General features: G+C 72.8%; 48 protein-coding genes (1 of these 48 running past the window's edge). 18 read left to right on the plus strand and 30 right to left on the minus strand.

The annotated features are described in order from the left end of the window. From ACH4S8_RS33225 to glgB, 3 genes are all read left to right on the plus strand, one after another. Window positions 1–131: alpha-glucosidase C-terminal domain-containing protein (locus tag ACH4S8_RS33225; protein WP_398401127.1), on the plus strand; the 131-nt coding region annotated here is incomplete at its 5' end. A gap of 47 nt (window positions 132–178) precedes the next feature. Next, the gene (locus ACH4S8_RS33230) at window positions 179–1552 is read left to right on the plus strand and encodes a maltokinase (RefSeq protein WP_398400742.1); all 1374 of its coding nucleotides are present in this window, start codon (window positions 179–181) and stop codon (window positions 1550–1552) included. A gap of 155 nt (window positions 1553–1707) precedes the next feature. Then, window positions 1708–3939 (plus strand): 1,4-alpha-glucan branching enzyme, encoded by a 2232-nt coding sequence (gene glgB / locus ACH4S8_RS33235; protein ID WP_398400744.1) that lies wholly within the window; start codon window positions 1708–1710, stop codon window positions 3937–3939. 33 nt (window positions 3940–3972) lie between these two features. Here glgB and ACH4S8_RS33240 read toward each other — a convergent pair whose 3' ends face one another. Continuing rightward, entirely contained in the window at window positions 3973–5400 is a 1428-nt protein-coding gene (locus ACH4S8_RS33240; protein WP_398400746.1) for a M1 family metallopeptidase, read from the minus strand. Window positions 5401–5601: 201 nt separating this feature from the next. Beyond that, entirely contained in the window at window positions 5602–6390 is a 789-nt protein-coding gene (locus ACH4S8_RS33245; RefSeq protein ID WP_398400748.1) for a PIG-L deacetylase family protein, read from the minus strand. Between the two features lie 274 nt (window positions 6391–6664). Here ACH4S8_RS33245 and ACH4S8_RS33250 point away from each other — a divergent pair, with 274 nt between their 5' ends. Beyond that, on the plus strand, window positions 6665–7555 hold the full coding sequence (locus tag ACH4S8_RS33250) for a Gfo/Idh/MocA family protein (RefSeq protein ID WP_398400750.1): 891 nt from the start codon (window positions 6665–6667) through the stop codon (window positions 7553–7555). Window positions 7556–7917: 362 nt separating this feature from the next. Here the strand turns inward: ACH4S8_RS33250 and ACH4S8_RS33255 are convergent, their stop codons facing one another. The 4 genes from ACH4S8_RS33255 to ACH4S8_RS33270 form a co-directional block, all read right to left on the minus strand. Beyond that, window positions 7918–8286 carry a DUF6479 family protein gene (locus ACH4S8_RS33255; RefSeq protein ID WP_398400752.1) on the minus strand — a complete coding sequence of 123 codons (369 nt, stop codon included), beginning with the start codon at window positions 8284–8286 and terminating at the stop codon, window positions 7918–7920. 146 nt (window positions 8287–8432) lie between these two features. Continuing rightward, on the minus strand, window positions 8433–9251 hold the full coding sequence (locus ACH4S8_RS33260; RefSeq protein WP_398400754.1) for a methyltransferase domain-containing protein: 819 nt from the start codon (window positions 9249–9251) through the stop codon (window positions 8433–8435). Between the two features lie 38 nt (window positions 9252–9289). Next, window positions 9290–10627, minus strand: coding sequence for an MFS transporter (locus ACH4S8_RS33265; RefSeq protein WP_398400756.1), 1338 nt, complete (start codon window positions 10625–10627; stop codon window positions 9290–9292). Window positions 10628–10802: 175 nt separating this feature from the next. Then, on the minus strand, window positions 10803–11414 hold the full coding sequence (locus tag ACH4S8_RS33270) for a LysE/ArgO family amino acid transporter (RefSeq protein WP_398400757.1): 612 nt from the start codon (window positions 11412–11414) through the stop codon (window positions 10803–10805). Between the two features lie 66 nt (window positions 11415–11480). On the opposite strand from ACH4S8_RS33270, the gene ACH4S8_RS33275 reads away from it, so the two are divergent. Then, entirely contained in the window at window positions 11481–12401 is a 921-nt protein-coding gene (locus ACH4S8_RS33275; protein WP_398400758.1) for a LysR family transcriptional regulator ArgP, read from the plus strand. A 179-nt stretch (window positions 12402–12580) separates the two neighbouring features. Beyond that, window positions 12581–15130 carry a SpoIIE family protein phosphatase gene (locus ACH4S8_RS33280; protein ID WP_398400760.1) on the plus strand — a complete coding sequence of 850 codons (2550 nt, stop codon included), beginning with the start codon at window positions 12581–12583 and terminating at the stop codon, window positions 15128–15130. 46 nt (window positions 15131–15176) lie between these two features. Here the strand turns inward: ACH4S8_RS33280 and ACH4S8_RS33285 are convergent, their stop codons facing one another. Both ACH4S8_RS33285 and ACH4S8_RS33290 read right to left on the minus strand, forming a co-directional pair. Further along, window positions 15177–16163 (minus strand): aldo/keto reductase, encoded by a 987-nt coding sequence (locus ACH4S8_RS33285; RefSeq protein ID WP_398400762.1) that lies wholly within the window; start codon window positions 16161–16163, stop codon window positions 15177–15179. A 72-nt stretch (window positions 16164–16235) separates the two neighbouring features. Further along, complete coding sequence (locus tag ACH4S8_RS33290) at window positions 16236–16901, minus strand: NUDIX domain-containing protein (protein ID WP_398401129.1); 666 nt, start codon at window positions 16899–16901, stop codon at window positions 16236–16238. A gap of 107 nt (window positions 16902–17008) precedes the next feature. On the opposite strand from ACH4S8_RS33290, the gene ACH4S8_RS33295 reads away from it, so the two are divergent. Next, window positions 17009–17362: a hypothetical protein gene (locus tag ACH4S8_RS33295; protein ID WP_398400764.1), complete on the plus strand. Its 354-nt coding sequence runs from the start codon at window positions 17009–17011 to the stop codon at window positions 17360–17362. Between the two features lie 294 nt (window positions 17363–17656). Here the strand turns inward: ACH4S8_RS33295 and ACH4S8_RS33300 are convergent, their stop codons facing one another. Next, complete coding sequence (locus tag ACH4S8_RS33300) at window positions 17657–18304, minus strand: TetR/AcrR family transcriptional regulator (protein ID WP_398401132.1); 648 nt, start codon at window positions 18302–18304, stop codon at window positions 17657–17659. A gap of 177 nt (window positions 18305–18481) precedes the next feature. On the opposite strand from ACH4S8_RS33300, the gene ACH4S8_RS33305 reads away from it, so the two are divergent. After that, window positions 18482–19957: an MFS transporter gene (locus tag ACH4S8_RS33305; RefSeq protein WP_398400766.1), complete on the plus strand. Its 1476-nt coding sequence runs from the start codon at window positions 18482–18484 to the stop codon at window positions 19955–19957. 118 nt (window positions 19958–20075) lie between these two features. On the opposite strand, the gene ACH4S8_RS33310 is transcribed toward ACH4S8_RS33305, so the two are convergent. From ACH4S8_RS33310 to ACH4S8_RS33330, 5 genes are all read right to left on the minus strand, one after another. Beyond that, window positions 20076–20957 (minus strand): universal stress protein, encoded by an 882-nt coding sequence (locus tag ACH4S8_RS33310; protein ID WP_398400768.1) that lies wholly within the window; start codon window positions 20955–20957, stop codon window positions 20076–20078. A 124-nt stretch (window positions 20958–21081) separates the two neighbouring features. After that, entirely contained in the window at window positions 21082–22122 is a 1041-nt protein-coding gene (locus ACH4S8_RS33315; protein ID WP_398400770.1) for a LacI family DNA-binding transcriptional regulator, read from the minus strand. Between the two features lie 63 nt (window positions 22123–22185). Further along, window positions 22186–24819, minus strand: a complete 2634-nt coding sequence (locus ACH4S8_RS33320; protein WP_398400772.1) for a glycoside hydrolase family 3 C-terminal domain-containing protein — start codon at window positions 24817–24819, stop codon at window positions 22186–22188. Window positions 24820–24866: 47 nt separating this feature from the next. After that, window positions 24867–26615, minus strand: coding sequence for a discoidin domain-containing protein (locus ACH4S8_RS33325; RefSeq protein ID WP_398400774.1), 1749 nt, complete (start codon window positions 26613–26615; stop codon window positions 24867–24869). Window positions 26616–26779: 164 nt separating this feature from the next. Next, window positions 26780–27874 (minus strand): DUF1996 domain-containing protein, encoded by a 1095-nt coding sequence (locus ACH4S8_RS33330; protein ID WP_398400776.1) that lies wholly within the window; start codon window positions 27872–27874, stop codon window positions 26780–26782. 428 nt (window positions 27875–28302) lie between these two features. Here ACH4S8_RS33330 and ACH4S8_RS33335 point away from each other — a divergent pair, with 428 nt between their 5' ends. Beyond that, window positions 28303–30147 carry a coagulation factor 5/8 type domain-containing protein gene (locus ACH4S8_RS33335; protein WP_398400778.1) on the plus strand — a complete coding sequence of 615 codons (1845 nt, stop codon included), beginning with the start codon at window positions 28303–28305 and terminating at the stop codon, window positions 30145–30147. A 146-nt stretch (window positions 30148–30293) separates the two neighbouring features. Here ACH4S8_RS33335 and ACH4S8_RS33340 read toward each other — a convergent pair whose 3' ends face one another. The 6 genes from ACH4S8_RS33340 to ACH4S8_RS33365 all read right to left on the minus strand — a co-directional run bounded on the left by ACH4S8_RS33340 (window position 30294) and on the right by ACH4S8_RS33365 (window position 37000). After that, entirely contained in the window at window positions 30294–30920 is a 627-nt protein-coding gene (locus ACH4S8_RS33340; RefSeq protein ID WP_398400780.1) for a hypothetical protein, read from the minus strand. Between the two features lie 130 nt (window positions 30921–31050). Further along, window positions 31051–32895 (minus strand): GMC family oxidoreductase N-terminal domain-containing protein, encoded by a 1845-nt coding sequence (locus ACH4S8_RS33345; RefSeq protein ID WP_398400782.1) that lies wholly within the window; start codon window positions 32893–32895, stop codon window positions 31051–31053. Beyond that, complete coding sequence (locus ACH4S8_RS33350) at window positions 32892–34274, minus strand: hypothetical protein (protein ID WP_398400784.1); 1383 nt, start codon at window positions 34272–34274, stop codon at window positions 32892–32894. Before ACH4S8_RS33350 ends, ACH4S8_RS33345 begins: the two co-directional genes overlap by 4 nt. Next, on the minus strand, window positions 34271–34957 hold the full coding sequence (locus ACH4S8_RS33355) for a FadR/GntR family transcriptional regulator (RefSeq protein ID WP_398400786.1): 687 nt from the start codon (window positions 34955–34957) through the stop codon (window positions 34271–34273). The genes ACH4S8_RS33350 and ACH4S8_RS33355 overlap by 4 nt, the downstream gene beginning before the upstream one ends. 141 nt (window positions 34958–35098) lie before the next feature. Continuing rightward, the gene (locus ACH4S8_RS33360) at window positions 35099–36226 is read right to left on the minus strand and encodes a sulfite oxidase (RefSeq protein ID WP_398400788.1); all 1128 of its coding nucleotides are present in this window, start codon (window positions 36224–36226) and stop codon (window positions 35099–35101) included. A 111-nt stretch (window positions 36227–36337) separates the two neighbouring features. Continuing rightward, on the minus strand, window positions 36338–37000 hold the full coding sequence (locus ACH4S8_RS33365; RefSeq protein WP_398400790.1) for a TetR/AcrR family transcriptional regulator: 663 nt from the start codon (window positions 36998–37000) through the stop codon (window positions 36338–36340). Between the two features lie 126 nt (window positions 37001–37126). Between ACH4S8_RS33365 and ACH4S8_RS33370 the strand changes: the two genes are divergently transcribed. After that, the gene (locus tag ACH4S8_RS33370; protein ID WP_398400792.1) at window positions 37127–37690 is read left to right on the plus strand and encodes an NAD(P)H-dependent oxidoreductase; all 564 of its coding nucleotides are present in this window, start codon (window positions 37127–37129) and stop codon (window positions 37688–37690) included. A 125-nt stretch (window positions 37691–37815) separates the two neighbouring features. Then, window positions 37816–38493, plus strand: a complete 678-nt coding sequence (locus tag ACH4S8_RS33375) for an AIM24 family protein (protein ID WP_398400794.1) — start codon at window positions 37816–37818, stop codon at window positions 38491–38493. Window positions 38494–38566: 73 nt separating this feature from the next. Here the strand turns inward: ACH4S8_RS33375 and ACH4S8_RS33380 are convergent, their stop codons facing one another. From ACH4S8_RS33380 to ACH4S8_RS33390, 3 genes are all read right to left on the minus strand, one after another. Continuing rightward, window positions 38567–40354, minus strand: a complete 1788-nt coding sequence (locus tag ACH4S8_RS33380; RefSeq protein WP_398400796.1) for a M4 family metallopeptidase — start codon at window positions 40352–40354, stop codon at window positions 38567–38569. A gap of 234 nt (window positions 40355–40588) precedes the next feature. Then, window positions 40589–41656 (minus strand): polyprenyl synthetase family protein, encoded by a 1068-nt coding sequence (locus tag ACH4S8_RS33385; protein ID WP_398401134.1) that lies wholly within the window; start codon window positions 41654–41656, stop codon window positions 40589–40591. A 155-nt stretch (window positions 41657–41811) separates the two neighbouring features. Beyond that, on the minus strand, window positions 41812–42864 hold the full coding sequence (locus ACH4S8_RS33390; RefSeq protein WP_398400798.1) for a tetratricopeptide repeat protein: 1053 nt from the start codon (window positions 42862–42864) through the stop codon (window positions 41812–41814). Between the two features lie 340 nt (window positions 42865–43204). On the opposite strand from ACH4S8_RS33390, the gene ACH4S8_RS33395 reads away from it, so the two are divergent. Then, window positions 43205–44086 (plus strand): aminoglycoside phosphotransferase family protein, encoded by an 882-nt coding sequence (locus ACH4S8_RS33395; protein ID WP_398400800.1) that lies wholly within the window; start codon window positions 43205–43207, stop codon window positions 44084–44086. An 18-nt stretch (window positions 44087–44104) separates the two neighbouring features. Here ACH4S8_RS33395 and ACH4S8_RS33400 read toward each other — a convergent pair whose 3' ends face one another. Next, a complete protein-coding gene (locus ACH4S8_RS33400; protein ID WP_398400802.1) occupies window positions 44105–44944 on the minus strand; it encodes a helix-turn-helix transcriptional regulator in 840 nt (279 codons plus the stop codon). Window positions 44945–45046: 102 nt separating this feature from the next. Here ACH4S8_RS33400 and ACH4S8_RS33405 point away from each other — a divergent pair, with 102 nt between their 5' ends. After that, window positions 45047–45754 carry an SDR family NAD(P)-dependent oxidoreductase gene (locus ACH4S8_RS33405; RefSeq protein ID WP_398400804.1) on the plus strand — a complete coding sequence of 236 codons (708 nt, stop codon included), beginning with the start codon at window positions 45047–45049 and terminating at the stop codon, window positions 45752–45754. Window positions 45755–45782: 28 nt separating this feature from the next. Here ACH4S8_RS33405 and ACH4S8_RS33410 read toward each other — a convergent pair whose 3' ends face one another. The 3 genes from ACH4S8_RS33410 to ACH4S8_RS33420 all read right to left on the minus strand — a co-directional run bounded on the left by ACH4S8_RS33410 (window position 45783) and on the right by ACH4S8_RS33420 (window position 49395). Next, entirely contained in the window at window positions 45783–46295 is a 513-nt protein-coding gene (locus tag ACH4S8_RS33410) for a TetR family transcriptional regulator (protein WP_398401136.1), read from the minus strand. Between the two features lie 287 nt (window positions 46296–46582). Next, on the minus strand, window positions 46583–48049 hold the full coding sequence (locus ACH4S8_RS33415) for an MFS transporter (protein ID WP_398400806.1): 1467 nt from the start codon (window positions 48047–48049) through the stop codon (window positions 46583–46585). Window positions 48050–48192: 143 nt separating this feature from the next. Further along, window positions 48193–49395 (minus strand): FAD-dependent monooxygenase, encoded by a 1203-nt coding sequence (locus ACH4S8_RS33420; protein ID WP_398400808.1) that lies wholly within the window; start codon window positions 49393–49395, stop codon window positions 48193–48195. A gap of 338 nt (window positions 49396–49733) precedes the next feature. On the opposite strand from ACH4S8_RS33420, the gene ACH4S8_RS33425 reads away from it, so the two are divergent. Next, the gene (locus ACH4S8_RS33425; protein WP_398400810.1) at window positions 49734–50138 is read left to right on the plus strand and encodes a tyrosinase cofactor; all 405 of its coding nucleotides are present in this window, start codon (window positions 49734–49736) and stop codon (window positions 50136–50138) included. 33 nt (window positions 50139–50171) lie between these two features. Beyond that, the gene (locus tag ACH4S8_RS33430) at window positions 50172–50996 is read left to right on the plus strand and encodes a tyrosinase family protein (RefSeq protein WP_398400812.1); all 825 of its coding nucleotides are present in this window, start codon (window positions 50172–50174) and stop codon (window positions 50994–50996) included. Between the two features lie 72 nt (window positions 50997–51068). Here the strand turns inward: ACH4S8_RS33430 and ACH4S8_RS33435 are convergent, their stop codons facing one another. Together ACH4S8_RS33435 and ACH4S8_RS33440 are read right to left on the minus strand one after the other, a co-directional pair. After that, window positions 51069–51776 (minus strand): ribonuclease H, encoded by a 708-nt coding sequence (locus ACH4S8_RS33435; protein WP_398400814.1) that lies wholly within the window; start codon window positions 51774–51776, stop codon window positions 51069–51071. A gap of 135 nt (window positions 51777–51911) precedes the next feature. Then, entirely contained in the window at window positions 51912–52709 is a 798-nt protein-coding gene (locus tag ACH4S8_RS33440; protein WP_398400816.1) for a VOC family protein, read from the minus strand. A 141-nt stretch (window positions 52710–52850) separates the two neighbouring features. Here ACH4S8_RS33440 and ACH4S8_RS33445 point away from each other — a divergent pair, with 141 nt between their 5' ends. Further along, window positions 52851–53867: a zinc-binding alcohol dehydrogenase family protein gene (locus tag ACH4S8_RS33445; RefSeq protein WP_398401138.1), complete on the plus strand. Its 1017-nt coding sequence runs from the start codon at window positions 52851–52853 to the stop codon at window positions 53865–53867. Window positions 53868–53929: 62 nt separating this feature from the next. Continuing rightward, on the plus strand, window positions 53930–55168 hold the full coding sequence (locus tag ACH4S8_RS33450) for a PP2C family protein-serine/threonine phosphatase (protein ID WP_398400818.1): 1239 nt from the start codon (window positions 53930–53932) through the stop codon (window positions 55166–55168). Window positions 55169–55223: 55 nt separating this feature from the next. Here ACH4S8_RS33450 and ACH4S8_RS33455 read toward each other — a convergent pair whose 3' ends face one another. After that, window positions 55224–55706 carry a VOC family protein gene (locus ACH4S8_RS33455; RefSeq protein ID WP_398400820.1) on the minus strand — a complete coding sequence of 161 codons (483 nt, stop codon included), beginning with the start codon at window positions 55704–55706 and terminating at the stop codon, window positions 55224–55226. A gap of 580 nt (window positions 55707–56286) precedes the next feature. Here ACH4S8_RS33455 and ACH4S8_RS33460 point away from each other — a divergent pair. Beyond that, window positions 56287–56402, plus strand: the beginning of a protein-coding gene (locus ACH4S8_RS33460) for an ATP-dependent Clp protease proteolytic subunit (RefSeq protein WP_398400822.1). It continues 538 nt past the right edge of the window; 116 of the gene's 654 nt are visible here — the first part of the coding sequence; the start codon lies at window positions 56287–56289; its stop codon lies beyond the right edge, outside the window.

The following is a 56402-nucleotide window of genomic DNA, read 5'->3' on the forward strand; positions in this document are numbered from 1 at the left end:
TCGAACTCATCGGCGGCGTCCGGTTCCCGGCCATCGGCGAACTGCCGTACCTGCTGACCCTGGCCGGCCACGGCTTCTACTGGTTCCGCCTGCGCCCCGCGGCCGGGCCCGCCGCACCGAAGCGATCGTGAACGCGTCCCCCTCGACAGCCCGCCCGCCCCTGAAAGGACGTGCCGTCATGCCGAACACCGCTCTGCAGCGTCCGAGCGGCCCCGACACCGCTCCGCTGCTCACCCCGTTGGCCGAACTGCTGCGGGCCTGGCTGCCCCGGCAGCGCTGGTTCGCGGGCAAGGGCAGGCCCGTGACGGATGTGACACTGCTGTCGACGACCGAGCTGTACCCCGGGTGTCTGCACCTGCTGGTCCGCACCGAGCACCTCGGCCCGCCCTCCCACGGCACCGCGGGCACTCCCGCGGCCGAGGACTGCTACCAACTGCTCCTCGGGGTGCGGGAGGTCCTGCCGCCACGGCTCGCCCACGCCGTCATCGGCCGGGTGAGCGCCGGTCCGCTGGCAGGCCTGACCGTGTACGACGCCTTCCACGACCCGAAGGCGGCGGGACTGCTGCTGGAGCGGCTGCGCCGTTCGGGCACGGCGGGTCCACTGCGGTTCGAGGCCGACCCCCGGGTGACGGTGCCGTCCGGTCTCCCACCGCGTCTCCTCGACGCCGAGCAGTCCAACACCTCACTGGTCTACGGGGACGCGTTCATACTGAAGGTCTTCCGGCGCGTCCAGCCCGGCATCAACCCGGACCTGGAGGTGCCGCGCGCACTGGCCCGCCAGGGCTGCGACCGCGTCCCCGCGCCGGCCGCGTGGTTCCGGACGTCGGAGCCGCAGGAGGCGACCCTCGGCGTCCTCCAGCCGTATCTGCGCGACGCCGCCGACGGCTGGGCGCTGGCGCTCGAGTCCCTCGGCTCGCGGCAGGACTTCACGGGCGAGGCGTTCGAACTGGGCCGTGCCACCGCCGAGGTGCATCTGGCCCTGGCCACGGCCTTCCCCGTGGACGCGCCGAGCCCGTACCGGAACCAGCGGCTCGCGGAGGCGATGCACGAGCGTCTGGACGCCGCGGTGCGTTCCGTCCCCGAACTGCGCCCGCACGCGGCCGGGTTGCGGTCGGCGTTCACCGCGCTGGCCGCCCTGGACTCGGCGGTCCGCCCGGCCCAGCGCATCCACGGCGACCTCCACCTCGGCCAGGTCCTGCGGGCCGGGCGACAGTGGTCGGTGATCGACTTCGAGGGTGAACCGGCCCGCCCGATCAGCGAACGTCGGCGTGTCCAGTCGCCCGTACGCGATGTCGCGGGCATGCTGCGGTCCTTCGACTACGCGGCCCGCTCCCGGCAGCCCTGGCGTCCGGAGTGGGCGGAGCGCTGCCGCGAGGCCTTCTGCTCGGGCTACGCCGCCGCCGCGGCCTGGGACCCGCGCGAGGAACCCGAACTGCTGCGCGCCTACGAGACGGACCGTGCCGTGTACGAAGTGCTCTACGAGGCACGGCACCGGCCCGACTGGCTGCCCGTACCCATGGCGGCGGTCGGACGACTCGCCGACCACCCCTGACCACCCGCCACCCGCCACCCGCCACCCGCCACCCGCCACCGATCACCGATCACCGATCACCGATCACCGATCACCGATCACCGATCACCGATCACCGATCAGCCTGAGCAGTCCTGTCGTCCCCCTCAACACCCCCACCCCCGAGAGGCCAAGCCGTGACCCGCACCGCTTCCACCCGCGCACGACGGGCCAAGCCCGCCGCCCCGTCCGCGCAGTTCGCCGCGCTGGACCCCACGGATCGGGGGCGTCTGCTGTCCGGCGCCCATCACGATCCGCACGCGGTGCTCGGTGCCCATCCCGTGCCGGACGGAGTGGTGTTCCGGGCGCTGCGGCCGTACGCCCAAGGGGTGGCGGTGGTCGTGGACGGGCACCGGACCGCGCTGGACGACCTGGGCGACGGGTTCTTCGGGACCGTTCTGCCGCTCACCGCGATTCCCGCGTACTCGCTGGTGGTGACGTACGACGGCACCGAGTTCGAGGCACCGGACCCCTACCGCTTCCTGCCCGCGCTCGGCGAGCTGGACCTGCACCTGATCGGTGAGGGCCGGCACGAAGAGCTGTGGCGGGCGCTCGGCGCCGAGCCGATGACCCACGAGGGGGTCGAGGGCACCCGCTTCACCGTGTGGGCCCCGAACGCCCAAGGCGTCCGGGTCTGCGGGGACTTCTGCCACTGGGACGGCGCCTCCGGGTTCCCGATGCGTTCGCTCGGCTCGTCCGGCGTGTGGGAGGTGTTCCTGCCCGGCATGGGTGAGGGAACGCTCTACAAGTTCGACATCACACGCCCCGACGGCTCCCGCACCCTGCGCGCCGACCCGATGGCCCGCCGCACCGAGGTGCCCCCGGCGACCTCGTCGGTCGTGACACGGTCGTCGTACACGTGGCAGGACTCCAAGTGGATGAAGGAGCGGGCGAAGCGCCGCCCGCTGCACGAGGCGCCGTTCTCGGTGTACGAGGTGCATCTGCCGTCCTGGCGACCGGGCCTGACCTACCGTCAGCTCTCCGACCAGCTCCCCGCCTACGTCACCGACCTCGGCTTCACCCACGTCCAGCTCATGCCCGTCGCCGAACACCCCTTCGGCGGCTCCTGGGGCTACCAGATCACCGGGTTCTACGCGCCCACCGCACGCCTGGGCACCCCCGACGACTTCAAGCACCTCGTCGACGCCCTCCACCGCGCCGGCATCGGCGTCCTCATGGACTGGGTCCCCGCCCACTTCCCCCGCGACGACTGGGCCCTCGCCCAGTTCGACGGCCGCCCGCTGTACGAACACGCCGACCCCCGGCGCGCCGACCACCCCGACTGGGGCACCCTGGAGTTCGACTACGGCCGCCGCGAGGTCCGCAACTTCCTCGTCGCCAACGCCACCTACTGGTGCGAGGAGTTCCACATCGACGGCCTGCGCGTCGACGCCGTCGCCTCCATGCTCTACCTCGACTACTCCCGCGAAGAGGGCCAGTGGGCCCCCAACGAATTCGGCGGGCGGGACAATCCCGACGCGGTGGCGTTCCTCCAGGAGATGAACGCCACCGTCTACCGCCGCAACCCCGGTGTCGTCACGATCGCCGAGGAGTCCACCGCCTGGGACGGCGTCACCCGTCCGACCTCCGACGGGGGGCTCGGCTTCGGGCTCAAGTGGAACATGGGCTGGATGCACGACTCGCTGGAGTACATGCAGCACGAGCCGATCCACCGCAAGTACCACCACGACGAGATGACCTTCTCGATGGTGTACGCCTACAGCGAGAACTACGTCCTGCCGATCTCCCACGACGAGGTCGTGCACGGCAAGCAGGCACTCGTCTCCAAGATGCCCGGCGACTGGTGGCAGCGGCGCGCCAACGCCCGCGCCTACCTCGGCTTCATGTGGGCCCACCCCGGCAAGCAACTCCTCTTCATGGGGCAGGAGTTCGCCCAGGGCGGGGAATGGAAGGAGGCCGAGGGCCCCGAGTGGTGGCTCCTCGACCCCGCCTACTGCGCCGAGGCCGACCACCGCGGGGTCCAGGATCTCGTCCGCGACCTCAACACCCTCTACCGCGGCGAACCCGCGCTGTGGGAACGCGACACCGACCCGTCCGGCTTCAGCTGGGTCGTGGGCGACGCCGCCGACGACAACGTCTTCGCGTTCCTGCGCCACGCCGCCGACGGCACCCCCCTGCTCGCCGTCTCCCACTTCTCCCCCGCCGTCCGCCACGGCTACCGCCTCGGCGTCCCCGAGGACATCCCCGCCTGGCGCGAGGTCCTCAACACCGACGACCTGCGCTACGGCGGCAGCGACATCGTCCACCCCGAGCCCGTCAAGGCCGAGGCGATCGGGATGCACGGCCGCCCGACCAGCATCGAGCTGACGCTGCCGCCGCTGGCGACGGTGTGGCTGCGGCCCGCCTGAGCCGGACCGCAGCCGTCGCCGGGGAAGCCCGTCTCAGGACGAGGCGGGCTTCCCCGCCGTGAAGAGCCAGGTGTGGAAGAGCCCGGTGAGGTCCTTTCCGGACGCCTGCTCGGAGAGCTTGACGAACTGGGCCGTCGTGCCGTGCCCGGCACGGTGGCCGGCGGCCCAGGACCGCAGGATGCGGAAGAAGACGGGGTCGCCGACGGCCGTGCGCAGCTTGTGCAGGACCATGGCGCCGCGGGCGTAGACCGGCGTCTCGAAGATGTGCTCGCCGCTGCCGGGATCGCCGGGCGGGAACGCCCACAGGTCCTTGCCCGCGGGGGTGGCGTACAGGGCGTCGAAGGCCTTCTGCGCGCTCTTGCCGCCGTGCTGCTCGGCGTACAGCCACTCGGCGTAGGTGGCGAAGCCCTCGTTGAGCCAGATGTCCTTCCACCGGGTCAGGGTGACGGAGTCGCCGAACCACTGGTGGGCGCTCTCGTGGACGAGGGTGTCGAGGTCGGGCGCGGAGTCGTAGACGGGCCGGGTCTGGGTCTCCAGGGCGTAGCCGACCTGCGGGGCCCGGTCGACAATGGCTCCGGCCGCCCGGAAGGGGTAGGGACCGAAGAGCTTGCTCTCCCAGGCCAGGACGGACGGCAGCTTCTTGACGACCGGTGCGACGGCGCTCGCCTCGCGGGGGTCGATCGCGTTGTAGACCTTGAGGCCGTCGCGGGTGGTGTACTGCTCGACCTTGAACGTGCCGACGGTCGCCGTGGCGAGGTAGGCCGCCATCGGCTCGGACTGGCGCCAGCGGAAGGTGGTCCGGCCGTTCGCGGTCCGCTGTCCGAGCAGGACGCCGTTGGCGACGGCGGTGCTCCCCTTCGGGACGGTCAGGGTGAAGTCGTACGACGCCTTGTCCGTGGGGTGGCTGTCGGCCGGGAACCACGTCATCGCGCCCTGGGGCTCGCCGGCCACGAACGCTCCGTCGTCCGTGGGGATCCAGCCGTCGAGGGAGCCGTCGGGGTCGGTGACCGGCTTCGGGGTGCCGGAGTAGGTGACGGTGACGCGGAACTCCTGGCCCTTGCGCAGGGTGTCCTTCGGCGTCACGACGAGTTCTCGGCCGTCGCGCCGGAACGCGGCCTTGGCGTGGTCGACGGTGACGCCGGTGACCTTCAGCCCGCTGAGGTCGAGGTCGAACCGGCTCAGCCGCTGCGTGGCTCTGGCGGTGATGACCGCCGTGCCGTCGAGGTGGCGGCTGTGCGGATCGTAACCGAGCGTCAGATCGTAGTGGTGGACGTCGTAGCCGCCGTTGCCCGAGAGAGGGAAGTACGGGTCTCCCGCGCCGGCGGAGCCCACGGCCCCGGCCGCCGTGGCAGGGCCCGCCGCGGTGAGCAGGGCGGCGAGGGCCACGGGGACGGCCGCGACGACGGCCTCGCGGCGAAGGACGGTTGTGCGTCGTGCGGCCTCGTGCGGGCGTGGTGTCACGTTCGCTCCTCCGGTTCGACGGTGATCACTCCCGCACAGCCTATGAGTCCCGCCCCGCCCGGACGCCCACGATCAGGTCAAGTCGCCTCCCGTGGCGGGCGGTTCCGCGGGGTGCGCCGGAAGGGAGCCACGTCCGGGACGGGCCCGGGTTCCGTCCCGGCAGTTGGGCCCTGGTCCGTCCCGCACTCGGGCCCGGAGCGCTCACACCCAGGGCGGCGGACCGTCCGGGACGAGCTGGTGAACGTCGAAGAGGACGGCGGACTCGACACCGAGCGCCGCTCCGCCCATGCCGCACACCCAGGTCAGGAACGGCCGCGGTTCGAAGGCGCCCTCGCCCAGCCCCTTGGTGTACTCGGCGTGTGCCTCGAGGGAGGTGATGCCGCGTTCGAGGGGGTCGCCGGTGACGTCGACGCCGTGGGTGGGCTGTTCCGCTCCGGCGAAGCACACCATCCGGATGCCGTTCCAGGGCTCCAGACCCTCGTCGGCTAGCTCGGGGAAGATCCAGCGGTTTCCCGCGTCGCGTGCCGCGTCGAGGGCGGCCAGGCCCACCGCCCGGTGGTCCGCCTGGTTGGTCACGCCGCCGATCATCCGTACCGTGAAGGCGCCGGACACCACGACCTCGGGGCGGTGCCGGCGCATCGCCCGCACGATCTCCCGGCGCAGCCCGATCCCGTACTCGACGGTGCCGTCGCGGTGATCGAGGAACTCGACGGTCTCGACGCCGACCTGCCGTGCGCCGGCCCGTTCCTCGGCCTCGCGCAGCGGTGCGGCCCGGTCCGGGTGCAGTCCGTCGATGCCGGCCTCTCCCCGGGTCGCCAGCAGATAGCTCACCTGCTTGCCCTGTGCGGTCCAGCGCGCGACGGCGCAGGCCGTGCCGTACTCGATGTCGTCCGGATGCGCGGCCACGGCGAGACACCGCTCCCAGTCCTCCGGCAGCGCGGACAGGCCCGGACCGCCCCCGAAGCCTGCTTTGTCCTGTGTGGGATCCATGTCCGGCATGATGGCGTGCGGTGGGCCCGGACCGACAGAGGCGCGCTTTCGGTGTTCGAGCGCCGGGTGCCCGCGCCCCCGTGTGCCCCGGGGACCACGTGGCACGGGCGCGCTGTCCCTTTGCCTGCCGAACAGCGGGACGCCGTGATGCGGTCCGTGGTGAAGTCTGTCCACACGTCCGAAGATCCGGTGTCCGGCCGCCGTCGTCGTTCCGTTCCCCTCTCCGGCCCCGGGCGACGGCGTGTCAGGCCCCGTACGTCGCAGAGGAGATGCCGTGACCACCTCACCCACCTGGAAGCACGCCCCCGTCAGGGTGGGGCTCGTCGGCGCGGGGCCCTGGGCGCGGGCCGTGCACGCCCGGGTGCTGGCCGCCGGGCCCGAGACGCTGCTGACGTCGGTGTGGGCACGCAGGCCGGAGGCCGCCCGCGAGACGGCGGCCCCGTACGGCGCGGGTGTCGCCGCGACGTTCGAGGAACTGCTCGACGGCTGCGAGGCGGTGGCCTTCTCGGTTCCGCCCGCGGTGCAGGCCGAACTCGCCGTGCGGGCCGCCGAGGCGGGCAAGGCCCTGCTCCTGGAGAAGCCGCTCGCGCTCGACCCGGCCGCGGCGCGGCGGCTCGTGGACGCGGTCGACGCCTCGGGCGTGGTCTCCCAGCTCGTCCTGACGAACCGCTATCACCCGGCCGTCCGGCGGTTCCTCGCGAGGGCGCGGGCCCTGGACGTCTCGGGCGCGCGCTCCTGCGGCCTCAGCGGCGCGTTCCTGGGCGGCGACTTCGCGACCCCGTGGCGTCTGGAGCACGGGGCGCTGCTGGACCTCGGACCGCACCTTCTCGACCTGCTGGACGCGGCGCTGGGGCCGGTCGTGCGGGTACGCGGTGCCGGGGACCCGCGCCGCTGGCTCGAACTCACCTGTGAGCACGAGAGCGGCGCCGTGAGCCAGGCCTCCTTGTCGGGCTCGGTCGAGGTGGAGCGCGGGATCACCCGGGTCGAGCTGTTCGGCCGGCATCCCGGGCTGGTCCTCGATGCCGGGGCCCTCGACCACGAGGAGTCCTGGCCCGTACTGCGCCGGGAGTTCGCCGCCGCCGTCCGCTCGGGCCGGCCGGGAGAGCTCGACGCCCACCGCGGGCTGTACCTGCAGACGCTGATCGCCCAGGCCCTGGACGGCTGATCCGCTGCGCCCTCGATCACCGGTCCGGAGCCCCGCGGCGCTGCCGATCGGGCGCAACGGGTGCCGGTGGAGCGTGTGCGGCCGGCGGCGGGTCGGCACAGGAGGTGTGGAACCGGCCGGGAGGGCCGCCGCCCCTTCGGCAGCCTCCGCGGGCGGCCGGGGCACGCCGGGTGCCGCCCCGGCCGGTGGGCGAGGTCGGCTGCAGCGCCCGTACCGGGGCCGGGCTGTCGCGCCGGCCGTCGTGGCCGCGACTGCGTCCCGGCCCCGTTCCCGAGGACTCGGCGGCCGGGTCTCCCGGCGAAGAGCGTGGGCGCATGTGAAGGAGCCGGCCGCGCGTGGCGGTCGGCCCCTTCGCGTCCCGGTCAGGTCCTGCCGGGTCCGCCGCTGCCGAAGGACCCGCTGGATCCCGGTTGCCAGCGCTTGCGGTGCTGGTCATCGGCGTGTTTGGTGCCCGCGGAGTGGATGTTGTACGGCATCAGCCGTTCGCTCTCGTCCGCGGCGTGCGGCACCTCGTCCGGCTCGCGCATCTCGCGTTCCTCGTGCACCGCCCCGGTCGCGGGCAGTCTGGGCTGCTCCTCGGCTGTGGGCGGGCGCGATTCCAGGTTCCTCACCCGGATGCCCATCCGGACGGCCCAGACGAGGGCACCGGCGATGACGAGGCCGCCGATGAAGGCGGCGCCCGCGTTCAGCGATGAACTCGCTGCGATCAGATCTTGGCTCGCGGTGTACATGGTGTTCGCGTACCCCCAATGTCAGGGGAAATTTGCGTACTGGCCCGTCAGCGACGGCCATTCCATTGTATTCCGGATCAATCCGGACGGTACGCCGCGAGCCCGGACCCGCTCGTTCCGAGCGGGTCGCCCTCAGCCTCGACCCCTCATTCCGGGCGGTGCGCCACGGCCCCGAACATCGTCACGGACATGTGCAGGCCACCCTGGCGCGCGGCTTCCGTGAGGTCCTCGTAGAGGCGGTCACGCTGCGACTCGCCGATGAGTCCGCGGTTCAGCGCCGAGTCGCCCAGCATGCGGATGAGCGGCCAGGCGACCGACCTGTGATCCTGGAGCAGGGCCTGCGAGCCACGGTCGTCGATCACCAGCCCGGCGGCCGTCAGCCGTCCCACCAGCTTGCGTCCGGAGTACGGGTCGGCTGCCGCGGACAGCGCGCCGGTGGTGAGCGCGGCGATCGTCTCGGGGTCTCCGGGGTGCAGGATGGTGGTCGCCCAGTCGGTGTCCAGCAGGGCGACCCGCCCGCCGGGGCGCAGCACGCGCGCTATCTCGAAGACGGCCTTCTCCGGCTCGACGAGGTGCTGGAGCACCCGCTCGCACCACACGACGTCCACCGTGGCGTCGGGCAGCGGCAGGGAGAGGGCGTCGCCGTCGGCGAAGCGCGCGGCGCTGCGCTCCTCGGTGCCCCGCTGCTCGGCCACCGCGCGCAGTCCGGGGTTCGGTTCGATGCCGAGCACCCTGCCGCGAGGACCCACGGCCGCCGCGAGGCGCCGGGTCTGCGATCCGGTGCCCGCGCCGATGTCGAGGGCCCGCTCTCCGGGCCGTACGGCCAGTGCCGCGTGCGCCCATGAACGCAGGCGCTGTACACCGTCGTTGACGTCCTGGGCATCGAGGGCGCCGACCAGACGGGCCGTGCTGTCCGCGCTGATGTTCTGCGCGTGGAAGGCCGACGTAGGCCGCGTGTCCACCATGGCGGTCACTCTAGAACCACCATGGTCGTTTTTCAGATTCAGATTGTGTAACGCCTCAAGGCCGGTGTGACAAAAGCGAGCACAAACACCGTCATGATCACCAGCAGGCCTCCCCCGGCGACCGCGGCGGGTGCCCCGAAGGCCGAACCGGCCGTTCCGTGAAGGACGTCGGCGACGCGCGGGCCGCCCACGACGACGACGGTGAAGACACCCTGGAGCCGTCCGCGCATCTCGTCGGTGGCGGCCGACAGCAGGATCGCGCCGCGGAAGACCATGGAGACCATGTCGGCGACCCCGGCAACGGCCAGGAAGGCCACGGCGAGCCACAGGCTGTGGCTGAGCCCGAACCCGGCGACGGCCGCGCCCCAGGCCGCGACGGAGACGATGACCATCAGGCCGTGCCGGCGGGCGCGGGAGAAGGTACCCGACATCAGTCCGCCGAGGACCGCGCCGATGGGGATCGCCGCGAACAGCAGTCCGAGCGCGAGCCCTTCGCCGTAGGAGGCGTAGGTCTCGGCGGCGAGTTGCGGGAACAGGGCGCGCGGCATGCCGAGGACCATGGCGATGATGTCGGCCAGGAAGGACAGGAGCAGCACCTTGTGCAGGGCGATGTAGCGGAAACCGGCCACCACTTCGCGCAGACCCGCGCGCTGGGAGGCCGTGCCGGTCAGGGGCGGGAGCGCGGGGAGCCGCAGGACGGCCCACACGGTGGCGCACAGGGCGAGGGCGTCGATCAGATAGAGCTCGGGGAGCCCGATGAGGGGGATGAGCGCGCCGGCGAGCATCGGTCCGGCCACCGAGCCGGTCTGCATGACGGTCGCGCCGAGCGCGTTGGCGGCGGGCAGTTCGTCCGCGGGGACGAGCCGGGCGATGGACGCGCTGCGGGCCGGTGAGTTGAGGCCGAAGAACGCCTGCTGGACGGCGAGCAGGACCATCAGGACGAGCACCGAGTCCAGTCCGGTGAAGGCCTGGGCCCAGAACAGCAGCGAGGTGACGGCTATACCGGTGTTGGTGACGAGGAGCAGCTTGCGGCGGTCCACGCTGTCGGCGATCGCGCCTCCCCACAGGGCGAAGACGACCAGGGGCAGCAGGCCGGCGAGGCTCGCGTAGCCGACCCAGGCCGAGGAGCCGGTGATGTCGTAGATCTGCTTGGGCACGGCGACCGCGGTGAGCTGACTGCCCACGGACGTGACGGCGGTCGACGTCCACAGCCGGCGGTAGGCGGGGCGGCGCAGCGGCCGGGTGTCCATGGCCCATCGGCGCCATCCGGTGCGGGCGGGCCGCTCGGTCTCCGCGCTCCCGTCGGGCGTCGTGGGGCCGCCACTCCCGTCGGGCACCGCGGCGCCGCTGTCCGTACTGCTCTGGCTCGTGTCCACGCTCATCCTGGTTGCTCGATACATCTTTCGGTCCGGGGATCACTATGTCCGAGCGTGGGCGGCCTGTGTCCCCCGGGGGACGGAAATGGCGTGGACACGCCCTGCGCCGAGGCCTCGCGAGGCGGGCGCAGGGCCGATGGGCGATCTGCGGCGGTGCGGGACGGCGTACGGCGGCTCAGGCGCCGGCGATCAGCGAGACGCCCGTCGCGATCATGGTCGTCGCGACCAGGCCGTCCAGGACGCGCCAGGACGCGGGCCGGGCGAGGAAGCGGCCGAGCAGCCGGGCGCCGAATCCGAGGGCCGCGAACCAGCACAGGCTGGCGAGGGCCGCGCCCAGCCCGAACGTCCAGCGCAGCGATCCCCGGCCGGCCGCCAGGGAGCCGAGCAGGAACACGGTGTCGAGGTAGACGTGCGGGTTGAGCCAGGTCAGGGCGAGGCAGGTGAGGACGGCACGGCGCCAGGAGCCCGAGGACCCGGTCGCCGCCCGCAGGGCCGAGGGCTTCAGCACCCGCCGGGCGGCGAGGACTCCGTGGACGACGAGGAAACCGCCGCCGGTCAGTCCGACCGCGGTGAGCGCGGCGGGCCAGGCCACCACCACCGCGCCGATCCCGCCGACCCCGAGCGCGATGAGCAGCGCGTCGGACAGGGCGCAGATGCCCACCACGGCGAGGACCGCGTCCCGGCGGACGCCCTGGCGCAGGACGAAGGCGTTCTGCGCGCCGATGGCGACGATGAGGGAGAGACCGGTGCCGAATCCGGCGACCGCTGCGGCGAGGGCGTCTGTCATGCCGTCGACGTTAGGAAGCGGATCTCCAGGAGTACAGCTAAAGATTCTTCAGTATCATTAGCGTTCGTGATGGCGGAACTCCCCCTCGACCAGGTGCGCACGCTGCTCGCGGTGGTCGACGAGGGCACCTTCGACGCGGCGGCCTCGGCCCTCCATGTCACGCCCTCGGCGGTGAGCCAGCGGGTCAAGTCGCTCGAACAGCGCACCGGCAGAGTCCTGCTCACCCGCACCAAGCCGGTGCGCCCGACCGAGTCCGGCGAGATCGTGGTGCGTTTCGCCCGCCGGCTCGCCCGGCTGGAGCGCGACGCGCACGCCGAGCTCGGGATGTCCGGATCCGGTGAGCCCACCCGGCTGTCCATCGCGGTGAACGCCGACTCGCTGGCGACCTGGTTCCTCGCGGCACTCACCCGCGTACCGGACGATCTGCGGCTGTGCTTCGAACTGCGCCGCGAGGACGAGGACCACACCGCCGCCCTGCTGCGCGAGGGATCGGTCATGGCGGCGGTCACCTCGTCGCCCGACCCGGTGGCCGGCTGCTCCGTCCGCGCCCTCGGGCGGATGCGCTATCTGCCGGTGGCGAGCCCCGGCTGCGCCGAGCGGTGGCTCGGCACCACGACCGGCACACCCCTGCGCGAGCTGATCGGCTCCGCCCCGGTGGTGGCCTTCGACCGCGACGACGACATCCAGGACGACTTCGTCCGCGCCCTCGCGGGCGGTCCCCGGGCGGGCACGCTGCGCCATTTCGTCCCCACCTCGGAGGGGTTCGTCGACGCCGTCACGGCCGGACTGGGCTGGGGCATGGTGCCCGAGGCCCAGGCGGAACCGCTGCTGCGCACCGGGAGGCTGGTCCGTCTCGCACCGGGCCGCGGTGTCGACGTCCCGCTGTTCTGGCAGCAGTGGAAGCTCGATTTCCCCGCTCTCGGCGCGGTGGCCGAGGCTGTGGCGGCCGTCGCCGCCAAGCGGCTGCGACCCGGCACGGCCGCCTGAACCATCGGCTCCCGGCCAGGTCCGAGCCGGTCCGTCGGCTCCGGGCCCACGCGGGCGCGACCGGAAGGAACGGTCTCCCCGCGTGGAGGCGCGAAGGATGTCGAGGTGCGGTGAGCGACCTGGGAGGCGCATTCTTGCTGTGTTGACCCCCCTGGCGGCGGGCGGACGAGGGCAGATCGATGACAGGGAGCGCCGAGCGTGAGGGCCAGGCGCTGGACAGCCTGGTCTCCCTGCTCAGTGACGCGGTGACGGACGCGATCCGGGCTGCCCGCGGCTTCGCGGGGGGCGTCTACCTGCGCTCCGTCACACCCGGCCTGCTGCGCCTCGCCGTGCTCGCGGGGCTGCCCGGCCCCCTCTTCCGGCCCTGGTCGCGCATGCACGTGGACCGGCCGTTCCCGGTCGCGGACGCCCATCGGCTCGGTGTGGAGGTGCTGCTCGCCGATCCGACGGAGACGATGCGCCGCTATCCGCAGCTCGCGGCGGGGCTGCCGTTCCAGTTCGGTTCGCTCTACGTGCCGGTGGTGGGCGACTCCACCCCGTACGGCGTCCTGACGGTGCTGCGCCCGCCGGCCTCGGACGCCACCGAGGTCCTGCCGGACCGCGACCGGATGACGGCAGTGGCGGCGGAGCTCGGAGCAGCCCTGGCGCGGCTGGACAAGGACGGCCTCCCGGTCCTGTGGGACGCGGACCCCATCGGGACCCGGCCGCCGGTCGACAGCCCGTCCACCCGGTGCGTCGGGGGGTTCACCTGGGATCCGGGCGACGGCACGCTGATCGCGGACGACGCCCTGTGGGCACTGCTCGGGATCCCCCAGGAGGATTTCGCGGGGACGCCCGAAGCCTTCGCGGACGCGCTGGCCCACGACGAACCCCGGCTGCTGCTGGCGGCCCTGCGCGAGACCGCCGCCGGCCGGCCGCCGCCCCACCCCCTGCCGGTCCGCACCGGCGGCGGCGGACTGCGGCTCCTCGAACTGTGGACCGCGGGAGGAGAGGACGTCCCGCCGTTCCGGGTCAGCGGCGCCCTCGTCGACCCGGGGCCGGGACCGGCGGCGGACGGGGCGGCCGACCAGCTCCCGGAGGGCGTCTTCGCGATCGACCGGATCGGGCTGATCACGTACGTCAATCCGCGCGCCGCCGACCTCCTCGGCCGCCCGCGCGCCGAACTGCTGGGGCGGCTGCTGTGGGACGTGGTGCCCTGGATGGACCACCCCGCCTACGAGGACCATCTGCGCAGCGCGCTGCTCTCACCGGACCCGGTGCACTTCCGGGCCCGCAGCCCGCTGGGAGACGGCACCGAGACGACCCCGGGACATCCGACGGGCACCTGGCTGAGCTTCTCCGTCTATCCCGGCCCCCGCGGCGTGACCTGCAAGATCACACCCCTGGGCCGGGCCTCGGAGGCCGCCGGGAACACTCCGTTCGAGGCGGAGGCGACCCAGGCCGCAGGGACCGGGCTCGAGGAGACCTACACCGGTGTGCCGGGCACGGCACCGCAGTACCGGCCCATCGTCCTCGCGATCGCGCTGACCGAGGCGGTGACCGCACGGCAGGTGTCCGAGGTGGTGATGCGCGAGCTGCTGCCCGCGTTCGGCAGCCGCCGCCTGGCCATCTACCTGCTGCAGGACCGCCGGCTCTACCTGGCCTGGGAGACCGGCTTCCCGCAGGGGTTCCTCGCCCCCTTCGACGGCGTGGGCCTGGACGCCAAACTTCCCGGGGTCGAGGCGCTCACCAGCGGCCGGGCGCTCTTCTTCGAGTCGATGCAGCAGCTGGAGGCCGCCTATCCGGGCATCGCCCTGGACTCCGCCCTCGGGGCCCGCGCCTTCCTGCCGCTGATCGCCTCCGGGCGCCCGGTCGGCTCGTGCATCCTCGGGTTCGACCGGCCCCGCGACTTCAGCACCGAGGAGCGTACGGTCCTCACCGCGCTCGCCGGACTGATCGCGCAGTCCCTGGAACGGGCCCGGCGCTACGACAACGAGGCCGCGCTCGCCCGCGGACTCCAGGAGGCCCTGCTGCCGCACCGGCTGTCGGCACACCCCCTCGTACAGACGGCGGGCCGCTATCTGCCCGGCACCGTCGGCATGGACGTGGGCGGCGACTGGTACGACGTCGTCGAGGCCGGTGACGGCCTCGCCCTCGTCATCGGCGACGTCCAGGGACACGGCGTCCAGGCCGCCGCCACCATGGGTCAACTGCGCAGCGCGGTCCGGGCGTTCGCCCTCGGGGACCATCCGCCCGACGAGGTGATGAGCGGCACCAACCGGCTGCTCATCGACCTCGACCCGGGCCAGTTCGCCAGTTGCTGCTACGTCCGGGTGAACCCCCTGACCGGTGAGGCGCAGGCCGCGCGGGCCGGGCATCCGCAGCCACTGCTGCGCCATCCCGACGGCCGCACCGAGGTGCTGGACCTGGCGGGCGGAGTGGTGCTCGGCGTGGACCCGGACGCCGACTACCCCGTGACGGACCTGGTGCTGGAGCCCGGGGCCGTGCTCGCCCTGTACACGGACGGGCTGGTCGAGCGGCCCGGCACGGACATCGACGAGGGGGTCGAGGCCCTGCGCTCGACCCTGGCCGGGGCCGGCCCCCCGCGGCACCTCACGGCGGGCGGTCCGTCCCTGTCCCGCACCGCCGATCTGCTCACCGCGGAGGCCCGGCAGGCGGGCGAGCGCCCCGACGACATCGCCCTGCTGCTCACCACCCGCCGGCCGCCCCGCGGGAGTGAACACACGTAACGGACGCCGTCCGGGCCCGCCCTCGGCGACCGGGAGCCGACCGGTGTCAGTGGGCCGCGTCCAGGCGGGCCCGCTGGTCCGCGGTGAGCTCCAGGTCCACCGCGGCCAGGTTCTCCTCCAGCTGGGCCACCGAGGAGGCGCCGGCCAGCGGGATCACCGGCAGCTCGGCACCGATCTGCCAGGCCAGCACCACCTGGTTCAGGGTCGCCCCCGTCTCCTTGGCCACGTCCCGGAGCACGGCGAGCCGGGCGGTGTTCCCCGGGTGGTCGTAGTCGGACGGCAGCGGCTTGTCCCGTCGCCCGTAGGCACCGCCCAGCAGCGGCGAGTAGGCCACCAGGGTCAGGCCGGGCTCCGCCGCCAGGTAGCTGAGGAGCTCTCCGGTCGCGGCGCCGAGACCACCCTCGGGGAAGAGCCCGCTCGGTACGTCGGAGCGGGGGCGCAGCAGGCTGTGGTGGTACTGGAGGACCTCGTAGCCGGGCAGCTCCGCCCCGGCGGCCAGGGCCCGGGCCCGCTCCACGCGCCAGACGGCATGGTTGCTCACGCCGAGGAGTCCGACGCTGCCCTCCGCGACGAGTTCGGCGAACGCCCTGACGGTCTCGCCCGGTTCGACGGTGCGGTCCTCTATGTGCGCGTACAGGAGGTCGATCTTCTCCACTCCGAGGCGTTCCCTGCTCCGCTCGGAGGCCTCGCGGACCGTCTTGGCGGACAGTCCCTCGGGGTTGTCGACGTAGTCGGTCCCGGGGGCCAGCGGGCGGGCGCCGAGCTTGGTCGCGAGGACGATCCCGTCCCCGACGCCCCGGCTGCGCCGCCAGCGCCCGAGCAGTTCCTCGCTCTGGCCGCCCTGACCGCCGTCGGTCCAGAAGGCGTAGTTGTCGGACGTGTCGATGAAGTTGCCGCCGGCCTCGGCATAGCGGTCGAGCACGGCGAACGAGGTCTCCTCGTCGGTCAGCGAGCCGAACAGCATCGCGCCGAGCGCGAGCACGCTCACCTCACGGCGGGTGGCCGGGTCCGTGCCGATCGTGCGGTAACGCATGGTGTTCCCTCCCGTTCGGGCCCGAGGTCCCCGGGCCCGGACGGGAGTCTTGCCGTTGGAGTGCTCTTGAGGTCAAGCCTTGGCGAACGGCCCCTCCAGGGCGGCCCACTGCAGCAGCATGATCGTCTTGGCGTCCGCGATCTCCCCGGTGCGGATCATCGACAGGGCCTCGCGGAAGGGCAGTTCGACCGTCTCGATGTCCTCTCCCTCCTCGTCGAGTCCGCCGCCCTCGTGGGTGCGGGTGGACGGACCGTAGGAGGCGGCGTAGAAGCTCACCCGCTCGGTGACCGAACCCGGGCTCATGTAGACGTCGAAGACGTGCTCGACCTCGCCGACCGTGTGCCCGGTCTCCTCGATGACCTCGCGCCGCACGGCGACCTCGGGGTGCTCGTCGTCCTCGTCGAGGAGGCCGCCGGGTGTCTCGACCAGCATGCCGTCCGGATGCCCGTTGACATACACGGGATAGCGGAACTGCCTGGTCAGCAGCACGGTTTCACGCTCGGTGTCGTAGAGCAGGAGGGTGGCGCCGTTGCCGCGGTCGTGGGTCTCGCGCTCCTGGGTGCTCCAGGTCCCGTCGGCGAGCCGGAGGTCGAAGGTGGTGGTGCGCTCCACGTACCAGTGGCAGGACAGGAGTTTGACATCGCGGACCCTGACCCGCGGGTTGCCTGTCAGGTCGCGGCCCGTCCGGTCGAGTCCGGTACGGCCCCGGCGGTCGGGGGTGTCGATGCCCGCGGTCATCGCGCGCGGGCCCGGCGGGAGCGGGAGTTGTCGTTCATGGGGTCTGTCTACCATCCTGAGACCAAGATCCTGGTCACAGCGGGCCTTCGCCCGTTTAGGCTCACGGCATGGAACAGACGGAGATCATCCTGCGCGCGATCGGCGTGCTCACCGAGACCAACGCCATGGTGCGCAGGATCGCCCAGGACGAGGAGGCCGAGGTCGAGTCGGCCGAGAACAACCTGGGCACGCTCGTCACCGAGGTGTTCCCGCGCGTCGAGGTGCCCGGTGACGCCGGTCCCGCCGAGGCGGGGCAGGCGGTCGCGGACGCCTATCTGCCCGCCGCCATCTCGCTGGTGGGCGCCTTCGCGTTCCTCTTCTCCGAACTGGCCGACCTCCACGACTCCGGGCGGACCGACGTCACGACGGCCGACCTGCTCCAGGACCTCGCCCTGCGGATGTCCCGGGCCGACAACGGCTAGGACCTGTCCGGTCGATCACGGTGGAGGGTGCCGGCGGCACCTGGTGGGTGCCGGTGAGCGGGGTGTGGTGCGTGCAGCTGCAAGGCGGAGGAGGGAGGCGACGCGGAGCGTCGTGGACTGACGACAACGCCGCAGATGTGCGTGCCACACCCCGCGTCTCCGCCGTGATCGACCGGGCAGGTCCTAGGACCTGTCCGGTCGGTTATGCCCGGAGTCGGACCACGGGGATCGTAACGGTCGCGCTCCCCGGGGTGCCGTAGCCGCGTCCGCCGTGGCGGGTGGTGAACGTCGGGTTCAGGTGGTGGCCTGCAGACGCAGGCCCGTCAGTGTCAGCTCCAGCGCGGAGCGGAACTGGTCGACGTCGTCGTGGCCGTCGAACTCGTCGACGATCTCGTGCACGAAGGGGAACTCCTCGGGGTCGAGCTCCCGCCACGCCTGGGCGAAGCGGCCGAGGAACTCCTCGCGGCTCGTGGCGCCGTCGAGGATCTCCTGGGGCGGTTCCTGGCCCATGTCGACGGCGGAGCCGACGACGACTCCCACGATCGCGGAGACGGCGTGGAAGCGCTGGTGCGCGGTGAGATCCAGGCGAAGGGTCTGCCGGCCGAGCTTCTCGTACAGGCGCAGGGAGTTGCTCTGTGCGTCGGTGTTGCGCATGAAGTAGGCGCCCAGCCAGGGCCGCTCCACGATCGCGTCGAACAGCGTCACGGCCATCGCGCGCAGGTCGTCGATCGGGTCGTCGCTCACGGGAAGCTTCTCGACGTCGGCCAGTACCGCACCCATCACGTGGTCGGTGGCACGGTCCAGCAGTTCCTCCTTGCTCGCCACGTACCAGTAGATGCTGGCGACGCCACCCCCCAGACGCTGCGCGAGCGCCCGGAACGTCAGCGCCGGTGCCCCGGCCTCGTCGAGCAGGGCCACCGCCTCGGTGAGCACGGACTCCATCGAGTGCGAAGCCCGTCGACGTCCCCCGCCCGAGCGGTTCTGCAGGCGTGTCATGGCTTCCTTCCCACCACTCTTGCTTCGTATCGAACGTTGTTCTATCGTATCGCATCGTACGCTGTTCGATACCCGTACGACGTTCGATAACGGTACGGCGTTCGATAGGAAGGACTGGCCGCCATGACGACCGCCACGCTCGACACCCCGACCCCCTCACGCACCTACCCGTCCCTGCGCGCGGCGTGGATTCCCCTGGCAGCCCTCTGCCTGGCCTTCTTCGTCGAGATGGTCGACAACACACTGCTGTCGATCGCGCTGCCCACGATCGGCCGCGACCTCGGGGGCGGGACGACCGCGCTGCAATGGGTCACCGGGGCGTACTCGCTGACCTTCGGCGGCCTGTTGCTCACCGCCGGGTCGATGGCCGACCGGCTCGGCCGGCGCCGGGTGCTGCTGATCGGACTCGCCGCGTTCGGCGCGCTGAGCCTGTGCGTCGTCCTCGTCACCACGGCGGGCGAGCTCATAGCCCTGCGGGCCGTACTCGGCATCGCCGCCGCGGCGATGGCCCCGATCACGAACTCACTGGTCTTCCGCCTGTTCGACGACGCGGCCCTGCGGATGCGCGCCATGACGGTGATGATCGTCGTCGGCATGTCCGGCTTCGTCCTCGGACCGCTGCTCGGTGGCACCGCGCTGGCCCATGTGGGCTGGGAGTGGCTGCTGGTCGTCAACGCCCCGATCGCGCTGATCGCGTGCGTCGGCGTCCGGCTCGGCGTCCCGGCCGACCGGCCCGAGGACCTGACCGAGGACGCGCTCGACCTCCCGGGAGCCGCACTGAGCGTCGGCGCCATCGGGCTCGCGTGCTTCTCCCTGACCAGCGGTGTGGAGCACGGCTGGCTCTCCGCCGCCACCGTCGCCTCGATCGTGGGCGCCCTCGCGGCCGCGACCGCCTTCGTACGGCACGAGCGCCGCAGCGCGGCACCCATGCTGGATCTGCGGCTCTTCTCCCAGGGCACCGTCCGCGGCGCGGCCGTCGCCCAGGTCGGGACGTCCATCGCGATGGCCGCCGTGATGTTCGGGCTGATACTGCACTTCCAGTACGCCTACGGATGGAGCCCGGTACGGGCCGGCCTGGCGAATCTGCCGATCATCGTGACGATGCTCGCCGCGACCCCACTGTCCGAGTGGCTCGCGCGCCGGTTCGGCCACCGCATCGCCTGTCTGGTGGGCGCGGCCTGCCTGGCCGGCTCACTGGCGGGCCTCTCCTGGGGCGTCGCCCACGGGTACGCGGCCATCGCCGTCTGCATGGTGCTCATGACCGTGGGGCTGCGCACCGTGATGACCATCTGCGCGGTCGCACTCGTCGACGCCGTGCCGGACAACCGCACCTCCATCGGTGCCGCCCTCAACGACACCGCCCAGGAGGTCGGCTCCAGCGTCGGTACCGCCGTGGTCGGCACCCTGATCGCCGCGTTGGTCACCACTCGGCTCCCCGTCGGCACCTGGAGCGGCGACCTCGTCGCGTCGTTCTTCCACGGAGAGCAGATCATCTACGCCCTGCTGGCCGTCGTCGTCGGACTGGTCACGGCCGGCGGCGCGCTGAGCCTGACCGACTCCCGTACCACCGAGGAACATCCCGTCGAGGAATCCGTCTGACGACAGAGCCGACGACAGGCCTGACGACGACGTCACGGGACCTGTGGACGGGAACGACCGGGGGGCGCGCCGACCCGGTCACGGGAAGGCCCGCGGCGCGGGTCGGCGCGGTCGCGGGTCAGGCGTGCGGGACGACCGCCACCGGGCAGGGCGCGTGATGCATCACCGCGTGGGCCACCGAACCGATCCGCGCGCCCACCGCGGAGCGTTCGGCCCTGCGGCCGACGACCATCAGCTGGGCCCGGTCGGAGAGCGACAGCAGCACCTGCCCCGCGCTGCCCATCTCGATGTGCTGGGTGACGGGCACCCCGGGAAAGCGTTCCCGCCACGGCTCCAGCGCCTCGGCCAGCGCCTTCCGCTCGTACGGCTCCAGGCCGCCGGCCTCGTCCAGCATCTTCAGCGAGCCGGGACTGTAGGCGAACACCGGCGGCAGACTCCACGCCCGTACGGCCCGCACCGCCGCGCCACGGGCCGCCGCGGTCTCGAACGCGAAGCGCAGAGCGGCCTCGCCGTCCTCGGGACCGCCCTGATGGCCCACGACGATCTCCCGGCCGCCCGCCTCGTCCCCGGGCCGGTCCTCCGAACGCACCAGCACGACCGGGCAGGGCGCCTCGGCGATCACCCGCTGCCCGACGGAACCGAGCAGGAAGCCGACGAACGCGCCGTATCCGCTCGACCCGAGGACCAGGATCCCGGTGTCGGCGGCGACGCCCAGCAGCGCCTCCACCACCTCGCCCCTGGCGGAGTCGATCACGTCGACCGTCACCGACAGACCCGCGTGCCGGTCGGTGACCGTGCGGGCCGCGTCCTCGATCATGCCGTGGACCCAGCACGCCTGGTCCTCCCGGTCACCACCACCGACCATGTCGTGCGGCGGCCAGTGCCAGGCGTACACCATCCGCAGGGGCACGTCCCGGCGGACGGCCTCACGGCCCGCCCAGGCCAGCGCGGCCCTGCTCTCGGGTGATCCGTCCACGCCCACGGTGATCGGGTGGGTCATCCGCCTGCCTTCCGTCGCCGGCCCGCCTGCACGGCCGGGTGCTCGTGCGTCCTGACCGGTCCAGTGTCCGCCACCGGCGGCCGAGGCGGCCTCCCGTCAGGACGTGCCGGGCGCCGCGCCCCGGCTACGCCGAGGCGCGGACCACGAGTTCCGGGTCGAAGATCAGCGACGTCGGTTCGGTGCGGACACCCCGGATGTGCTCGTCCAGGAGGGCGGCCATCGCCGCGGCCATCTCCTCCACGGGCTGGCGCACCGTGGTCAGGGGCGGCCGGCAGGTGACCGCCACGCTGGAGTCGTCGAAGCCGACGACCGCGACATCCTCCGGCACCTGTCTGCCCCGCTCCCGCAGCAGCCGGCACACGCCTTGGGCCATCAGGTCGTTGGCGGCGAACACCCCGTCCACGTCCGGGTGTTCGGCCAGCAGACCGGACATCGCCGCCATACCGCTGTCCAACGTGAACCCGCCCTCGGCGACGGGGACGTACGGGTGTCCGCCGCGGGCCATCGTGTCGCGGAACCCGGCGAGCCGGTCCTGGCTCGCGGCCACGCCGAGCGGCCCGGTGACGGTGACGATCCGCCGGCACCCCCGGTTCAGCAGGTGTTCGGCCGCCAGCCGCGCCCCCTCGCGGTGGGCGAGATCGACGTAGCTGAGCCGCACCGGGCGGGAGGGCCGGGCGAACAGGACGGCGGGCAGACCCGCGTCGGCGAGCAGGGCGGGCAGCGGGTCGTCGGCGTGGGTGGAGACGACGAGGGCGCCGTCGGCGCTGCCCTGCCGCAGGTCGGCCAGCACCTGGCTCCTGGTCTCCGCGGACTCGGCGAACATCAGCAGCGGATGCATCGAGCGTGGACGCAGGTAACCGACCACGCCGCTGACGACCCGTCCGAAGAAGGGGTCCGCGAACACCCGGGCGGCGAAGGCGTTCCGCTCGTCCCCCGGGGTGTCGCCCGCACCGGAGACGATCAGCGCCACCGTCTGGCTGCGCCGGGTCACCAGCGATCTGGCGGCCCGGTTGGGCGCGTAGCCGGTCCGCTCGATGGCCCGGCGCACCACCTCCTGGATCCCGGGGTCGACGTTGCGGACCCCGTTGATGACCCGGGACACGGTCGCGCGGGAGACTCCGGCCACCCGCGCGACATCCTCCAGCGTGGGAGCCTGTCTGCTCATGGCGGCACCCTAACGGTCGTGCGCCGCCCCGGGATAGAGCGCTCTCCCCGGACGCCCGGGGGCTCAACCGGGGGCCCTGACCCGTGCGGTGGCCCTCAGCGGCAGAGCGCCCGCGGAGCGGCCGGCGAGCACGCGGTAGGAACCTGGCGGCGTGCGCCACGCGTGCTCGTCCTCGTCCCAGTGACGCAGCGCGCGGGGCGGTATCCGCACCGACACGGTGACCCGCTCTCCCGGTTCGGCCCATACCGCGGTGTATCCGGCGAGCCAGCGTTCCGGGCGGTCCGGAGGACCGGGGGGCCCGGCCAGATAGACCTGGACGACCTCGCGGCCACGGCGCGGGCCCGTGTTGCGCACCTCCACCTGTACGGCGAACGGCTCACCGGCCACGATGTCGCCGGGGACGGCCAGTCCCTCGTACGTCCAGGTCGTGTAGCCGAGTCCGTGCCCGAACCAGTAGGCCGGTGCGCGGTCGTGGCGCGCCCAGGCGCGATAGCCGATGTGCAGGCCCTCGGTGTAGTCGAGGTGCCCGCCCTCGGGCCGGGTCCGGGTGACCGGCGCGTCGGCGAGGGCGGCCGGCCAGGTCGTGGGCAGCCGGCCGCCGGGCTCGGCCCGGCCGAACAGCACGTCGGCCAGGCCGGTGCCGCCCTCCTGCCCGGGGAACCAGGTCAGCAGGACCGCACCGGCTCGGGCGCGCCAGGGCAGTTCGACCGGCCCGCCGCTGTTGACGACGACGACCGTGCGCGGATCGGCGGTGGTCACCGCGCGGACCAGTTCGTCCTGGCGTCCGCCGAGTCCGAGGTCCGTCCGGTCGCGGCCTTCGGACTCGCCGTGTTCGGTGGTGCCGACGACCACGATCACCGCGTCCGCGTCACGGGCCGCCCGCGCCGCTTCGGCCAGGGCCTGATCGTCGTCGGTGCGCGGCGGGGCCGCGGTGACGACGGTGGCCCGGCCGGTCCCCGGGGCGAGTTCGCGGCGCGCCGCCACGCGCACCGCGCGTCCGGCGGTGAGGGGGACGAGCACGCCGTGGACGGGCGGGTTGACGTGGACGACCGCCGGGTCGTCGGTCTCCTTGTCGAACTCCCCTTCCAGGGCGATGTGTTCGTCGACCGTGAGGCTCAGGCGGCCGAATCCGCCGACTCCGAGCGTCCACGGCCCCGAGACTCCCGGGAGCAGGAGGGTCTCGATCTCGACGGTGTGCGCACCGGGTGGCAGCGGTGGCTCCAACTGCCGCCCTCCGTCACGGTGTTCCGAGAGCAGCGCACACCCCGCCGCGTCCAGCACACGCAGCCGGACGCCGGGGTCGCCGGTGACGGGATCGGTGCACAGGTCCGGGGTCAGGGGCGCGGGAGGCGAGCCGGTCGAGGGGCCCGGGACGTGGACGACGCGTACGCCGCCACCGAGCGCGGCCCTGATGCCGTCCAGGGGCGTGACGACCCGCTCGGGGAAGACGCCCGCGCTGCCGCCGCCCTGGGTGCGCGGCAGGACGGCGTGCGCGCCGATCACGGCGACGGTCCGCAGCCGGGCGGGATCGAGCGGGAGGACGCCGCGATTGCGCAGCAGGACGGTGCTCGCGGCCACGGCCTCGCGCAGCAGCGCGCGGGCCTCGGTCCGGCCGGTACCGGGCGAAGCGGCCTCCGGCGGCTCGGGCGCGCACAATTGCTCCGGCTCCGGCTGTGACTGCGACTGCGACTGCGACTGCGACACGGAAACCGGCACCGTCACTGGCGCCCCCACTGCCCCTGCCCCTCGCACTGGCACTGGCTCTGACACCGGCTCTGGCTCTGGCTCTGACACCGGGGATGACGACGCCCCCGGCGCGAACCCCGGCTTCCCGAGCGCGCCGCACGCCGCGGCGAGCCCGAGCAGCCGCCGCACCTTGTCGTCGACGGCCTGCCGCGGAACCCGCCCCGCCTCCACGGCCCGTACCAGCGCCTCGCCCCAGGGGCTGTCCGGTCCCGGCATCGCGAGGTCGAGGGCGGCGCGGGCGGTCTCGTCGCAGTCGCGCACCGCACCCCAGTCGGAGACCACCACGCCGTCGAAACCCCACTCCCTCTTGAGGGGGTCGTCGAGGAGCGGACTGGCGGTCGCCGTCGCGCCGTTGACGCCGTTGTACCCGGCCATGACGACCCGGACGCCGGCCTCGACGGCCGCCTCGAACGGGGCCAGGTACACCTCCCGCAGGACCCGCTCGGACACCCGGACGTCGACGGTCAGCCGGTCCGTCTCGCAGTCGTTGGCCACGTAGTGCTTCGCGGTGGCGGCCACGTGGCGGGCCTGGATCCCCCTGATGAGCGCGGCGCCGGTGCGGCCGGTCAGTTCGGGGTCCTCGGAGTAGCACTCGAAGTGCCGTCCGCCGAGCGGTGTCCGGTGGAGGTTGAGGGTGGGCGCGAGGACGACGTCGACGCCCTTGCGGCGCGCCTCGGCGGCGATCAGCCCGCCGAGGCGTTCCACCAGTCGCTCGTCCCACAGGGCCCCGAGCGCGGACGCCGAGGGCAGCAGCAGGGCCCGGTCGCGCTCGTCCCAGGACTGGCCGCGGACTCCGGCAGGGCCGTCCGACAGGACCATCTCGCGCAGCCCCAGGGCGGGTTCGGCCCGGGTGCGCCAGGTGGTCGCGCCGGTCAGCAGCCGGACCTTCTCGCGGAGGGTGAGTCCGCCGAGGAGCGCCTCGCGCTCCGCCGCGCCGTCCGTCCCGCTCACGCTTGCTGCCTCATTCCCGGGAGAGCGCTCTCCCTCGACGGTGCGCTTCAGTTGTAGACCCCGAACTCGTACAGCGAGTAACCCCATCCGGTGCCGCGGGCCGTGCCGTTGACCCGGACGTAGCGGCCGGTGCCGGACACGTCGAGGTCGTCGACGCCGCCGTTGCCGTCGGTGACCGCCCGGACCGTGGTCCAGTTCTGCCCGTCGTCCGAGGTCTGCAGGGTGTAGGCCTTGGCGTACGAGGTCTCCCAGACCAGTTGCACGTGCCGGAACGAGCTCCGGGTACCGAGGTCGACCCGCAGCCACTGGGGGTCGCTCCAGTCGCTGGCCCAACGGGTGCCGAGGTTCCCGTCGACGGCACCGGCAGCGGTGCAGGGGCAGTCGCCGCCGCCGGTCTGGTAGGAGGAGGCCGTGGCCGGTCTGCCGAGCGCGATGTCCGTTCCGCTCGGCGTGGGCGGGACCACCCGCACGGAGCGGGTCTCGACACCGACGTTGCCCCGGCCGTCCTTGGCCTTGACGTAGAACTTCCAGACCCCGGGCCGGTCCGGCGCGGTCACCCGCAGCCGGCCGCCGCCGAGGTCGGTGAAGGGCAGCGGGTCGAGCTGCTTGCCCTGGTCGATGTACATGCTGTTGTCCAGCACCTCGTAGGTGACCGGATCGCCGTCGGGGTCGGTGGCCTTCACCGAGAGGGTGAGATCGCGCCCGGCGGGCACCCTGCCCGCGTCCCCCTCGACGGCGAGATCCGTGATGACCGGCGGGGTGTCGTCCCGGGAGGTGTCCGCGCCGTAGGCCTTCTTCACGGCGTAGTACGACAGCCGTTTCTCGCCCGCGGGCAGCAGGTTGAACCAGATGCCGCCGAAGTCGTACTCGGTCCCGTAGTGGAACATCGTGGCACCGAGCGCGACGCCCCTGTGCCCGGTGACGCAGTTCCAGGCCCGGGTGTAGCCGTCGGCCTTGGCCCGGTCGGCGGGTTCGGCGGGAACGCCGTTCGCGTCGTCCGGGACCTCCCATTCGCCCGCCGGACCGGTCTCGGTGACGATGTAGGGCTTGGTGTAACCCCCTTGCTGCCAGGCCGACTTGATGTCACAGACGGCGTTGTAGGCGTTCACCGCGTACAGGTCCAGGTCCGGCGCGTTCTTCTTGTAGTAGGGCCAGGCGCCGGTCCACGCGTCGGTGGAGGTGACGGGGTGGTTGGGGTCGACGGCGTGGATCTTCTTCGCGATGTCGTTCACAAGCGTGGTGTAGGCATCGCGCTGCCGTTCCAACTCGGCCCCGCTGTAGCAGTTCTGGAGTCCGAGCACCGACTCGTTCCCGACGTCCCACATCAGGACGCCGGGGTTGTCCTTGTAGGCGGCGGCCCACTGCGGGAACTCGGTGAGCACCTGGTTCCTGTAGGCGGTGTCCGTGAGGTAGTTCACGCAGCCGCCGCCGCCGGGACCGCCGCCGGGCTGCAGCCAGAAGCCGGCGATCACCCGGATGCCCTGGGCCGCCGCCGCGTCGAAGAGGGGCTTGCTGGAGCCGTCGGTGCCCCAGGTGCGGACGGTGTTGACGCCCATCGACTTCAGGTCGGGCATGTACCGCCCGGCGTCGGCGACCGCCGGCCCCCAGGTGAGGCCCTTGATCTGGTACGGATTTCCGTCGACGGTCAGCTGCCAGTTGCCCTGCGAGCCGGTGACCTTGACGACGCCGCCGGCCGCGTGGGCCTGCTGGGACGGCAGGGCGAGTGCTCCCGCGGCGAGCAGGCCCGCGGCGAGGGGCGCCGCGACACGGCGCCGGGTGGTGCGGGATCGGGTCATGAGTGTCCGTCCGGGTACGGGTGAGGGGTGCGGGCGAGGAGTGCGGGTGTGATCGGTGGCAGGGGTTGACGGTCCCGCCGGCCCGGGTGTGCGCCGGACCGGCGGGACCCCTCCGCGTCGGGCGGGTCGGGCCTTCAGGTGAGGTCAGGCCAGGTCAGCCCTGATCACGGGAGCCGGTAGTTCGCGTCGAGGGCCGCGCCCGCCTCGGGATGCGTCTGGTCGTAGCCGCGGGCGTCGCACTGGAGGCCGCCGACGACGCAGTGATCGACGAGCGCCTTGAGCGTCGGCGGGTCCCACGCGTCGAAGAAGTCGTAGTGGAACGAGTAGCCGGCACCGCTCGAGAGCCTGACCTGGGACATGTCACCGTTGACCGGGAAGGCCATCTTGAACTCGATCATCGGCAGGGCGACCGGGTGGTCGTCGGGGCAGATGTTGTTGTTGGTGCCGGGGTTGACCACCGGATACGCCATGTGGCTCTGGTGGTCGGGCGTGTCCAGGTACTTGCCGTCCCAGCAACTGGGTGCCTGGAAACGGATGTTGAGCTGGACGTCGGCCGTGTTCGGGCACTGCTGCGGGAAGTCCGTGTTGAAGTAGCTGTTGCCGCACTCCCATCCCTCGACGAACCCCCGGTGGTTGCGGAAGTCGGCCGCGGACTGCATCGGACTGCCGACCACGAAGCGCAGCCCCTTCGGGAAGGGCCGCACGCTGGTGTAGTCGGTGACGCCGGCTTTGTAGTAGATGACCTGCGGACCCACCGGCAGGACGGGGGTGCCGCCCTTGAGCAGCGTCGGCATCCAGTACGCGGACCTGTCGCCCGGCGCCCTGCAGGTGGTCGAACCGGCGTCGAGCGAGGCCGTGGTGCTGGCCGCGTCGGTCGTGGTGTTGCCCAGGAAGGTGTGGTCGTGGGACTTGCCCGGCTGGCCGGGGTAGACGATCGGGTCGTCCGGCCTGGTGCGGGAAACCGAGCAGTTCGCCTGGAACTCGTGGAAGTAGCGGTGCGCGGGCTCCGCCTTGGACGGGATGACCCCGGTGACCTGCGGATTCGCAAGGATGTAGCCGTCGCCGTCCGGGTCCTCGGGCGAGGAGAGGGTCGAGGCGGCCATCGCGTGACCGGTGTGGACGGTGCCGGAAGCGGCCGCCGACGGCGGCGGAGCGGACGCCGGGTCGGCGCTCATCGCCACTCCGGTCAGGCCGAGCGTGGTCAGCACCAGCGCGCCGGACATCAGCATTCCTGAGACGATCTTCGATCTCCGTGCCATGGAGACCTCCTGCCACGTCGATGGGGACGGTGGGGGCCGGGCGGCCGTGAGCGGCGCCGAGCACGGTGCCGCCGGGCCGTCCGCGTGACGGTCCATCACATGTGCCGAGGAAATGGGAGAGCGCTCTCCCGTCGAGGAGTGTTGTGGCGGCCGCGCGCGAGTGTCAAGGGAGTGGACGAAGAATCACGCGACGACGATGTGCGCACCTCTTGAACGCAATCCCGTGCCCGCCATCGATCTCCACACGGACCCATAAGGCCACCAACTAGCCTAAATACGCTCCGTGTTGCCCTTCATCGTGCAACAACATCCGGGACTCCGGTCACAACTCTTGACGTGTCGTTCACCTGGTTGAAGCATGCATCGGCGAGAGAGCGCTCCCCCCGTACCTCCCATCGTTCACTTCCTGAACCAGGAGAGTCGCCCCCATGCCTCCCACCCCCACAGACGCCCCGGAGCCCGGCCGTTCCCCCGTCGCGCGGCGCACCGTTCTCGGAGCGATGGCGGCCGGCGCGGCCGCGCCCGGACTGCTCGCGCTGTCCTCACCGGCGTCCGCCTCGCCCGCTTCCCCCGCCTCCCGCGTGCGTCCCGCCTCACGCAGGTCTCCCGCCAAGCGGCCGACGGCGCTTCCCGGCGGCGGTGATCTCGGCCCGAACGTCATCGTGTTCGACCCCTCGACGCCCGGGATCCAGGCCAGGCTCGACCAGGTCTTCCGGCAGCAGGAGTCGGCGCAGTTCGGCACGGGCCGCTACGCGTTCCTGTTCAAGCCCGGCACGTACAACGGGCTCAACGCCCAGCTCGGCTTCTACACCTCGATCGCCGGTCTCGGTCTGTCGCCGGACGACACGACGATCAACGGTGACGTCACGGTCGACGCGGGCTGGTTCAACGGCAACGCCACCCAGAACTTCTGGCGTTCGGCGGAGAACCTCGCCCTCAGCCCGGTCAGCGGCACCAACCGGTGGGCGGTCGCCCAGGCCGCCCCGTTCCGTCGTATGCACGTCAAGGGCGGTCTCAACCTCGCGCCCGACGGGTACGGCTGGGCCAGCGGCGGCTACATCGCCGACAGCCGGATCGACGGTTCCGTCGGACCGTACTCGCAGCAGCAGTGGTACACCCGCGACAGTTCCGTGGGCGGCTGGGTCAACGCCGTCTGGAACATGGTGTTCTCGGGCGTCCAGGGCGCTCCGGCGCAGTCCTTCCCGAACCCTCCGTACACCACGCTCGACACCACACCGGTGTCCCGTGAGAAGCCCTTCCTCTACCTCAGCGGCAGCGAGTACCGGGTGTTCCTGCCCGAGAAGCGCGTCAACGCCCGCGGCACCACCTGGGGGAACGGCACCCCGCGCGGCACTTCGCTGCCCCTCGGCCAGTTCTACGTGGCCAAGCCCGGAGTCACCGCCGCGACCTTGAACGCGGCGCTCGCGCAGGGGCTCCATCTGCTGCTGACCCCGGGGATCTACCACCTGGACCGGCCGATCCAGGTGAACCGGGCGGGAACCGTGGTCCTCGGTCTCGGCTACGCCACGCTGGTCCCGGACAACGGCGTCACCGTTCTCAGGACGGCCGACGTCGGCGGCATCCGGCTGGCCGGCTTCCTGGTCGACGCCGGACCCGTCAACTCCGCGACCCTGCTGGAGATCGGTCCGGCCGGGGCCTCGGCGGACCACTCGGCCGATCCGACCACCGTGCAGGACGTCTTCGTGCGCATCGGCGGTGCCGGCGCGGGCAGGGCGACGACCAGCATGGTCGTGAACAGCCGGCACACGATCATCGACCACACCTGGGTCTGGCGCGCCGACCACGGCACCGGCGTCGGCTGGGAGACCAACCGGGCCGACTACGGCATCCGCGTCAACGGCGACGACGTCCTGGCCACGGGGCTCTTCGTCGAGCACTTCAACAAGTACGACGTGCAGTGGTACGGCCAGCGGGGCCGCACCGTCTTCTTCCAGAACGAGAAGGCGTACGACGCGCCGAACCAGGCCGCGATCCAGAACGGGAGCGTGAAGGGGTACGCGGCCTACAAGGTCGGCGACTCCGTGACCAGCCACGAGGGCTGGGGTCTGGGCAGTTACTGCTATTACAACGTCGACCCCACGATCGTCCAGCACCATGGATTCGCGGCACCGAACAGGCCGGGCGTGAAGTTCCACGGTCTGCTGGTGATCTCGCTGGGCGGCAACGGGCAGTACGAGCACGTCATCAACGACATGGGCAGCCCCACGTCGGGCACGTCCACCGTGCCGTCCACCGTGGTCTCGTATCCCTGACGGTCCCCGGCACCGAGCCCGTGGCAGCCCGTCTCCTCACAGCCTCCCCCCACGGGTGCGCTCCGGGGAGCCCGGCCTCGACAGGAGGCCGGGCTCCCCGGGGCGACGGCGTCACCGGCGGCCGGGCCGGGCCGCGTCCGCCCGGGTCAGTACCGCTGGGCCTTGGTGAGTACAGCCGTGAGCTGGGGTTCCGCGGGCTGCCTGCTGATCACGACCGGCTGTGCCTTCTTCCCCGGCTCCAGGTTCTCCTTCCCGACGAACTTCGTCTCCACGACCTTGCCGTCGGGGTTCTTGAAGTCGACCTGCACGGCGTACGACGCCGTCTTGTCGGTCTTGTTGGTGATGGTGACGAGCACGGCCCGCAGCCCGCCGGTCTCGGCCGTGGGCAGGCCCGTCATGCTGACCTCGGACGTCGCGTTGCCGCTGCCCTGGACGTTCTTCAGCTCCTTCTCGGCGGTCGCGGCGGCGCGCGCGGTGTCGGCGGAGACCGAGGCGGCGAACTCCGAGGCCCTGGCCTCCACGGAGGCGGCCGCCGAGGACGCCCGCTCGCTGGCCGACGCGATGATCGAGGAGGCCGCCGAGGCGATGGCCGAGGGCGGACTCCCCGTGAAGTTGGACGGGTTCGGCGAGAAGGTCGAGGCGGTGCCGGTGCTGCTGCTGCCGCCGCCGTTGTCCGAGCTGCACGAGACGAGAACGGAGCCGCACGCGATCGCGGACAGCAGGGCAGCGACACGCCATGATCCGCTCCGGCCGTGGGGAACACGTCTGCTCATGGGGCTGGCCTCTTCCTGTCGTACGGGGCACGGGGGCTCGTCCTTTTCCTGCCGTACGGACTCCCTCATGCTCCGCGCCGCGCCCGGCCACGGCGAACCACGGGGGCCCATTGGGGTGGCGCGCGCCGGATCAGCCCCCGTGCCGTGCTCCGCCGAGCCACGCCTCCGTGACCGCCAGGGCCGCCGCCATGATGCTGAGCTGCGGGTTGACCTCCGGGCAGCCCGGCAGGACCGAACCGTCCGCGACGAGGACTCCGTGCACACCGCGGAGTCTGCCTTCGGGGTCGGCGGGCGCCCGCCGCGGATCGGAGCCCGCGGCCACCGTGCCGGTCGGGTGGAACGCGGAGACGTGCAGATCGCGGGCGCCGACCGAGCCGAGCAGTTCGTCGAGGGCGTCGAGCGAGCGGGCGCGGGGTGCGCCGGGGACTCCGGTGAGGACCTCCGTCGCCCCGGCGGCGAAGAGCAGGCGGCCCATGGCGCGTACGGCCGTCATCAGGCGGTCGCCGTCGCGCGGGTCGAGGTCGTAGCGGACGAGTGTGCGGCCCCGGCCCCGGACCTGCCCCGAGGGACGGTCGGCGATCATGGCGCCGAGGGTGGCCAGATGGTCCGATCCCTCCAGTTCGCGCCGCAGCTCCCGGCCGAGGCCGGGCAGGACGAAGCTGCTCATGCCGGGTGGGCTCGCGGTCGCCTCGACAAGGATCCCGTCCGCGTGCAGTTCCTCGACGCCGACGCTCTGCAGCACGCCCCGCCAGGCCGTCACCGGCTCGGCGAAGCGTCCGGCGACGCTGGTGGCCGGGTGCACGCTGAGGTTGCGGCCGAGGCGAGGATGTCCGCCGAGGCCCGAGCGGCGCAGCAGGGGTGGTGTCTGCAAGGCGCCGGCCGCCGTCACGACGAGGGGGCTGAGGATCTCCAGTTCGCTGCCGTCGGGGCGGCGGGCCCGGACTCCGGCGGCGCGGGGCGGGCCCGGCACGTCGTGGTCCAGCAGGATGCGGTGGACCCGGGCTCCGGTGACGATCCGGGTGCCGGCGGCGCAGGCGTCGGGCAGGACGGACAGCTGCACGCTCTGTTTGGCTCCGGTGGGGCAGCCCACCACGCACTGGCACGAGCCTTTGCAGCCGGGGGCGTTGCGGCGCAGCGGGGCGGCCCGCCAACCGAGGCGCTCGGCTCCCGCGAGGGTGAGCAGCCCGTTGGCGCCGAGGACGTCGAGGGGCTGGGGTGCCACGCGCAGGGTGCGTTCGGTCTCGTCGAGGAGCGGCCCGAAGCCGTCGGCGAGGGCGAACCCGAACGTGCTGCGCCAGCGCTGGAGCACATGGTCCGGAGTGCGGTAGCAGGTGCCGGAGTTGACCACGGTGGTGCCGCCGACGGCACGGCCGGTCGGCAGCAGGACCGGCGGCCTGCCGAGGGCCACGGTGGCGCCGCCGTCCCGGTAGAGCTCGGTGAACCGGTCGAGGGGTGTCCGGCGGCCGAAGGAGGCCGTCGGGTGGTGCCGGCCCTCCTCCAGGACGACGACGCTCAGTCCGGCGCGGGCGAGGGTCCGTGCCGCCATGGCGCCACCCGCGCCGGAGCCGACGACGACCGCGTCGGCGGTGGTACGGGCGGGCCACTCGTCGGCCGGTGTGCAGTCGAGGGGCGGATCCGCCGGGGCGGGTACGGGGCCGGGTTCGGCCCGGGTCCGTTCGGTGCCCGCGGCCAGCAGGACGGGAACCTTGAGGAGGTCCAGCAGCGGGGCGAGCCGGGGACGCGAGGCCAGCGAGCGGAGCACGTCCTCGCGTTCGTCGGGGTGCAGGGCAGCCAGGCGTCTGCCGGTGCGCACCAGGGTGTACGTCTCGACGGCGGCGAAGGCGGTGCGCATCCCGGCGCGCGCCGGACGGGGCAGTGCGGTGAGCACGGAGTCGAGGCGGTGCGGCACCCGGGCGGGCCATGCGGCGGTGCCGTCGTCGGCGAGCAGGGCGGCGACGAGCCCGGCGGCGGTCATCGTCCGCCCGCCTCGGCGTGCGCGGTGCCGTCCAGGGTCCAGGAGGCTTCCGGGCGCCAGTGTCCCCACCAGCGTTCCAGGACGACCCGGGCGTCGGCGGACTCGCTGTTGCGGCACACCGCCCGTGCGCCGTCCGGGTCGCGGTACTCCAGGGTGAGGGTCCGCTCCGGGGGCTGGTTCACCTCGACACGGATGCGGCGCAGGGCCGTGCGTCCGGTGACCGTCCACGTGGGCAGGCCGAAGGCGGCCCGGAAGCGGCCGAGGCCGAGCCGGCCGATCGCCGAGCGCTCCGGGCGCCGTGGCCAGGTGCGGCCGTCGCGGCGCAGGCGCAGGAAGACGAGTGGGGGCAGCCGGCGCAGTGCGGGGCGGGTGGACACGGCGGCGACGATCTCCAGGACGTCGCCGTCGCCGAGGTCTGCGTGCAGCCAGGTCCACCGGTGCGCGTTGCCGTGCCCGTAGATACGGGCGGAGGCTCCGGGTGCGCCGCGCAGGTTCAAGGTCGTTCCCTCGTACGAGAGTTCGCCCTCGTAGGTGGCCCGTGCGGCCGGCAGCATCTGGGCGGCGGGCAGTACGGGGTGGCGCCAGGACCAGCGGGGGAAGGTGAACAGGGGTGGGCCCTGGGGTCGTTCCGTCAGCTTCCATCGGAAGTCTCCCGCGCTGCCGGTGAGTTGTCCGTCGCCGCAGTTCACGGTCCCGGCGGTGAATCCGTCGGCCGGCCGGGTCCAGGGGACGGGGCCGAAGCGGACGTGCCGCACCTCGCCCCGTCGGGGGAAGACCGCGGCCCAGCCGTGGGCGAACGGCTCGGATCCGTCGGCGGGCGCGGTCAGTTCGTGGTGCAGCCAGACCCCGGTGCCGGTCGCCGGGTCGGTGAGGGTGGTGTACCAGACCTCGGTGCGGCCCGGTGCGCCGTTCCATCGCGGGGCCGTGTGGTCCGCGGGGTCCTCGCGGCGCGGGAAGCGGAAACCGAGCAGGAAGGGGAGGAGGCCCGTGGCCAGGGGGAAGCGCAGGACGCCTTCGCCCACCCGGGCGTCGCCCTCGTGGACGGTGAAGGGCAGCACGGTCATCGAGGTGAGGGGACGGCGGGCGGTCACCGACTTCCAGCCGTCCAGGGTGAGGCGGCGCCCGTCGGCGGTGAAGGCGAGCCGGTAGCGGATGCGCCGCCTGGCGATCGGCGATATCTCCAACTCACCTTCGGCGCAGGGGTCGTCGGCGTGTCCGGCGATGCGGACCCGGCCGGTCAGCCGGGCCGGGGTGGTCCGGTGCGGGAGCAGGACCCGGTCGGCGGCGGCGCGCAGGTCGAGCCGGACGCGCCGCTCTCCCGCGTCGCCGTCGAGGCGGACGGTGCCGAGCATCGTCTCCGTGAACACCGTGCCCCTCATGCGAGGCCTTCCAGCATGATGCGCTCGGTGTCCCGCAGATAGGCGTCGGCCGCCTCGCGCGAGCGCCGGGTGTCCCCGGCGGTGACGGCCTCCACGACCGGCGCCAGCCTCCGATGGGCCCCCTCCGGGTCGGTGAAGGGGCCCTTGAGCAGGGAGCGGACCGGCAGGTAGGCGTTGAACAGCGTGTTCGTGAGCAGGACGTACACGCGGTTGCCGGTGGCGCGGGCCAGCGCGCGGTGCACCTGCACATCGGCCAGCTGGACCGCGTCGGCGTCCTCGGCCCGCCGCACGGCGTCGAGCAGCGCGCCCAGTTCGGCCCGCTGCGGGCGGGTGCCGCGTTCGGCGGCCCGCTCGGCGATCAACGCGCCGACCCCGCGCCGCACTTCGAACACCTCGCGTACCCAGCCGGAGTCGTGGCGCACCAGCATCGGCAGGAGATCCGCTCCGCCGAGGCGGGCGTAGTCCCGTACCCGGGTGCCCACTCCGTGCCGGGTCTCCAGCAGTCCGGCCTGCACGAGCCGCCCGAAGGCGTGCTTGAGCGTGGTGCGCGTGACGCCGTACCCGTCGGCCAGCCGTCTCTCCGGGGGGAGGTAACTCCCCGCCGGATGACGGCCGTCGAGGATGTCCGTGCGCAGCCGGTCCTCCAGGACGTCCACGATGGTCTCGCGGGGCAGAGTCTCCACGTTTCCCCCTCCGGGCAAGTGGCTGAGTGGATGAGCCACTGAACCAGTGACCGGCTACGGGGTCAACCCCTCTCTCGGCGACAACTCGCTTCAGGGCGACCCTGGTTGGGCCCGACCGATCACGTGTGCGTCACGTGTGCGTCACCTGTCGCCGCCGGGATCCAGGCAGTGCACGGGGACGCGCTGGACGAGGTTGTTCATGAAGCCGCCGCGGTTCCACCGCTGGTCGAGCGGCTGGGTGCGGCCGTCGGCGTCGGTGGCGCGCGCGCTGAGGACATGCCGGCCGGGGGTCGCCGTCCAGGTGAAGCGCCACGCGCGCCAGGCCCAGCGATGAGCGTCCGGCGGATCCAGCCGGGCCGGGTGCCAGGAGCGCCCCTCGTCCGTGCTGACCTCGACCCCCGTCACCGGCGCGCACCCCGACCAGGCCCGTCCGGTCAGGGTGACGGCGCCCGGCCGGACCGCCCGCTCCCGCGACATGAAGTCGGGGAAGCCCGGCGGGGCCAGCAGGGCTCGCGGGGCGATACGGGTGACCGGCTCGCCCTCGTCGGCGGCGTCCTGCCGCAGCCGGTACGCCACGGCCTGCTGGAATCCCCGGAACGGAGCGCCGGCCACCGTGATCTCCCGGAGCCACTTCACGTGCGCCATGCCGTACCAGCCCGGCACCACGAGCCGCAGGGGGTGCCCGTGCTGCGGTGGCAGCGGGGCACCGTTCATCGCGTAGGCCACCAGGACCTCGGGCTCCTCGCCGCGCGCCACGTCCAGCGGAAGGGCCCGCTGGTAGTCCTGCTCGACCCCGCGTTCCACTCCGTGGTCGGCCCCGGTGAACACCACGTCCACCGCGTCCGGTTCGACCCCGGCCTCGGCGAGCAGCAGGCGCAGCGGCACCCCCGTCCACTCGGCCGTCCCGACCGCCTCCACCAGCCACGGCTGGCTCACCGGCCGGGGTGTCAGCAGCGCGCGCCCGTTGCCCGCGCACTCCATCGTCACCCGCCGCACGACCGCTGGATACGCCTTCAGCTCGTCGACTCCGAGCAGCAGCGGACGCCGTACCCGCCCGCCGAGAATGAGCTGCCAGGAGGCCTCTTCGGCGTACGGGATGTCGTAGTGCGTCAGCACGTAGTGCAGGCCCGGCGGTGTGAGCTCGTACCGCAGGGCCTCCAGCGGCAGTCCGTGGTTGCGGGCGGCGAGAGCCAGTTCCTGGGCGCCGACTCCCTCGTCCGGGCCGGCCAGCCGGGCGGGTGCGCTCATGTCCTCGAGGCGTTGCCCCATGGGTCCAGTGTCCGCCCGCCCCGGGCGCGGGCGCCAGCGGGTGTCGTCCGGATCGGTCCGGGTCCGCAGCGCCCCATCCGAACCGATCCGATCCGATCCGGACGACGACCCCTAGACGGAGCGCGGACCCACACTCCGGTCGACCAGGTCGCGCCAGCCCGCCTCCAGACGCTCCGGGGGCATGCCGCGCTGGCGCGTGAGATGACCGATCAGCGCGGGGTCGAGGTATCCCATCAGGGTCTGGGCGACGAGTTCGATGTCCGTGTCCGGTCCCGTGCCCGTCTGCCGCAGCAGCATGCACACGTGCATGAAGCGGACCCGGTACGGCGCGGAGGTGAAGCGGCGGGTGACCTCGGGTTCGGCGGCGAGGTACAGGTCGAGCCGTTCGGCGGTCAGGCGCAGGGCGTGGCAGCCGAAGGCGTGCAGGCGCTCCACCGGCGGCGCTCCGGGGCCGAGCGGCGCCGGACCGCTGATGAAGGCGTTCTGGAATCGCTGTTCGGTGTGGTCGAGCAGCGCCATCAGCAGGCCGGTGCGGTCGCCGAAGCGCCGGAAGACGGTCCCTTTGCCGACCGCCGCCGCGCAGGCGACCCCTTCCATCGTGAGCCTGGCCACACCCTGCTCCTCGACCAGCCGCGCGGCGGCCTCCAGCAGGCGCGCGCGGTTACGGGCGGCGTCGGCGCGCAGCGGAGCGTCCTCAGGGGTGCTGAGCTGCATGAGGACGGGCTCGTCGGACGTTTCCGGTCGCTTCGGGAACGGCGGAAGTGGCTGGGACATGAAGCCAGCGTAACGGCAACCGGGGACAACTGGACTGCGGTCCGCTTCGGTGATAGACCTTAAGCGGACTCCGGTCCGTTTTATTACGGCAGTGTTTCAGCGTTTCCAGCCCCCCAGGAGATATCCATGTCCGTACGCATCCTCGCGCTCGTCGGCAGCCTGCGCGCCGGTTCCCACAACCGTCAGCTCGCCGAGGCGGCCGTGAAGCTCGCCCCGGAGGGCGCCGAGGTCGAGCTCTTCGAGGGCCTGGCCGAGATCCCCTTCTACAACGAGGACATCGACGTCGAGGGTGACGTGCCCGCCGCCGCGGCCCGGCTGCGCGCCGCGGCCGGCTCGGCCGACGCCTTCCTGCTCTTCTCGCCGGAGCACAACGGCACCATCCCGGCCGTCCTGAAGAACGCCATCGACTGGCTGTCCCGTCCGTACGGCGCGGGCGCCTTCGGCGGCAAGCCGGTCGTCGTGGCCGGAACCGCGTACGGCCAGTTCGGCGGCGTGTGGGCGCAGGACGAGGCCCGCAAGGCCGTGGGCATCGCCGGCGGCACCGTGCTGGAGGACGTCAAGCTCTCCGTCCCCGGCTCCGTGGTCCGCTTCGCCGAGACGCACCCCGCCGACGACGCCGAGGTCGCGGCGCAGCTCACCGAGGTGCTGAACCGGCTGCACGCGCACGTCGAGGCTCCCGCGGCCGTCTGACAACTTCCCTGCGGGCCGGTCCGGTTGACCCGGACCGGCCTTCGGCACGTCATGGCTCGGTCACCGTTCGTCCCAAGATCGCCACGACTCTGGCGGAGCCCTGCCCTCCGCGACAGGATGCCCGCATGAAGAGCGATCTCTTTTCCAGTGACCACATGGTGCAGCCGGCCGTCGCGGCCGGCATGACCGTCCAGAACGCCAAGTCCATCAAGTACGCTGTCCAGGGCGAGATGTTCGCGCGTCAGGGCGCGATGGTCGCCTACCGGGGCAGCCTCCAGTTCGAGCGCAAGGGCCAGGGCGTGGGCGGCATGCTCAAGCGGGCGGTCACCGGTGAGGGACTTCCGCTGATGACCGTCCGCGGGCAGGGCGAGGCCTGGTTCGCGCACGAGGCGCAGAACTGTTTCATCGTGAACATCGAGCCCGGCGACGTGTTCACGGTCAACGGCCGCAACGTCCTGTGTTTCGACGCCTCGTTGTCGTACGAGATCAAGACCGTGAAGGGCGCGGGCATCACCGGCGGCGGTCTGTTCAACAGCGTCTTCACCGGTCACGGCAGCCTGGGGCTGATATGCGAGGGCAACCCGCTGGTCATTCCCGTCTCCCGGCAGCAGCCGGTGTTCGTCGACACCGACGCGGTCGTCGGCTGGACGGCACAGCTGCACACCTCGCTGCACCGCTCGCAGTCGATCGGCTCGATGATCCGCGGCGGTTCGGGCGAGGCGGTGCAGCTGAAGCTGGAGGGCGAGGGCTGTGTCGTCGTGCGTCCCAGCGAGGCGACACCGCAGAAGACGCAGCAGCACTGATCACTGGTCCGGTCGACGGCGAAGGGGCTCCGCCGCCGGCGGAGCCCCTCGCGTCATGTGCCCGGACCGCTCGTCAGCGGTGGGCGGCCGGAGTGTTGGCGACCGTGACGTTGACGGCGGCCCAGGCCCGGTCCACCGCCTTGTACTCGGCGCTGCTCGCGCCGTACAGGTCGGTGGCGGCCTTCAGCGTGGCCATCCGCGCGTCGTGGAAATCGGTCGTGGAGACCATGTAGCGGGTGAGCGCCCGGTAGAAGACGGCGGTGGCCTTGGTGCGGCCGATGCCGGTCACCGGCGAACCGTCGTACGTCGGCGAGTCGTACGCCACGCCGTTGATCGTCTTGCGGCCGCTGCCCTCGGCGAGCAGGTAGAACGCGTGCGAGGAGACACCGGAGCCGGCGTGCACCTCGGTGTCGTACGCGGCGGGCGACCAGTAGTCGATCGTCTCCTCGAGCCTGTCGAGGGACGGGTGGTCGAGGCGGCGCAGGAACTTCTGGGCGAGACCCAGCTTCTCCCCCACCAGGTAGTTCGGCGGGTTCTTCGGGTTGTTCGCCGAGAACTCGACGTTCGAGCCGAAGATGTCGGCCAGCGACTCGTTGAGGGCGCCGGGCTCGCCGTACTGGTTGCCGTCGTTGTCCACGCGGGTGGGTTCGAGGGCGGCGGTCGCGTCGACGACCCCGTGGGTCAGCTCGTGGCCGGTGACGTCGAGGACGACGAGCGGCTTCTTGAACAGATCACCGTCGCCGTCGCCGTACAGCATGCAGCCGCAGAGCGAGTCCCAGAAGGCGTTGCCGACCTTGTTGCCGAAGTGGACCATGCCGCGGGCGCCGGCGCTGTTGTTCTTGATGCCCTTGCGGCCGAAGGCCTTCTTGTAGAAGTCCAGGGTCTGGGTGATGCCGTACTGGGCATCGACGGCGGCGGTGGTCCGGGCCGCGGTGGTGCCGGTGCCCCACTTGTTGTCGCCGTCGGTGAACGCCTTGCCCCGCGCGAAGGACTCCAGTTCCTGGCCCTTGGCGTCCCGGGTCTCGGTGTTCCACCGGGTCGGGTCCTTGAGCACGTAGCTCGTCCGCGCGGTCCGGGTGGTGGTCAGCGCCACCTTGCCGGCGAAGAGGGAGGACCCGCTGCCGGTGGCGGTGGCCGGGTAGTGGCCCGCCGCGGCGATGCCCGTGAGGCCGGACAGCCCGGTGGCGGCACCGGCGGCCGTACCGGTCTGCGGGGTCGCGCTCTCGCCGTGCTCACGCAGCGCGGCGGCCAGGGACGGCGATATGAACTCGTCGCTGTTCGGGGTGTTGCTGCGGATCTCGCCGGTACGGGCGTCCACGACGACCGTGCTCGACGCGCCGGCCTCGGTGGTGCCGCTGTCCGTGACGATCACCTGGTAGGCGAGGTCGGCGGCGCCGTCGCGGGCGTCCACGACGAGGTGGGCGGTGCCGGCGTCGCCCTTCGCGGCGGCCTCGGCCTTCCGCTCCGCCTGCTCGGGCGTCAGCCGCGCCTCGACGGTGGACGGCCGCACCACGTGGTCGGCGGCCCGGGTCACGCCCAGGTACTCGCCCCGCCTGCCGAGGTGGACGACCATGTCGCCGCCGAGGACCGGCAGGCCCTGATGGGTGCGGACGAAGCGGACGTGCTGCTTTCCGTCCGGGTCGGTCATCACGTCCTTGGCCTCAAGGGTGTCGCCGTGGGTGACACCGGTGGCCGAGGCGTGCGCGAACGCCGCCGCCCTGGCGGCGGCCACCGGCGACGCGGCCGCGGTCGCCACGCGGGCGGGCCCGTCGGGGGCGGACGCGAAGGCGGGACCGGGAAGCGTGGCGGCCGACGTCACGGCGACGGCGATCGCCACGCGGCGTATGTGGGGTCTACGCACTGAGTTCCTTTGCACTGGGGCGGCCGGGATCACCAACCGCCTGACGGCGCGGCGCCGTTGCGCACGCGGGGGCTGTCCGTCCCGACCGGACAGATGTGCGGGGGGAACGAGGCGGTTGCCTGGCCGGGCCGATCAACGTCTGTTTGTGACCGATGTCGCACGGAACCGGCCCCAAAACGGACAGGACGGGGGCACGGGACCGAGAGACGAGGCGAGTCGGAGAACGCGGAATTCTCAGATCGCGCGGTCGGCGAGCGCGGACAGCATGGTCCGCAGTTCCTCCGTGGGCCCGGGGGCGAGAGGCACTCCCGCGAGCAGCGTGTCCGCCGCGGCCAGATGGCGGCGCGCCTCGCGCACGGCCGTCGCGCGACCCCCGGCCCGCTCGACCAGGGCGGTCGCACGGCGGACTCCGGCACCGTCCAAGGAGTGGCAGGCCGCGAGGAGTTCGTCGAGTTCGCCGTATCCGGCTCCGCCGAGCGCCGCGAGCACCGGCAGGGTCTTCTTCGCCTGCCGCAGGTCACTGTGGACCGGCTTGCCGGTGACCGACGGATCGCCCCAGATGCCCAGCACGTCGTCCGCGATCTGGAAGGCGACGCCGAGATGGCGTCCGGCCCGGTCCAGCACGGTCACGGTCCGCTCGGGCGCTCCGGCCAGCCGGGCGCCGAGCGCCAGTGCGCAGCCGAGCAGGGCACCGGTCTTGCGCTCGGCCATCACCTCGTACTCCGCCACACCGACCGCGTCGGGCCCGGTCCAGGGCCGGTCGGCGAACAGCAGGTCGTCGGCCTGGCCGCGGACCAGGTCGCCGAGTGCTGTGGTCAACTGCCGTACAGCGGAGCCTGCTTGGGGGGTGAGAGCCACGGTCTCGACGGCCAGCGCGAACAGCGCGTCGCCCGCCAGGACGGCGGGCCCGGTGCCGTACGCCTTCCACACGGCGGGGCGGCCACGGCGCAGCGCGTCGCCGTCCATGATGTCGTCGTGGAGCAGCGAGAAGACGTGGACGAGCTCCACCGCGACGGCTCCCGGCACACCCGCCCCGGCCGGGCCCGAGACGATTTCCGCCCCGAGGACGGCCAGCGCCTGCCGTACCCCCTTGCCCTGGCCGTGGTCGGCGGGGGCGCCGCCGACCTCGCAGCGGCCGAGGGCGTAGCGGGCCATCTCGGCGACCCAGGGGTGCAGCGTGCCGATCGCCTCCGCCAGCGCGGGAGCGGCGAGTTCGCGGCAGCGGCGCAGGACCTGCGCGGCGGCGGGCGGAGACTCCGGGTCGGTGTCCGGCGCCCCGGGGGCCGGGGCCGCCGGGGCCATGGCGACCGCGCGGTCCGCACCTGCCGAGGCGACCGTCGCGGCCACCGGGTCCGCCACCGCATCCGCGACGGACGTCCGATGCGCCGGATCCGCCGAGGCCGGCGGCAGCGACGAGACGTCCGCAGCCGCCGGGACACCGAGAGCCGTCGAGGTCATCACGCGGCCTCCGTCCCGTCGGTCCCGGGCGTCAACCCGAGTTCCGTCCGCGCCCGTTCGACCATCCGGTGGGCGTGCCGCAGTCCGATGCCCTCCAGCACGACGGCCAACTCGTCCAGCTCCGCGGCGGTTTCGGAGCCGTCGCGGCCTAGGCGGGCGAGCGACTTGACCAGCCCCAGGCGGGACAGGGCCGTGCCGCGCGGCTCGCTCATGACCTCGAACTCGGCGAGGGCACCCTCGTACACGGTGCGGGCCTCGTCGTAACGCCCGGCGCGGTAGAGGACGTTGCCGCGCATCTTGTGGTTGTAGGCGAGCGCTCCGGACAGCTTCATCGCACGGCAGGAGATCTCGGCCTCGCTCAGCAGCTCCAGCGCGCGCTCCGTGTCCGCGTCGCGCACGGAGACGATGTCCGCGAGTCCGCGCAGGGCCCAGGCGTGGCCCCGCCGGTCCTCGGCACCGGCGGCTATCTCCGCCGCCTCCTCGAACATCGCGTAGGCGGTGTCGTACGCACCGGTGTTGCGGTGGATCTGGGCGATGCCCTCCAGGGCCCACACGGTGTGCCGGGCCTCGCCGCGCTTGCGGGCCTCGGCCAGCAGCTGCTCGTGCAGCGCGGTCACGGCCGCGTAGTCGCCCTGGATGCGGCCCGTCTCCGCCATACCGGCCAGCGAGTAGCCGCGCACCACGACGTCCCCCGCCCGGCCGCCGAGTTCGGCGGCCAGCCGCAGCAGCCGCCACGCCAGCGGGAACGCTCCGCGCTGGCGGGCCAGGGTGCCGCCGCTCCACAGCGCCCAGGCCATCGCGGCGCCGTCCCCGGCCTCCCGGGCGGTGCGGTAACTCGCCTTCCACGCCCGGTCGGCGTCCGCGACCTGGCCGAGCCGGCGGTGCGCCTCGGCGACCGCGAGGCCCGAACGGGCGGCCTCGGCGCGGGCGCCGGACCGTTCGGCGGCGCGCAGTTGCTCGGTGCCCGCCGCGAGGACGTCGGTCAGCGAGGAGTTCACCGACAAGGTGGTCAAGGCGCCCTGGTACTCCGGGGCGAAGGCTTTGCCGTACATGAATGCCTTTCCGTCCGCCACCGTCCGTCCGTGTTCGGGCCGGTCCGGTGACGATGCCGTGGTCGACTCCTCCAAGGCGGTGACGTGCGGCAACCCGGCTCTGCACACCGCGTATACACGGCATGTATACGCAAGGGGTATAGTGCGCCCGGTCACTGGCCGTGAAGGATGCTTCATAGAGGTCCGCGCATCACGCGTCCGTTGCCGATCAAGACGGCGATCACGTCCGGGAGGTTGCCTGGCGGCCCGAAACGCGTTGCGCGGCGGCCCGATCGGGACACAGGATGGCCGAAGTCGAGCCTCCCGCACGGAAAGCAGGCCACCGTTGCCCACAGCCCCGATGCACGAGGATGAGACGCGGATCGGTGCCTCGCTCGTACGGCGCCTGCTGGCCGAGCAGTTCCCCCGGTGGGCCCGGCTGCCTCTGCGACGCGTACGGTCGGCCGGAACGGTCAACGCCCTCTACCGGCTCGGCGACGACCTGGCCGTCCGTCTCCCCCGGATCGCGGACGGCGCCGACGACGCGGTCAAGGAACACACGTGGCTGCCGCGACTCGCCCCGGCGCTCCCGTTCGCGGTTCCCGAGATCCTCGGCCTCGGCACCCCCGCCGCCCACTACCCGTGGCACTGGTCCGTGGTGCGCTGGCTCGACGGCGATCCCCCGGCGCCCGGCGCGCTGACCTGCGCGCAGCAACTGGCCGCCGACCTGGGTGCGTTCGTCACCGCGCTGCGCGGGACCACCCTGCCCGGCGGGCCGGCCTCCTACCGCGGCACCCCGCTGGCCGCGGTGGACGCCGAGACGCGCTCGGCGATCGACGACCTCCGCGGTGCCATCGACACCGGCGCCGCGACGGCGGCCTGGGAGGAGGCGCTGGCCACACCGGCGTGGACGGGTCCGCCGCGGTGGCTCCACGCGGATCTGATGCCGATGAACCTCCTGATCCGCGAGGGCCGCCTCGCCGCCGTCCTCGACTTCGGCACCCTCGGCACCGGCGATCCGGCCTGCGACTTCATCCCGGCCTGGAACCTCCTGCCCGCCTCGGCGAGGCCCGCCTTCCGGGACGCGGCCGGCGCCGACGACGCCGGCTGGGCGCGGGGGCGCGGCTGGGCCCTGTCCATGGCCCTCGTCCAACTCCCGTACTACCGCGACACGAACCCGGTGATCGCGGCCAACGCCGAGCACGTGATCCGCGAAGTACTCGCCGAACAGCGGGCTGTGTAGCCGGGCCTCACGGCGGGATCACTCCACGAGGGCCTGCGTCCCGAGGACGCCGAGGAGGGCGACGCGTTCGGCGTCCTCCGTGCCGGGCTCGGCGGTGTAGACCATGATCCGCAGATCGCTGCCCGCGACGCTGAGCACATCGCAGTCCAACGTCACGGCGCCGACCTGCGGATGGTCGATGGTCTTGCGGGACGCCTCGTGGCGGGCGACGGCTCCGGACTCCCACAGCTCCGCGAAGCGCACACTGTTCGCGCACAGCTCGTCGATCAACTGCCCGAGGCGCCGGTCCGTCGGGTACCGGCTCGCGGTGGCGCGCAGGTCGGCGGCGAGCGTCGCCTCGAAGGCGCGCCGCTCCCGGGGGGTGTGCCGCACCCGGCTGCCGGGACCGACGAAGGCGCGCCACACGCCGTTGCGCTCGTTGCCGCGCCAGCCGGAGGGATCACCCAGCAGGGCCGCGTACAGCGGGTTGGCCAGCAGCAGCGTCCAGGCCGCGTCGTACACCGCCACGGGTGTGCCGTCCAGCCGGTCGAGCAGCCGGTGGACGCCCGGGGTGATGTGGGCGGGCACCGTGCCCCGGCCCGGCGGCACCAGTCCGGCCGTCTGGAAGAGGTGCTCGCGTTCGGCGCCGGACAGCCGCAGCGCCCGGCCCAGGGCCTCGACGACCTGCTCCGAGGGATGCGCCGCCCGGCCCTGTTCGAGGCGGGTGACGTAGTCGACCGAGATGCCGGCGAGCAGGGCCAGCTCCTCGCGGCGCAGTCCGGCCGCGCGCCGCGTCCCGCCGCCGGGCAGCCCGACGGCCTCCGGTGTGACCCGGTCGCGCCAGCGTCGCACCGCTCGCCCGAACTCCGTGTTCGCCATGCCACCCACTGTGCACCCACCCGGGCGAACCCGCCTGGTACCGGCAGTCCCAGGAAGACCGGACTCCTGGCTGTCCGCGGCGCAGGGCCGGAGCCTGGACGCATGACCACAACACTCGTCACCGGAGCGAACAAGGGCCTCGGCCTCGAGACCGCCCGCCGGCTCGTCGCCGCGGGCCACACCGTCCACCTGGGCAGCCGGGACCCGGAGCGCGGCCGGCGCGCGGCCGCGGAGATCGGCGCGCGCCCGGTCGTCATCGACGTCACCGACGACGAGTCCGTCGCCGCCGCGGCCAGGGCCGTCGAGGCCGAGGGCGGTCTGGACGTCCTGGTCAACAACGCGGGCATCGAAGGGCGGGGCGAGGGGAACGGCGTGATCGGCCCGGCGGAGGTGACCGCCGGCATGATGCGCGAACTGTTCGAGACGAACGTCTTCGGTGTCGTCCGCGTCCTCCACGCCTTCGTGCCCCTGCTCCAGCGGTCGGCCGCCCCTGTCGTGGTGAACCTCAGCAGCGGCCTGGCCTCACTGGCCCGGATCACCGACCCCGCGCACCCCGCCCACGCCTACCCCGGCGTCGCCTATCCGGCGTCCAAGACCGCCGTCAACACGATCACCGTGCAGTACGCGAAGGCGTTCCCGGGAATGCGGGTCAACGCCGTGGAGCCGGGCTTCACCGCGACCGATCTGAACGGCAACACCGGGACGCAGACCGTGGAGGAGGGCGCCGAGGTCATCGTGCGCATGGCACGGATCGGCCGGGACGGACCGACCGGCGGCTTCTTCGACGCGACGGGCCCCGTGCCCTGGTGATCACGGCACACGCTCACCGCGCCCCGGCTCACGGCGCGAGCTGGGCCTGCACCGCCGGCGCGTAGCGGTCGACGATGTCGTCGACCGAGGTGGCGCGCAGATGCGAACCCCGCGCGATCCCGTACATCACGCCGAGGCCGAGCAGGGTGCTCACGGCGAGTTCGGCGCGCAGCCCCGCGTCCGGACCGCTCAGCCGCCCGGCGAGACGGTCGCTGACCTGGGCGCGGAAGTTGGCCCGCAGCGTCTCGCCCTGTTCCCCCTGCAGGGGGGCGAAGACGATCCGCAGGACGGGGTCGGCGCCGCGCCGGGTCTGGCCTTCGAGCAGATGGCGCACCATGTGCCGGCCGAGCTCCTCCAGCGGGGCGTCCAGCAGGGCGTCGGCGTCGGACTCGAAGGACATGACGCGGGCGAACAGCGCGTCCTTGTTGCCGAAGTACTTGAGGATCAGCGGCGCGCTCACCCCGGCCCGGTCGGCGACCGCCTTCAGGGTGATGTCCGCGTGCGCGTGCCGGGCCAGCAGATACCGGGCCGCGCGCAGGATCGCCGCCTTGCTCGCCTCGGCGTCACGGCGCGGGGCGGACCCCGTCTCCGGCTCCCCGTGCGGGGCGGGCCGCGTCTCCGGCTCCCCGTGCGGGGCGGACCCCGTCTCCGGCTCCCCGTGCGGGGCGGACCCCGTCTCCGGCTCCCCGTGCGGGGCGGACCCCGTCTCCGGCTCCCCGTGCGGGGCGGGCCGCGTCTCCGGCTCCCGGTGCGGCGGAGACGCGTCGGCCGGCTGTTCGTGCGTCCCCGAGGACGCCGTGAGACCGGAGTGCGGGCTGGTCACGGTGCTCAAGCTCCTTCGAGGGCCTCGTCGCGGGGTGCGCCCGTGGGACGGCCGGTTCGCGGGGTCTCGCGGGAGGCGGGATCGGTGGGTATCGACAGTGCGGCGGCACAGGCCACCAGTGCGACGGTACCCGCCATGACGAAGGCCAGCAGATAGCCGTGCAGGGTCGGCACCGGGGCACCCGAGACGAGGCTCGTGTGGTGCACGAGCACGGCGGCCACGGCGGCACTGCACACGGCCTGCCCGATGGTGCGCATCAGGACGTTGACGCCGTTGGCCGAGGCGGTCTGCCCGGCGGGCACGGCGCGCAGGATCAGGGTGGGCAGGGCGGAGTAGGCGAAGGTCGTGCCGATCGAGCAGACCGTGGCGCCCAGGATGATCGCCCACAGGTCGCGGCTGTCGGCGATCCGCAGGACGTAGCCGGAGGCGATGATCGCCGTGCCGAGGGCCAGGGTGATCCGGGGGCCACGGGCCGCCGATATGCGCGCCGAGACGGGCGAGAGCAGCAGCATCGTCACCCCGCCGGGCAGCAGGCACAGACCGGTGGCCACGATGGACAGGCCGAGCCCGTACCCGGTGGCCTTGGGCGCCTGCACCAGCTGTGCCGTGACCAGCGAGTTTCCGTAGAAGGAGAACCCGGTCAGCAGCGCGGCGACGTGCGGCAGGGCGACCCGCGGACGGGCGGCCAGCTTCAGGTCGACGAGCGGGCGCTCGGTGCGCAGCTGCTGCCGCCACCACAGCGTGAGGATCGCGGCGCAGCCGGCGAACAGGCCGAGGATCCTCGGGCTGTTCCAGCCCCAGGTGCCGCCCTGGGACACGGCGAGGAGCAGACACACCAGTCCGGCGGCCAGGCCCAGCGCGCCCAGGGTGTCGAAGCGGCCCGGTTCCCGTACGGGCGACTCGCGCACCGCCCACCAGGCCAGTGCCGTCCCGAAGACGCCGAGCGCGGTCGTCGCCCAGAACATGACGTGCCAGTTGGCGTACTGCACCACGAGGGCGGCGAGCGGGAGGCCGAGGGCGGCGCCGATGCCGACGGTGGAGCTCATCAGTGCGACGGCGGAACCCGTGCGCTCCGGCGGCAGTTCGTCGCGCAGGATGCTGATCGACAGCGGGACCACGGCGGCGGCCGCGCCCTGCAGCGCCCGCGCCACGATCAGGACGCCGATGTGGGAGGTGAGCGCGCACATCAGCGAGCCGACCGTCATCATCCCGAGGGCCATGAGCAGCACGCGCCGCTTGCCGTACATGTCTCCCGCGCGGCCCAGGACCGGGGTGAGCACCGCTCCGGCGAGGAGGGTCGCGGTCACCATCCAGGAGACCGCGCCCGCCGAGGCGCCGGTGAGCCGGGGCAGATCGGGCAGCAACGGGACGACCACCGTCTGCATGACGGCCATGAGGATCCCGCCGAACGCCAGGACAGGTATCGCGAGCCGCTCGCGCAGGGCCGCCATCGGCACTCCAGAAGTAGGCATGAAAAAGAGGTGAATGACAATTCACCATAGCGGTGAATTGTCATTCACCCCAAGTGGGGTCCGCTCCACGCGCACCCGCCGGTACGGTCCTCTCCTCGGGCAGCGGTCAGTACGGTCCGCTCCACGCGCACCCGCCGGTACGGCTACCGCCGCACGCGGGCCTGTGCACTGCGGGCGATCTTCGGTCCGAGCCAGCGCTTGAAGCGGCGCAGCGCCTCCAGCCGGCCGGCCACGCGGTCGATCCGGTAGTAGAGCTGCGGCGGGACGTACGGCAGCAGCGGCGAGTGACGCTGCCCCAGCAGGGCGAACATCTGCGCCGGCGGGAGGCCGATGTAGCGGGGCAGGTTCTCGTACCACTGGGCGCTGTGGCGGGCCGCGCTCTGCACCGGCAGGAGCTCGGCCCTGCGCTCCCGCCCGTAACGGGTGAGGGCGGTTTCGAGGTCCGCGTGCTCGCGCAGTGCGCGCGCGAGGGAGATGGCGTCCTCCAGGGCGAGGGTGGTGCCGGCGCCGATCGAGTAGTGCGTCGTGTGGGCGGCGTCGCCGAGCAGGACGAGGTTGCCCCGGTGCCAGGTCCGGTTGGTCAGGGTGCGGAAGGTGAGCCACTGGGCGGCGCCGTCCGGCTGCGCCCGGCCGATCAGCCCGTGCCCCTTCAGCAGGTCCGCGAAGAGCTTCTCCAGCAGCGCGAGACCCTCGGCCTCGCCGGCCGTGTCGAGGCCGAGGCCGGTCCAGGTCCGCGGTGAGCACTCGATGACGAGGGTGCTCCGGTCGTCCGCGAACCGGTAGGCGTAGCACCAGATCCAGCCGTGGTCCGTCTCCACGAAGGAGAAGGTGAACGAGTCGAAGACCTTGGTCGTGCCGAGCCAGATGTAGTGGTTGCGCCCGTGGCCGATCTCGGTGCCGAAGTGGCCGGCGTGACGCTCGCGCAGGGCGCTGTTGACCCCGTCCCCGGCGACGACGAGGTCCGCTTCGGGCAGGGCGTCGGCCGTGATCTCGCTCTCGTACTCGACACGGACCCCCAGGGACCGGGCCCGCTCGGCGAGCAGGTCGAGCATCCGGCGGCGGCCGATGCCGAATCCCTCGTCCCCCGGGGCCACGGTGGTGCGGGCGCCGACATGGGCGACGCCGTCACTCCAGCTCACCGAGTTCTCGCTGACGGCGAGCGCGGACGCGGGGTCGCCCTCGCGCAGTTTGTCGAACAGGGCCGCCCAGTAGGTCACGCCCCAGCCGTACGTCGATCCGGCCGGGTTCCTCTCATGGACGGTGATGTCATGGGACGGGTCCTGGAGCTTCATCAGGATCGAGAAGTACAGGCTTGCGGGTCCGCCACCGACGCACGCGATCTTCACGCGCACTCCCCTATGTTGCACATTGCGGTCAATTGAACACGAAGAGTAGCAGCGGGTGCCGCACCTGCGGTTCACGCCAGATCACGGACGTGAGCCGCGCCACGGGACGGCGGCGGCCACCGCAAGATCATCGACGCGAGGCCCTCCCGCCGGAAGATCTTCGCCCGCGACCGCACCGCGGGCATCCGGGACAGCAAGATCATCTTCGTTCAACCCTGCACGACATATACGCGATTGTCCGGATCGCAGCCAACCGACATTCGGCGATTTCTCCCACTGTCTGACGACCCGATAGGCATATCCGGTCATCAACACAGCTGATCACAGGAGGTCTCCGCATGCCGGAGCTCACTCGCCGCCGCGCCCTCGGGGCCGTCGCCGCGCTCGCCGCGGGCGCAGGTGCCCAGGCCCTCGCCTCACCCTCGGCGTCCGCCTCGCCGAACGGGCCGGCCGCCGCACGGGAGTCCATGGGCGAGCACCACCACGGCGGCCCGGAACCCTTCGACGAGGTGTTCCGGGGGCGCCGCATAGAAGGCCGCCCGGTCACCGGGGGCGGCCACCATCACGGCGCCGGATACGCCGTGTTCATCGACGGCGCGGAGCTGCACGTGATGAGCAACGCCGACGGCAGCTGGATCAGCGTCGTCAGCCACTACGCCCCTGTGCCCACCCCGCGCGACGCGGCACGCGCCGCCGTCGTGGAGCTGCAGGGGGCGCCGCTCGTGCCCTTCGCCGCCAACTGAACCACCCCGCAAGCAGATCGTGGAGTCCCGCACATGACCGTACGCAAGAACCAGGCGAGCCTGACCGCCGACGAGAAGCGGCGATTCGTCGACGCGCTGCTGCAGCTCAAGCGCAGCGGCACGTACGACACCTTCGTCACCACGCACAACGCGTTCATCCTCGGCGACACCGACAACGGCGAGCGGACGGGCCACCGTTCACCGTCGTTCCTGCCCTGGCACCGCAGATTCCTCCTGGAGTTCGAGCGGGCCCTGCAGGCCGTCGACCCCTCGGTCGCGCTGCCCTACTGGGACTGGAGCACCGACCGCACCGCGCGGGCGTCGCTGTGGGCGCCCGACTTCCTCGGCGGCACCGGACGCAGCCTGGACGGCCGGGTGATGGACGGCCCGTTCGCCGCCTCCACCGGCAACTGGCCGATCAACGTCCGCGTCGACAGCCGTACTTACCTGCGCAGGTCGCTGGGCAGCGGGGTGCGGGAACTGCCGACACGTGCCGAGGTGGACTCCGTGCTCGCCATGACGACGTACGACATGGCTCCCTGGAACAGCGCCTCGGACGGCTTCCGCAATCACCTCGAGGGCTGGCGGGGCGTCAACCTCCACAACCGGGTGCACGTGTGGGTGGGCGGCCAGATGGGCACCGGCGTCTCCCCCAACGATCCGGTGTTCTGGCTCCACCACGCCTTCATAGACAGGCTGTGGGCCCAGTGGCAGCGCCGTCACCCCGGCTCCGGCTATGTCCCGACCGGGGGCACCCCGGACGTCGTCGACCTCGGCGAGACGATGAAGCCGTGGAACGACACCCGGCCGGCCGATCTGCTCGACCACACCGCGTTCTACACGTTCGACACCGTCTGATCCCGGCCCCGCCCGTGACCGGCGGCCGCGGGGGCCGACGGCCGGCTCCCGCGGCCGCCGGACCGGTGGGGATCAGGCTCCGCCCTGCGCCTCGCTCCGGCACTCCGGGTGGCCCCAGCCCTGAGCGTTCTTGGCGATGGGCTCGCCCGCGGCGTACGAACGACCGCACACACAACGGCCGTTGAACTTGGCCTTGATGGTGCGGCCGGACGTGCCCGGCCGGGACGCCTTCGCGGCGGGACGGCGCCGGGCGGCGCCCGAGGCGACCGGGGTGTCGGGGGAGGCGGGCGGCTCCGGGGAACCGAGGTCGCTGCCCGCGGGCTGCTGCACCACCGCGGCCTGGCTGGCGGCACGGTCGGCGAAGTCGTTCAGCCGGTCGCCGTCGACCTGGTGGGCGGGGACGTAACGGAACTCCACCGTACGGCCGGTGAGGAGTTCGTCGATCCGGGCGACCAGTTCCTGGTTGGCGACGGGCTTGCCCGCGGCCGTCTTCCAGCCCTTGCGCTTCCAGCCCGGCAGCCAGGTCGTGACGGCCTTCATCGCGTACTGGGAGTCCATCCGGATCTCCAGCGGCACATCGGGCGCGACGGCCGTCAACAGGCGCTCCAGCGCGGTCAGTTCGGCGACGTTGTTGGTCGCCGTGCCGAGCGGTCCCGCCTCCCAGCGGGTCGGGGCCTCGTCCCCGTCGGCAACGACCCAGGCCCATCCGGCGGGTCCCGGGTTTCCCTTCGAAGCCCCGTCACAGGCGGCAACAACGCGTTCAGGCATGTCCCCGATCATGCCACGCCCCGGCGAGGGCACCGCGCACGGGCACGGGACCGGGGGCGGCTTCGAGGGGCCCGGCACGGCCCGGAACGGGCCGAGCACGGTGGCCGCCCCGCCTGTCACCGGCGGGGCGGCCACCGCGGGAGAGCGTCAGGACACGTCCGTCATCCCGGGCATCTCACCCTGGGTCGACTTCATGTCGATCACGGAGAACGCCGCCCCCTGGGGGTCGCTCAGCGCGGCGAACCTGCCGAAGGGACTGTCCATCGGCCCGAAGCGCAGCACCGCGCCCCGCGCGGTCGCCCTGGCCACGGCCTCGTCGCAGTTCTCGACGGAGAAGTAGACGTTGACGTACGACGGCACCTCGGGCGGGAAGTCGTCCGTCATCCTCATCCGGCCGAGCACCGGGTTCCCGCCGATGCTGAAGACGCGGAAGTCGACGTTGTCGTCCTGCACCTGCTGGGCCGTGAAGGGGAAGACGGCCGGGAAGAACCCGTCGGACTTGTCCGGCTCACGGGTGAAGACCTCCGCCCAGGCGTACGCGCCGGGCTCACCGGTCGAATCGAAGCCCTCGTGGACGCCCGCCTGCCAGACGCCGAAAACGGCCCCGGCGGGGTCCCGGGCCAGCGCCATGGTGCCGAACTCCCCGACCTGCATCGGCTCCATCAGCACCTCACCGCCCTGGCTCCTGATCTTCTCGGCGGTCGCGGCGGCGTCGGACGAGGCGAAGTACAGGCACCAGGCGGACTGGCCCTCCTGCCCCGGCATCGGCGGCACGACGGCGGCCACCGCCTTGCCGTTCGAGAAGGCCTGGGTGTAGTTCCCGTACTCCGAGGACGACTCGCCGAACGTCCAGCCGAGCACGTCTCCGTAGAAGCTCTTGGCTCCCTCGACATCGCTGAACATCGCGTCCGCCCAGCAGGGCGTTCCTTCAGGCTGTACGGCCATGACCCGACCTTCTCCTGTCCGGTGAACGGTTGCGCTGTTCACGCTAGCCAGCCTTCACCCGGGCCGCGCGCCGAACCGCGGGGCCTGACCGACACTGGAGAACGGACCGACCTGGCCGACGACGGGACGGGGCACGGGATGATGCGGGCGTGGGAAGTGATCCGGCCGGGGCCGGTCGACGGGGAGCCGCTGCGCCTCGTGGAGAGACCGGTGCCGACGCCCGGCCCCGACGAACTCCTGGTGCACGTCCGCGCCTGCGGGGTGTGCCGCACCGACCTGCATGTCGCCGAGGGCGACCTGCCCGTGCACTGCCCTCGCGTGACGCCGGGGCACGAGGCCGTGGGGGTGGTGGCGGCGGCCGGCCGCGCGGTGAGCGGCTTCACCGCGGGCGACCGGGTGGGGGTGCCCTGGCTGCGCCGTACCGACGGCACCTGCGGATACTGCCGGCGCGGCTCGGAGAACCTCTGCCCGGCCTCCGAGTACACCGGCTGGGACGCCGACGGCGGTTACGCGGAGTACACGACCGTTCCGGCGGCCTTCGCCTACCGGCTGCCCGACGGCGTGGACGACGTCGCCCTGGCCCCCCTGCTGTGCGCGGGCATCATCGGCTACCGGGCGCTGCGCAGGGCCGCGCTGCCGCCGGGCGGCCGTCTCGGTCTGTACGGCTTCGGCGGCAGCGCCCACCTCTGCGCGCAGCTCGCACTCGCCGAGGGCGCCACCGTGCACGTGCTGACCCGCGATCCGGCCGCGCGACGGCTGGCGCTCGGCCTCGGGGCGGCGTCCGCCGGCGGGACGTACGACGATCCGCCCGAGCCGCTGGACAGCGCGATCCTCTTCGCGCCGGCCGGTGATCTCGTCCCGGTCGCCCTGCGGGCGCTGGACCGGGGCGGCGTCCTGTCCGTCGCCGGCATCCATCTGAGCGACGTCCCGCCGCTCCGCTACGAGAGCGACCTGTTCTACGAGAAGGAACTGCGCAGCGTCACCGCCAACACGCGCGAGGACGGCAGAGAGTTCCTGGCGCTCGCCGCCCGGCACGGTATCCGGGCCACGACGCACGCCTATCCGCTGGAGCAGGCACCGCAGGCCCTGCGGGACCTGGAGGCGGGCCGCTTCGACGGGGCGGCGGTGCTGGTGAACGAGTATCCGCCGCGGGGCTGAGCATGCGGCCGGACCACCCCCGTGCGTGGATGGACCCAGGCGGGTGCTGCGCTGGAGGTGCGATGGCGGGCCGGGGCGGTGACGGAACGGCGGGTGCGGGGACGGCGGGTACGGGGACGCCGTCCGACGCCCTGGCGGACGCCGTCGAGTCCATCGGCACGACGCTCGACGAAGGGACGACCTGCGAGGAACTCGCGGCGTTCGCGTGCCGGCACTTCTGCGAGACCGCGGCGGTGGACCTGCTGTCCCCGGACGCGGCGGCCGGCCGCCGCTCCCCGGACCCGGGGTTCACGCGCGTGGCCGCGGCCGGCCGCACCCCGCTGCTCACCCCGCCGGACGGCCCGCGCCCCCTGTCCGACCGGGCGCTCGACGAGGGCCGCCCGATCGCCGTCCCGATCGGCCTGTCCGCCCGGACCCCCCGGCAGGTCATGGCGGTGCCGCTGCTCGCACGGGGGCACCGGTACGGGGTGCTGCTCGCCGTCCGGCGGCGAGCGCCGTTCACCGGCACCGACCTGTCCCTCGCGCGGCACGCGGCCCGGCTCGCGGCCGTGCACCTCGGCCACTCCCGACGGCACGCGTCCCTGCGCGGCACGGTCCTGGACCTCCAGCGGGCGCTGCTCGCCGCACCGGGCCGGCCGCATCCCAACCTCGACCTCGCCACCCGCTATCTCCCGGCGGGCGGCGGGGCCCTCGTGGGCGGGGACTGGTTCGAGACCGTACGGCTGCACTTCGGGCGGACCCTGCTCGTCGTGGGCGACGTGATGGGCCACGGTCTGGACGCCGCCGTGGACATGACCGCGTACCGCTCGATGCTGCGCTACGTCGCCTCCACGGATCTTCCGCCCCACCGGGTGCTGCGCCGTCTGGACTCGGCGGTCGCCGAGGACGGCACCCGGCGTCCGGCCACGTGTCTGCTCGTACGGGTCGACCCGGCACGCGGCACCGCGGTGATCGCGGGCGCCGGGCATCTGCCCCCGGTGGTGTTCGCCGGTGACGGATCCGGCGAACTGCTGCCGCTGCCGGTGGGGCCGCCGCTGGGCACCGGGGTGGGCGGCTACCAGCAGGTGGTCCGCGCGCTCTCCCCCGACGACACCCTGGTGATGTTCACCGACGGTCTCGTCGAGCGGCGCGGCGAGGACATCGACGCGTCGCTGGCACGGCTGGCGGCGCTGCGCCTGCCGCCGGGTGCCGGGGTCGACGACCTGCTCGACGAGGTGCTCGTCGCGCTCGACGCCCGGCACGCGGAGGACGACGTGGCGGTCCTGGCGGCACGGATCCGCCCGCGCGACCACCCGGCCTAGTGCCCGGTACCGGCCGCGCGACCCCGGCCTGAAGCGCCCCGGCACCGGGCGGCGGTCACTCCCCCGCGTGCGCCCGTTCCAGGGCCGCCATGTCCAGCTTCGTCATCTTGTACATCGCCTGGGCCGTACGGGCCGCCTTCTCCGTGTCCGCGTCGCCGAGCAGCTCGATGAGCCCGTCCGGGACGACCTGCCAGGACAGCCCGTACTTGTCCTTCAGCCAGCCGCAGGGACCCGCCTCGCCGCCGTCCTCGACGAACCTGTTCCAGTAGTGGTCCACCTCTTCCTGGCCGTAGCAGTGGATCTGGAACGAGATCGCCTCGTCGAAGGTGAACTGCGGGCCTCCGTTGACCGCGACGAACTTCTGTCCGTTGGCCACGAACTCGACGGCCAGCACGGAACCGGGGGTCCCGGGCCCGGCCTCGGTGTAGCGGCCGACCCGGCCGAGCCGGGAGTTCTTGAAGATCGAGACGTAGTAGTGGGCGGCCTCCTCGGCCTGGCCGTCGAACCACAGACAGGTGGTGAAACCGTCGGCGGGCATGTGTACCTCCTCGGGCGGACATCGTCGTCACCTCTGTCGACCGATCCTCGTCCGAAAACTCATCGGCCGCGCGCGCACGACCTCACGCGAGACGTCCCGGACCGTCCCCCGAGGGCCGTGCCCCCGCCCCGCACGACGAGCGGCACCGGGCGGGGGCCGTGTCGGGTGGGCTCGGGCGGGTGTGTCCCGACCGGGTGACCGGCGGCCGCCTCAGCCTGCTGCCGGGTCCGTCCGCCGTCACCGAGCCGACCGCCGGGGAACCGGCCGTGCCGACCCGCACGGGCGTGAACGCGGCCGCAGACGCCCGCGTACGCCCTCATGGACTCGCCGGTCGGTCAACTCGCCCGGATCACCGAGAAGTTCGGACAGTGGACGGACTCGCGAGGCCGTCCCGAGGACGCCGTCGACCAGGATCCGCCGGTCCCGGACATCCGGGCGTTCTTCCGTCGACTCCGCACGGCCGCCCGACGGCTCTGCCGACAGCGAATCTGCCGCGGGCCGAGAAATCCGTTCCGGCGCCTCCCGCGGGCCGACAGTGGAGTCAGCGGCGACGCCCGCCGCGTCACGACCAGGAGGAACCATGACTCCCCTCATCACCGGCCGGCATCCGGCCCGCACAGCGTGGGCCGAGGAGGGCGACACCCCCGTGACCCGCTACGACGACCACCTCGCCGCGCAGTTGCTCGCCCAGCGGAT

Source organism: Streptomyces sp. NPDC021080 (assembly GCF_044333225.1).
GTDB lineage: Bacteria > Actinomycetota > Actinomycetes > Streptomycetales > Streptomycetaceae > Streptomyces.

What these genes read in the sequence shown, in the direction of transcription:
- ACH4S8_RS33230 (WP_398400742.1), top strand. Translation starts at nt 179, where the DNA reads ATGCCGAACACCGCTCTGCAGCGTCCGAGCGGCCCCGACACCGCTCCG.
- ACH4S8_RS33245 (WP_398400748.1), bottom strand. Translation starts at nt 6,390, where the DNA reads ATGGATCCCACACAGGACAAAGCAGGCTTCGGGGGCGGTCCGGGCCTG.
- ACH4S8_RS33255 (WP_398400752.1), bottom strand. Translation starts at nt 8,286, where the DNA reads ATGTACACCGCGAGCCAAGATCTGATCGCAGCGAGTTCATCGCTGAAC.
- ACH4S8_RS33260 (WP_398400754.1), bottom strand. Translation starts at nt 9,251, where the DNA reads ATGGTGGACACGCGGCCTACGTCGGCCTTCCACGCGCAGAACATCAGC.
- ACH4S8_RS33270 (WP_398400757.1), bottom strand. Translation starts at nt 11,414, where the DNA reads ATGACAGACGCCCTCGCCGCAGCGGTCGCCGGATTCGGCACCGGTCTC.
- ACH4S8_RS33280 (WP_398400760.1), top strand. Translation starts at nt 12,581, where the DNA reads ATGACAGGGAGCGCCGAGCGTGAGGGCCAGGCGCTGGACAGCCTGGTC.
- ACH4S8_RS33285 (WP_398400762.1), bottom strand. Translation starts at nt 16,163, where the DNA reads ATGCGTTACCGCACGATCGGCACGGACCCGGCCACCCGCCGTGAGGTG.
- ACH4S8_RS33290 (WP_398401129.1), bottom strand. Translation starts at nt 16,901, where the DNA reads ATGACCGCGGGCATCGACACCCCCGACCGCCGGGGCCGTACCGGACTC.
- ACH4S8_RS33295 (WP_398400764.1), top strand. Translation starts at nt 17,009, where the DNA reads ATGGAACAGACGGAGATCATCCTGCGCGCGATCGGCGTGCTCACCGAG.
- ACH4S8_RS33300 (WP_398401132.1), bottom strand. Translation starts at nt 18,304, where the DNA reads ATGGAGTCCGTGCTCACCGAGGCGGTGGCCCTGCTCGACGAGGCCGGG.
- ACH4S8_RS33305 (WP_398400766.1), top strand. Translation starts at nt 18,482, where the DNA reads ATGACGACCGCCACGCTCGACACCCCGACCCCCTCACGCACCTACCCG.
- ACH4S8_RS33310 (WP_398400768.1), bottom strand. Translation starts at nt 20,957, where the DNA reads ATGACCCACCCGATCACCGTGGGCGTGGACGGATCACCCGAGAGCAGG.
- ACH4S8_RS33315 (WP_398400770.1), bottom strand. Translation starts at nt 22,122, where the DNA reads ATGAGCAGACAGGCTCCCACGCTGGAGGATGTCGCGCGGGTGGCCGGA.
- ACH4S8_RS33325 (WP_398400774.1), bottom strand. Translation starts at nt 26,615, where the DNA reads ATGACCCGATCCCGCACCACCCGGCGCCGTGTCGCGGCGCCCCTCGCC.
- ACH4S8_RS33330 (WP_398400776.1), bottom strand. Translation starts at nt 27,874, where the DNA reads ATGGCACGGAGATCGAAGATCGTCTCAGGAATGCTGATGTCCGGCGCG.
- ACH4S8_RS33335 (WP_398400778.1), top strand. Translation starts at nt 28,303, where the DNA reads ATGCCTCCCACCCCCACAGACGCCCCGGAGCCCGGCCGTTCCCCCGTC.
- ACH4S8_RS33340 (WP_398400780.1), bottom strand. Translation starts at nt 30,920, where the DNA reads ATGAGCAGACGTGTTCCCCACGGCCGGAGCGGATCATGGCGTGTCGCT.
- ACH4S8_RS33345 (WP_398400782.1), bottom strand. Translation starts at nt 32,895, where the DNA reads ATGACCGCCGCCGGGCTCGTCGCCGCCCTGCTCGCCGACGACGGCACC.
- ACH4S8_RS33350 (WP_398400784.1), bottom strand. Translation starts at nt 34,274, where the DNA reads ATGAGGGGCACGGTGTTCACGGAGACGATGCTCGGCACCGTCCGCCTC.
- ACH4S8_RS33360 (WP_398400788.1), bottom strand. Translation starts at nt 36,226, where the DNA reads ATGGGGCAACGCCTCGAGGACATGAGCGCACCCGCCCGGCTGGCCGGC.
- ACH4S8_RS33365 (WP_398400790.1), bottom strand. Translation starts at nt 37,000, where the DNA reads ATGTCCCAGCCACTTCCGCCGTTCCCGAAGCGACCGGAAACGTCCGAC.
- ACH4S8_RS33370 (WP_398400792.1), top strand. Translation starts at nt 37,127, where the DNA reads ATGTCCGTACGCATCCTCGCGCTCGTCGGCAGCCTGCGCGCCGGTTCC.
- ACH4S8_RS33375 (WP_398400794.1), top strand. Translation starts at nt 37,816, where the DNA reads ATGAAGAGCGATCTCTTTTCCAGTGACCACATGGTGCAGCCGGCCGTC.
- ACH4S8_RS33385 (WP_398401134.1), bottom strand. Translation starts at nt 41,656, where the DNA reads ATGGCCCCGGCGGCCCCGGCCCCCGGGGCGCCGGACACCGACCCGGAG.
- ACH4S8_RS33390 (WP_398400798.1), bottom strand. Translation starts at nt 42,864, where the DNA reads ATGTACGGCAAAGCCTTCGCCCCGGAGTACCAGGGCGCCTTGACCACC.
- ACH4S8_RS33395 (WP_398400800.1), top strand. Translation starts at nt 43,205, where the DNA reads ATGCACGAGGATGAGACGCGGATCGGTGCCTCGCTCGTACGGCGCCTG.
- ACH4S8_RS33400 (WP_398400802.1), bottom strand. Translation starts at nt 44,944, where the DNA reads ATGGCGAACACGGAGTTCGGGCGAGCGGTGCGACGCTGGCGCGACCGG.
- ACH4S8_RS33405 (WP_398400804.1), top strand. Translation starts at nt 45,047, where the DNA reads ATGACCACAACACTCGTCACCGGAGCGAACAAGGGCCTCGGCCTCGAG.
- ACH4S8_RS33415 (WP_398400806.1), bottom strand. Translation starts at nt 48,049, where the DNA reads ATGCCTACTTCTGGAGTGCCGATGGCGGCCCTGCGCGAGCGGCTCGCG.
- ACH4S8_RS33425 (WP_398400810.1), top strand. Translation starts at nt 49,734, where the DNA reads ATGCCGGAGCTCACTCGCCGCCGCGCCCTCGGGGCCGTCGCCGCGCTC.
- ACH4S8_RS33430 (WP_398400812.1), top strand. Translation starts at nt 50,172, where the DNA reads ATGACCGTACGCAAGAACCAGGCGAGCCTGACCGCCGACGAGAAGCGG.
- ACH4S8_RS33435 (WP_398400814.1), bottom strand. Translation starts at nt 51,776, where the DNA reads ATGATCGGGGACATGCCTGAACGCGTTGTTGCCGCCTGTGACGGGGCT.
- ACH4S8_RS33440 (WP_398400816.1), bottom strand. Translation starts at nt 52,709, where the DNA reads ATGGCCGTACAGCCTGAAGGAACGCCCTGCTGGGCGGACGCGATGTTC.
- ACH4S8_RS33445 (WP_398401138.1), top strand. Translation starts at nt 52,851, where the DNA reads ATGCGGGCGTGGGAAGTGATCCGGCCGGGGCCGGTCGACGGGGAGCCG.
- ACH4S8_RS33450 (WP_398400818.1), top strand. Translation starts at nt 53,930, where the DNA reads ATGGCGGGCCGGGGCGGTGACGGAACGGCGGGTGCGGGGACGGCGGGT.
- ACH4S8_RS33455 (WP_398400820.1), bottom strand. Translation starts at nt 55,706, where the DNA reads ATGCCCGCCGACGGTTTCACCACCTGTCTGTGGTTCGACGGCCAGGCC.